At 76.9% G+C, this 55,295-nt stretch carries 58 protein-coding genes (1 of these 58 running past the window's edge); 31 read left to right on the forward strand and 27 right to left on the reverse strand.

The window, feature by feature from the left end; translation table 11 throughout:
- The first annotated feature begins 419 nt into the window (after window positions 1–419).
- Window positions 420–770, forward strand: coding sequence for an STAS domain-containing protein (locus ACI8AX_RS07490; protein WP_456549164.1), 351 nt, complete (start codon window positions 420–422; stop codon window positions 768–770).
- Window positions 771–779: 9 nt separating this feature from the next.
- Window positions 780–3,041: a SpoIIE family protein phosphatase gene (locus ACI8AX_RS07495; protein WP_456549165.1), complete on the forward strand. Its 2,262-nt coding sequence runs from the start codon at window positions 780–782 to the stop codon at window positions 3,039–3,041.
- Here the strand turns inward: ACI8AX_RS07495 and ilvA are convergent.
- Both ilvA and ACI8AX_RS07505 read right to left on the reverse strand, forming a co-directional pair.
- A complete protein-coding gene (gene ilvA, locus ACI8AX_RS07500) occupies window positions 3,038–4,282 on the reverse strand; it encodes a threonine ammonia-lyase IlvA (protein ID WP_456549166.1) in 1,245 nt (414 codons plus the stop codon). The two genes, ACI8AX_RS07495 and ilvA, sit on opposite strands and share 4 nt — an antisense overlap.
- A gap of 52 nt (window positions 4,283–4,334) precedes the next feature.
- Window positions 4,335–10,469, reverse strand: a complete 6,135-nt coding sequence (locus ACI8AX_RS07505; protein ID WP_456549167.1) for a DUF4011 domain-containing protein — start codon at window positions 10,467–10,469, stop codon at window positions 4,335–4,337.
- A 154-nt stretch (window positions 10,470–10,623) separates the two neighbouring features.
- On the opposite strand from ACI8AX_RS07505, the gene ACI8AX_RS07510 reads away from it, so the two are divergent.
- The 4 genes from ACI8AX_RS07510 to ACI8AX_RS07525 all read left to right on the forward strand — a co-directional run bounded on the left by ACI8AX_RS07510 (window position 10,624) and on the right by ACI8AX_RS07525 (window position 12,904).
- Complete coding sequence (locus ACI8AX_RS07510) at window positions 10,624–11,133, forward strand: hypothetical protein (protein WP_456549168.1); 510 nt, start codon at window positions 10,624–10,626, stop codon at window positions 11,131–11,133.
- A 279-nt stretch (window positions 11,134–11,412) separates the two neighbouring features.
- Window positions 11,413–11,874: an NUDIX domain-containing protein gene (locus tag ACI8AX_RS07515; protein WP_456549169.1), complete on the forward strand. Its 462-nt coding sequence runs from the start codon at window positions 11,413–11,415 to the stop codon at window positions 11,872–11,874.
- A gap of 157 nt (window positions 11,875–12,031) precedes the next feature.
- Complete coding sequence (locus ACI8AX_RS07520) at window positions 12,032–12,565, forward strand: DUF4234 domain-containing protein (protein ID WP_456549170.1); 534 nt, start codon at window positions 12,032–12,034, stop codon at window positions 12,563–12,565.
- A 189-nt stretch (window positions 12,566–12,754) separates the two neighbouring features.
- Window positions 12,755–12,904: a hypothetical protein gene (locus ACI8AX_RS07525; RefSeq protein ID WP_456549171.1), complete on the forward strand. Its 150-nt coding sequence runs from the start codon at window positions 12,755–12,757 to the stop codon at window positions 12,902–12,904.
- Window positions 12,905–12,928: 24 nt separating this feature from the next.
- Here the strand turns inward: ACI8AX_RS07525 and ACI8AX_RS07530 are convergent, their stop codons facing one another.
- Window positions 12,929–13,921, reverse strand: a complete 993-nt coding sequence (locus ACI8AX_RS07530; protein ID WP_456549172.1) for an isopenicillin N synthase family dioxygenase — start codon at window positions 13,919–13,921, stop codon at window positions 12,929–12,931.
- Window positions 13,922–14,304: 383 nt separating this feature from the next.
- Between ACI8AX_RS07530 and ACI8AX_RS07535 the strand changes: the two genes are divergently transcribed.
- A complete protein-coding gene (locus ACI8AX_RS07535) occupies window positions 14,305–15,276 on the forward strand; it encodes a ferritin-like domain-containing protein (RefSeq protein WP_456549173.1) in 972 nt (323 codons plus the stop codon).
- A gap of 51 nt (window positions 15,277–15,327) precedes the next feature.
- On the opposite strand, the gene ACI8AX_RS07540 is transcribed toward ACI8AX_RS07535, so the two are convergent.
- Window positions 15,328–15,780: a GtrA family protein gene (locus tag ACI8AX_RS07540; protein ID WP_456549174.1), complete on the reverse strand. Its 453-nt coding sequence runs from the start codon at window positions 15,778–15,780 to the stop codon at window positions 15,328–15,330.
- Window positions 15,781–15,884: 104 nt separating this feature from the next.
- On the opposite strand from ACI8AX_RS07540, the gene ACI8AX_RS07545 reads away from it, so the two are divergent.
- Entirely contained in the window at window positions 15,885–16,310 is a 426-nt protein-coding gene (locus tag ACI8AX_RS07545; RefSeq protein ID WP_456549175.1) for a hypothetical protein, read from the forward strand.
- 51 nt (window positions 16,311–16,361) lie between these two features.
- Here the strand turns inward: ACI8AX_RS07545 and ACI8AX_RS07550 are convergent, their stop codons facing one another.
- Both ACI8AX_RS07550 and ACI8AX_RS07555 read right to left on the reverse strand, forming a co-directional pair.
- Entirely contained in the window at window positions 16,362–16,643 is a 282-nt protein-coding gene (locus ACI8AX_RS07550; RefSeq protein WP_456549176.1) for a DUF427 domain-containing protein, read from the reverse strand.
- 32 nt (window positions 16,644–16,675) lie between these two features.
- Window positions 16,676–17,059, reverse strand: coding sequence for a PaaI family thioesterase (locus ACI8AX_RS07555; protein WP_456549177.1), 384 nt, complete (start codon window positions 17,057–17,059; stop codon window positions 16,676–16,678).
- Window positions 17,060–17,168: 109 nt separating this feature from the next.
- Between ACI8AX_RS07555 and ACI8AX_RS07560 the strand changes: the two genes are divergently transcribed.
- Entirely contained in the window at window positions 17,169–17,714 is a 546-nt protein-coding gene (locus ACI8AX_RS07560) for a DM13 domain-containing protein (RefSeq protein ID WP_456549313.1), read from the forward strand.
- A 13-nt stretch (window positions 17,715–17,727) separates the two neighbouring features.
- Here the strand turns inward: ACI8AX_RS07560 and ACI8AX_RS07565 are convergent, their stop codons facing one another.
- On the reverse strand, window positions 17,728–18,048 hold the full coding sequence (locus ACI8AX_RS07565) for a hypothetical protein (RefSeq protein WP_456549178.1): 321 nt from the start codon (window positions 18,046–18,048) through the stop codon (window positions 17,728–17,730).
- Window positions 18,049–18,105: 57 nt separating this feature from the next.
- On the opposite strand from ACI8AX_RS07565, the gene ACI8AX_RS07570 reads away from it, so the two are divergent.
- Window positions 18,106–18,990, forward strand: coding sequence for a bacteriorhodopsin (locus ACI8AX_RS07570; protein WP_456549179.1), 885 nt, complete (start codon window positions 18,106–18,108; stop codon window positions 18,988–18,990).
- 3 nt (window positions 18,991–18,993) lie between these two features.
- On the opposite strand, the gene ACI8AX_RS07575 is transcribed toward ACI8AX_RS07570, so the two are convergent.
- Window positions 18,994–19,434: a GNAT family N-acetyltransferase gene (locus tag ACI8AX_RS07575; RefSeq protein ID WP_456549180.1), complete on the reverse strand. Its 441-nt coding sequence runs from the start codon at window positions 19,432–19,434 to the stop codon at window positions 18,994–18,996.
- A gap of 106 nt (window positions 19,435–19,540) precedes the next feature.
- Between ACI8AX_RS07575 and ACI8AX_RS07580 the strand changes: the two genes are divergently transcribed.
- The 6 genes from ACI8AX_RS07580 (at window position 19,541) to ACI8AX_RS07605 (ending at window position 25,648) form a co-directional block, all read left to right on the forward strand.
- The gene (locus tag ACI8AX_RS07580) at window positions 19,541–20,539 is read left to right on the forward strand and encodes an iron ABC transporter substrate-binding protein (protein WP_456549181.1); all 999 of its coding nucleotides are present in this window, start codon (window positions 19,541–19,543) and stop codon (window positions 20,537–20,539) included.
- A 92-nt stretch (window positions 20,540–20,631) separates the two neighbouring features.
- Window positions 20,632–22,134: an ABC transporter permease gene (locus tag ACI8AX_RS07585; RefSeq protein WP_456549182.1), complete on the forward strand. Its 1,503-nt coding sequence runs from the start codon at window positions 20,632–20,634 to the stop codon at window positions 22,132–22,134.
- On the forward strand, window positions 22,131–23,225 hold the full coding sequence (locus ACI8AX_RS07590; protein WP_456549183.1) for an ABC transporter ATP-binding protein: 1,095 nt from the start codon (window positions 22,131–22,133) through the stop codon (window positions 23,223–23,225). Before ACI8AX_RS07585 ends, ACI8AX_RS07590 begins: the two co-directional genes overlap by 4 nt.
- A gap of 62 nt (window positions 23,226–23,287) precedes the next feature.
- The gene (locus tag ACI8AX_RS07595; protein WP_456549184.1) at window positions 23,288–24,103 is read left to right on the forward strand and encodes an aldolase/citrate lyase family protein; all 816 of its coding nucleotides are present in this window, start codon (window positions 23,288–23,290) and stop codon (window positions 24,101–24,103) included.
- 13 nt (window positions 24,104–24,116) lie between these two features.
- On the forward strand, window positions 24,117–24,974 hold the full coding sequence (locus ACI8AX_RS07600) for an NAD-dependent epimerase/dehydratase family protein (protein ID WP_456549185.1): 858 nt from the start codon (window positions 24,117–24,119) through the stop codon (window positions 24,972–24,974).
- On the forward strand, window positions 24,971–25,648 hold the full coding sequence (locus ACI8AX_RS07605; protein ID WP_456549186.1) for a glycosyltransferase: 678 nt from the start codon (window positions 24,971–24,973) through the stop codon (window positions 25,646–25,648). Before ACI8AX_RS07600 ends, ACI8AX_RS07605 begins: the two co-directional genes overlap by 4 nt.
- Here the strand turns inward: ACI8AX_RS07605 and ACI8AX_RS07610 are convergent.
- The 3 genes from ACI8AX_RS07610 to ACI8AX_RS07620 all read right to left on the reverse strand — a co-directional run bounded on the left by ACI8AX_RS07610 (window position 25,642) and on the right by ACI8AX_RS07620 (window position 28,511).
- A complete protein-coding gene (locus ACI8AX_RS07610) occupies window positions 25,642–26,337 on the reverse strand; it encodes an ATP-binding cassette domain-containing protein (RefSeq protein WP_456549187.1) in 696 nt (231 codons plus the stop codon). The genes ACI8AX_RS07605 and ACI8AX_RS07610 overlap by 7 nt on opposite strands.
- A gap of 90 nt (window positions 26,338–26,427) precedes the next feature.
- A complete protein-coding gene (locus ACI8AX_RS07615) occupies window positions 26,428–27,873 on the reverse strand; it encodes a hypothetical protein (protein ID WP_456549188.1) in 1,446 nt (481 codons plus the stop codon).
- A gap of 131 nt (window positions 27,874–28,004) precedes the next feature.
- Window positions 28,005–28,511, reverse strand: coding sequence for a DUF6328 family protein (locus ACI8AX_RS07620; protein WP_456549189.1), 507 nt, complete (start codon window positions 28,509–28,511; stop codon window positions 28,005–28,007).
- A gap of 63 nt (window positions 28,512–28,574) precedes the next feature.
- Here ACI8AX_RS07620 and ACI8AX_RS07625 point away from each other — a divergent pair, with 63 nt between their 5' ends.
- Entirely contained in the window at window positions 28,575–28,859 is a 285-nt protein-coding gene (locus ACI8AX_RS07625; RefSeq protein WP_456549190.1) for a hypothetical protein, read from the forward strand.
- Window positions 28,860–28,912: 53 nt separating this feature from the next.
- Window positions 28,913–29,695, forward strand: a complete 783-nt coding sequence (gene map, locus ACI8AX_RS07630; protein WP_456549191.1) for a type I methionyl aminopeptidase — start codon at window positions 28,913–28,915, stop codon at window positions 29,693–29,695.
- Between the two features lie 42 nt (window positions 29,696–29,737).
- Here map and ACI8AX_RS07635 read toward each other — a convergent pair whose 3' ends face one another.
- From ACI8AX_RS07635 to ACI8AX_RS07650, 4 genes are all read right to left on the reverse strand, one after another.
- Window positions 29,738–30,244, reverse strand: coding sequence for a PGPGW domain-containing protein (locus ACI8AX_RS07635; protein WP_456549192.1), 507 nt, complete (start codon window positions 30,242–30,244; stop codon window positions 29,738–29,740).
- Between the two features lie 47 nt (window positions 30,245–30,291).
- A complete protein-coding gene (locus tag ACI8AX_RS07640) occupies window positions 30,292–30,828 on the reverse strand; it encodes a hypothetical protein (protein WP_456549193.1) in 537 nt (178 codons plus the stop codon).
- 133 nt (window positions 30,829–30,961) lie between these two features.
- Entirely contained in the window at window positions 30,962–31,231 is a 270-nt protein-coding gene (locus tag ACI8AX_RS07645; RefSeq protein ID WP_456549194.1) for a DUF2277 domain-containing protein, read from the reverse strand.
- Window positions 31,232–31,251: 20 nt separating this feature from the next.
- Window positions 31,252–31,680 carry a DUF6157 family protein gene (locus ACI8AX_RS07650; protein WP_456549195.1) on the reverse strand — a complete coding sequence of 143 codons (429 nt, stop codon included), beginning with the start codon at window positions 31,678–31,680 and terminating at the stop codon, window positions 31,252–31,254.
- A gap of 44 nt (window positions 31,681–31,724) precedes the next feature.
- Between ACI8AX_RS07650 and ACI8AX_RS07655 the strand changes: the two genes are divergently transcribed.
- Together ACI8AX_RS07655 and ACI8AX_RS07660 are read left to right on the forward strand one after the other, a co-directional pair.
- Window positions 31,725–32,126 carry a hypothetical protein gene (locus ACI8AX_RS07655; RefSeq protein WP_456549196.1) on the forward strand — a complete coding sequence of 134 codons (402 nt, stop codon included), beginning with the start codon at window positions 31,725–31,727 and terminating at the stop codon, window positions 32,124–32,126.
- Between the two features lie 10 nt (window positions 32,127–32,136).
- Window positions 32,137–33,039 carry an SDR family NAD(P)-dependent oxidoreductase gene (locus ACI8AX_RS07660; RefSeq protein ID WP_456549197.1) on the forward strand — a complete coding sequence of 301 codons (903 nt, stop codon included), beginning with the start codon at window positions 32,137–32,139 and terminating at the stop codon, window positions 33,037–33,039.
- A 4-nt stretch (window positions 33,040–33,043) separates the two neighbouring features.
- Here the strand turns inward: ACI8AX_RS07660 and ACI8AX_RS07665 are convergent, their stop codons facing one another.
- Window positions 33,044–33,778 (reverse strand): GAF and ANTAR domain-containing protein, encoded by a 735-nt coding sequence (locus ACI8AX_RS07665; RefSeq protein WP_456549198.1) that lies wholly within the window; start codon window positions 33,776–33,778, stop codon window positions 33,044–33,046.
- A 194-nt stretch (window positions 33,779–33,972) separates the two neighbouring features.
- Between ACI8AX_RS07665 and eat the strand changes: the two genes are divergently transcribed.
- From eat to eutC, 3 genes are read left to right on the forward strand one after another with little or no spacing between them, the layout of a single operon-like run.
- Window positions 33,973–35,412 (forward strand): ethanolamine permease, encoded by a 1,440-nt coding sequence (eat, locus tag ACI8AX_RS07670; RefSeq protein WP_456549199.1) that lies wholly within the window; start codon window positions 33,973–33,975, stop codon window positions 35,410–35,412.
- Window positions 35,409–36,824 (forward strand): ethanolamine ammonia-lyase subunit EutB, encoded by a 1,416-nt coding sequence (locus tag ACI8AX_RS07675; RefSeq protein WP_456549200.1) that lies wholly within the window; start codon window positions 35,409–35,411, stop codon window positions 36,822–36,824. Before eat ends, ACI8AX_RS07675 begins: the two co-directional genes overlap by 4 nt.
- Before the next feature lie 10 nt (window positions 36,825–36,834).
- On the forward strand, window positions 36,835–37,563 hold the full coding sequence (eutC, locus tag ACI8AX_RS07680; protein WP_456549201.1) for an ethanolamine ammonia-lyase subunit EutC: 729 nt from the start codon (window positions 36,835–36,837) through the stop codon (window positions 37,561–37,563).
- 3 nt (window positions 37,564–37,566) lie between these two features.
- Here eutC and ACI8AX_RS07685 read toward each other — a convergent pair whose 3' ends face one another.
- Window positions 37,567–37,848 (reverse strand): hypothetical protein, encoded by a 282-nt coding sequence (locus tag ACI8AX_RS07685; protein ID WP_456549202.1) that lies wholly within the window; start codon window positions 37,846–37,848, stop codon window positions 37,567–37,569.
- Between the two features lie 19 nt (window positions 37,849–37,867).
- Between ACI8AX_RS07685 and ACI8AX_RS07690 the strand changes: the two genes are divergently transcribed.
- Complete coding sequence (locus ACI8AX_RS07690) at window positions 37,868–38,506, forward strand: hypothetical protein (protein WP_456549203.1); 639 nt, start codon at window positions 37,868–37,870, stop codon at window positions 38,504–38,506.
- A gap of 270 nt (window positions 38,507–38,776) precedes the next feature.
- Window positions 38,777–39,049 carry a hypothetical protein gene (locus tag ACI8AX_RS07695; protein ID WP_456549204.1) on the forward strand — a complete coding sequence of 91 codons (273 nt, stop codon included), beginning with the start codon at window positions 38,777–38,779 and terminating at the stop codon, window positions 39,047–39,049.
- 52 nt (window positions 39,050–39,101) lie between these two features.
- On the opposite strand, the gene cydC is transcribed toward ACI8AX_RS07695, so the two are convergent.
- Genes cydC through ACI8AX_RS07710 form a run of 3 tightly spaced genes read right to left on the reverse strand, consistent with a single transcriptional unit; the run spans window position 39,102 to window position 45,135 of the window.
- Complete coding sequence (gene cydC / locus ACI8AX_RS07700) at window positions 39,102–42,500, reverse strand: thiol reductant ABC exporter subunit CydC (RefSeq protein WP_456549205.1); 3,399 nt, start codon at window positions 42,498–42,500, stop codon at window positions 39,102–39,104.
- A complete protein-coding gene (gene cydB / locus ACI8AX_RS07705; RefSeq protein WP_456549206.1) occupies window positions 42,497–43,513 on the reverse strand; it encodes a cytochrome d ubiquinol oxidase subunit II in 1,017 nt (338 codons plus the stop codon). The genes cydC and cydB overlap by 4 nt, the downstream gene beginning before the upstream one ends.
- A 14-nt stretch (window positions 43,514–43,527) precedes the next feature.
- The gene (locus ACI8AX_RS07710) at window positions 43,528–45,135 is read right to left on the reverse strand and encodes a cytochrome ubiquinol oxidase subunit I (RefSeq protein ID WP_456549207.1); all 1,608 of its coding nucleotides are present in this window, start codon (window positions 45,133–45,135) and stop codon (window positions 43,528–43,530) included.
- Window positions 45,136–45,246: 111 nt separating this feature from the next.
- Between ACI8AX_RS07710 and ACI8AX_RS07715 the strand changes: the two genes are divergently transcribed.
- Complete coding sequence (locus tag ACI8AX_RS07715) at window positions 45,247–45,603, forward strand: BlaI/MecI/CopY family transcriptional regulator (protein WP_456549208.1); 357 nt, start codon at window positions 45,247–45,249, stop codon at window positions 45,601–45,603.
- A gap of 4 nt (window positions 45,604–45,607) precedes the next feature.
- The gene (locus ACI8AX_RS07720) at window positions 45,608–46,543 is read left to right on the forward strand and encodes a M56 family metallopeptidase (RefSeq protein ID WP_456549209.1); all 936 of its coding nucleotides are present in this window, start codon (window positions 45,608–45,610) and stop codon (window positions 46,541–46,543) included.
- 245 nt (window positions 46,544–46,788) lie between these two features.
- Here the strand turns inward: ACI8AX_RS07720 and ACI8AX_RS07725 are convergent, their stop codons facing one another.
- The 7 genes from ACI8AX_RS07725 to ACI8AX_RS07755 all read right to left on the reverse strand — a co-directional run bounded on the left by ACI8AX_RS07725 (window position 46,789) and on the right by ACI8AX_RS07755 (window position 52,439).
- A complete protein-coding gene (locus ACI8AX_RS07725) occupies window positions 46,789–47,682 on the reverse strand; it encodes an oxidoreductase (RefSeq protein ID WP_456549210.1) in 894 nt (297 codons plus the stop codon).
- Entirely contained in the window at window positions 47,679–49,952 is a 2,274-nt protein-coding gene (locus ACI8AX_RS07730) for a heavy metal translocating P-type ATPase (RefSeq protein ID WP_456549314.1), read from the reverse strand. Before ACI8AX_RS07730 ends, ACI8AX_RS07725 begins: the two co-directional genes overlap by 4 nt.
- A 47-nt stretch (window positions 49,953–49,999) precedes the next feature.
- Entirely contained in the window at window positions 50,000–50,899 is a 900-nt protein-coding gene (locus ACI8AX_RS07735) for a hypothetical protein (protein WP_456549211.1), read from the reverse strand.
- A 7-nt stretch (window positions 50,900–50,906) separates the two neighbouring features.
- The gene (locus ACI8AX_RS07740) at window positions 50,907–51,116 is read right to left on the reverse strand and encodes a heavy-metal-associated domain-containing protein (RefSeq protein ID WP_456549212.1); all 210 of its coding nucleotides are present in this window, start codon (window positions 51,114–51,116) and stop codon (window positions 50,907–50,909) included.
- A gap of 17 nt (window positions 51,117–51,133) precedes the next feature.
- Window positions 51,134–51,442: a metal-sensitive transcriptional regulator gene (locus tag ACI8AX_RS07745; protein WP_456549213.1), complete on the reverse strand. Its 309-nt coding sequence runs from the start codon at window positions 51,440–51,442 to the stop codon at window positions 51,134–51,136.
- Window positions 51,443–51,475: 33 nt separating this feature from the next.
- Window positions 51,476–51,856 carry a helix-turn-helix domain-containing protein gene (locus ACI8AX_RS07750; RefSeq protein WP_456549214.1) on the reverse strand — a complete coding sequence of 127 codons (381 nt, stop codon included), beginning with the start codon at window positions 51,854–51,856 and terminating at the stop codon, window positions 51,476–51,478.
- Between the two features lie 73 nt (window positions 51,857–51,929).
- On the reverse strand, window positions 51,930–52,439 hold the full coding sequence (locus ACI8AX_RS07755; RefSeq protein ID WP_456549215.1) for an Hsp20/alpha crystallin family protein: 510 nt from the start codon (window positions 52,437–52,439) through the stop codon (window positions 51,930–51,932).
- A 456-nt stretch (window positions 52,440–52,895) separates the two neighbouring features.
- Between ACI8AX_RS07755 and ACI8AX_RS07760 the strand changes: the two genes are divergently transcribed.
- The 4 genes in view from ACI8AX_RS07760 to ACI8AX_RS07775 are tightly spaced (at most 9 nt apart) and all read left to right on the forward strand, a layout consistent with a single transcriptional unit that may run on beyond the window.
- Window positions 52,896–53,213: an STAS domain-containing protein gene (locus tag ACI8AX_RS07760; RefSeq protein ID WP_456549216.1), complete on the forward strand. Its 318-nt coding sequence runs from the start codon at window positions 52,896–52,898 to the stop codon at window positions 53,211–53,213.
- 9 nt (window positions 53,214–53,222) lie between these two features.
- Entirely contained in the window at window positions 53,223–54,536 is a 1,314-nt protein-coding gene (locus ACI8AX_RS07765; protein WP_456549217.1) for a YibE/F family protein, read from the forward strand.
- Window positions 54,533–55,204, forward strand: a complete 672-nt coding sequence (locus tag ACI8AX_RS07770; RefSeq protein WP_456549218.1) for a class I SAM-dependent methyltransferase — start codon at window positions 54,533–54,535, stop codon at window positions 55,202–55,204. Before ACI8AX_RS07765 ends, ACI8AX_RS07770 begins: the two co-directional genes overlap by 4 nt.
- Window positions 55,194–55,295 carry the 5' end (the start) of a TraR/DksA family transcriptional regulator gene (locus tag ACI8AX_RS07775; RefSeq protein WP_456549219.1) on the forward strand. The gene runs 228 nt beyond the window's last position, so 102 of the gene's 330 nt are visible here — the first part of the coding sequence; the start codon lies at window positions 55,194–55,196; the stop codon falls past the right edge of the window. Before ACI8AX_RS07770 ends, ACI8AX_RS07775 begins: the two co-directional genes overlap by 11 nt.

Genomic DNA, 55,295 nt, shown 5'->3' on the forward strand with positions numbered 1-55,295 from the left:
TCAGCGTGGTGCCGATCTCGGCCAGGTGCACCGTGGCCGAGGCGGCGGCGGGGTTGGTGCCGATGGCCAGCAGCAGCGTCGAGGAGGTGACGCCGTAGGCCATGCCGAGACTGCCGTCGACGAGCTGCGCCCCCAGACCGACCAGGGCCAGCAGGGTGATCGTCTTCACGGGGCTCCTCGGGGCTCGGGCGGCGACGGCGGCTCGGGCCAGCGTCGCGGGGGCCCGCGTCCCGCGGATCTCCCGACCCGGGGGAGGGCCACTCCCACAACGTGGGGGGCGGCGTCGTCCGGACGGCGGGCCGCTCGGTCCGGCCGGGTGACCTGCCGCGACACCGGAGGGTGCGCGCACCTACGGTGTAGCGGGAACCCACCGACCGTTGACGGACAGCGGCCGGGCGTCGGGCGAGAGGCTGGGAGTCGTGCAGTTCGAGGTCCAGCGCACGACCGTCGAGGGACGGCCGGCGCTCCGGGTCCGCGGTGAGCTGGACATCGCGACCGCCCCGCAGCTGGGCGGCGCGGTGGCCGACGTGCTCGCGTCGGGGGCGTCGTCCCTGGTCGTCGACCTGAGCGAGACCACCTTCCTGGACTCCTCCGGTGCCCGGCAGCTCACCCGCACCGCGCGGAACTGCAGCGACGTCGGCGTCGCGCTGCAGGTGGTGTGCCCGGCCGACAACCGCCCGGTGCGGCTGGTCCTGGACCTGCTGGAGCTGCACCTGGCCGTGCCGATCGTCGAGCGGGCCGGCCTGGCCGGTGGAGGGGTCGGCTCGTAGGGTCGCTCGGTGACCCCCGCCGACGGCGCCCGCTCCGCCGCTGCACTGGACGAGGCGCTGCTGCGCTGCGCGGACGAGCCGATCGCCGTCCCCGGCGCGATCCAGCCGCACGGTGCGCTGGTGGCGGTGACCGAACCCGACCTGGCCGTCGTCCTCGCCTCGGCGAACGCCGCGGCCGTGCTCGGCGCCGAGGTCACCGGGCGCACCCTCGCCGACCTGCTCGGCCCGGCCGACACCGCGCGGCTGCGCGCCGGGCTGGCCGGGGACCTCGCCGAGATCGACCCCCTGCGGGTGGACCTGGCCGGCGGCCCGGTGGACCTGGTCGTGCACCGCGCCGACGGGCTGCTGGTCACCGAGTGGGAGCCGCTCACCGGGGCGGCGGAGGCCGGGCCGGCGTGGCACCGGCGGCTGCCGTCGGTGCTGCAGCGGCTGTCGGACACGGCCTCGCTCGAGGAGCTCACCGCGGTGCTGGCCCGCGACGTCCGCGCGCTGACCGGCTTCGACCGGGTCATGGTCTACCGCTTCGACCGCGAGTGGAACGGCGAGGTGGTCGCCGAGGACCGCCGCGACGACCTCGAGCCCTTCCTCGGCCTGTGGTACCCGGCCGCCGACATCCCCGCCCAGGCGCGCGCGCTGTACGCGACGAACTGGCTGCGGCTGATCCCCGACGCCGGCTACACCCGCGTGCCGCTGGAGCCGGCCGCCGTGCCGGGCAGCGGGCGGCCGCTGGACCTGTCGGGCGCCGTGCTGCGCAGCGTCTCGCCGGTGCACCTGGAGTACCTCGCCAACATGGGCGTGGTCGCCTCGATGTCGGTCTCGCTGATCGACCGCGGGCGGCTGTGGGGGCTCATCGCCTGCCACCACTACGCCGGGCCGCGCCGGCCGTCCTACGCCGACCGGGTCGCCGCGGAGTTCCTCGGCCGCACCGCCTCGCTGCTGCTGCACACCAAGGTCGCCGCCGGGGCGCAGGGCGACGTCGTCGGCGTCGCGCAGCGCTCCGCCGACCTCGCCGCGGCGGTCGGCCGGGCCGGGCGCACCTCACTGCCCGCGCTCACCGAGGGGCCGGCGACCGTGCTGGACCTGCTGCCGGCCGGCGGAGTCGCGGCGCGGCTCGACGGGCGGCTGCGGCTGCTGGGGGAGACGCCGCCGGCCGCGCGGGTCGGCCCGCTCGTGTCCGCGCTGCTCGAGGCGGACGTCCCGGTCACCGACGCGCTGTCGCGGGTGCTGCCCGACGCGGCCGACCTCGCCGGCACCGCCAGCGGCGTGCTCGCCGTGGGCCTCGACGGCGGGGACTTCCTGGCCTGGTTCCGGCCCGAGACCCCGCGCGAGGTCACCTGGGGCGGCAACCCGCACAAGACGCAGGTCACCGCCACCGGGCGGCTGTCGCCGCGGCGGTCGTTCGAGGCGTGGACCGAGACCGTGCGCGGCACCGCCCGTCCGTGGGCGGAGCACGAGGTGGCCACCGCGCGGGCGCTGGCCGGGCAGGTCGCCGCCGCTGCCCGGGTTCGGGCCGAGCAGGAGAACCGGATGGCCGCCGCGCTGCAGCGGACGCTGCTGCTCGACGAGCTGCCCAAGGTGCCCGGCGTCGACCTCGCCGCCCGCTACCTGCCCAGCGCCGACGACGTCGTGGGCGGCGACTGGTACGACCTCGTGCCGCTGCCCAGCGGGCGGGTGTCGCTGGTGCTCGGGGACGTGGCGGGGCACGGGCTGTCCGCGGCTGCGGTCACCGCCCAGCTGCGGCACGCCCTGCGGGCGGCGCTGCTGCGCGACCAGGGCCCGGGAGCGGCGCTGGGCGAGCTCAACCGGCTGCTCACCGCGCTGCTGCCGGGGGAGATGGCCACCGTCGTCGTCGCCGAGCTCGACCCGCGCAGCGGCGAGGTGGCGGTGGCCCGCGCCGGGCACCTGCCCGTCCTGTCGACCGCCGCCGGGTTCGTGCAGGCGGGCCGGGGGCCGGCGCTGGGGCTCCTCGACGACGCGGGCTACCCCGAGACGCGGCTGCGGCTCGCCGCCGAGGAGCGGCTGCTGCTGTTCAGCGACGGTCTGGTGGAGCGGCGCGGCGAGCCCATCGACGGCGGGCTGGCCGCGCTCGAGGCCGCCGCGGCGGCGGGCGGGCCGGACGTGTCGTCCCTGCTCGACGCCGTCCTCGCCGCGCTGGACCCGCCGGACACCGACGACGTCACCCTGCTCGGCCTCGGCCGGACGAAGGACCCCTGCTCCCCACCACCCGCACGCTCGCGGCGGGCCCCTGACAGGGGGCCGAACAGCGACTAGACGAGGAAGCGGTAGGCGGTCGTGCCGGGCGCGAGGTGCTGGATGCGCAGCGGGCTGGCCTCGATGCGGGCCAGCAGCGCGGTGAGGTCGGCGGCGTTGCCGAGCTCGATGCCGGTCAGCGCGGCGCCGGTCTCGCGGTTGTCCCGCTTGACGTACTCGAACAGCACGATGTCGTCGTCGGGGCCGAGGACGTCGTCCAGGAAGCGGCGCAGCGCCCCGGGCTCCTGCGGGAACTCGACGAGGAAGTAGTGCTTGAGCCCGCGGTGCACCAGCGAGCGCTCGATGACCTCCGCGTAGCGGCTGACGTCGTTGTTGCCGCCCGACAGCAGGCAGACGACGGTCTGCCCGGGCTCCACCCGCACCTGGCCGCCGGTGAGCGCCGCGGTCGCCATGGCCCCGGCGGGCTCGGCGATGACGCCGTCGACCTGGTAGAGGTCGAGCATCTCCGTGCAGATCTGGCCCTCCGGGACGGCGACCAGCTCGGCGCCGCAGTCGCGGACCAGCGGGAAGGTCAGGTCCCCGGCGCGGCGGACCGCGGCGCCGTCGACGAAGGTGTCGATCTCGGGGAGCTCCACCGGGTGCCCGGCCGCGAGCGCGGCCGCCATGTCCGCCGCCCCGGCGGGCTCGACGCCGACCAGCCGGGTGCCGGGGGAGTGCTCGGCCAGCCAGGTGCCGGCGCCGGCCAGCAGGCCGCCCCCGCCGACGGGCAGGACGACGACGTCCGGCCGCTCCGGCAGCTGCTCGAGCACCTCGACGGCGACGGTGGCCTGGCCGGCGATCGTGCCGGGCGCGTCGAAGGCCGGCACGAGGGTGGCCGCGGTGGCGTCGGCGTGCCGCGCGGCGGCCGCGGCGGCGTCGTCGTAGGTGTCCCCGGAGAGCACCAGCTCGACCATGCCCTCGCCGAGGGCGGTGATCCGCTGGCGCTTCTGCCGCGGCGTCGTCCCCGGGACGAACACGTAGCCCCGCACCCCCAGGGCCGCGCAGGCGTGCGCCACCCCCTGACCGTGGTTGCCGGCGCTGGCGCAGACGACGCCGGCGGCGCGGGCGGCGTCGTCGAGCCGGCTGATCGTCGTGTACGCGCCGCGCACCTTGTAGGAGCGGCCGACCTGCAGGTCCTCCCGCTTGAGCCAGACGTCGGCGCCCGTCGCGGCGGACAGGCGGGCGTTGCGCTGTAGCGGCGTCCGGCGCGCGACGCCGGCCAGGCGCTGCACGGCGTCGGCGACGTCGGCGGAGAAGTCCACGGCGTCATCCTCGCCGACCGCCGCCTGCGCCCTGGCGGCGCCCGGGAGGAGCTCAGCCGGCGGGCGGCTCCGTGGGCGGGCGGAGCGCGCCGTCGCCGGTGCGGACCAGCCGGCCCGTCCCCAGCACGTGCTCCAGCGCCCGCTCGAGCAGCGGCGTGAGCGAGGGGGTCCGGCGGCGGTAGCCGAAGACCTCCGCGGCGCGGGGGAACAGCTCGTCGGCGGTGGTGCCGCCGGCCGGGCACAGCGCCACCATCGCGTTGCCGACCTCCTCCGGCGCCACGTGCTCCAGCGGGCGGTCGGCGCTGGCGGCCTGGCGGCGGAAGCCGGTCCAGCCGGCGCGGTTCAGGCCCTCGGGCCAGACGAAATCGCCGGCGAGCTGCTCGGCCGGCAGCAGCGCGAGCAGTGCGTCGCGGCGGGTCTCGGTGACCCGGGTGAGGCCGTAGGCGCCGGCGGCCAGCCGGACCAGCCGGTCGCGGTGGACCGGCCCCTCGGCCTTGACGCCGGCCACGAGCAGCCGGCGGACGGCGCGGGCGGTGCGGGCGTCGGCCAGCTGGTCGAGCACCTTGCGCTCGCCGGCGGGCTTCGGCGCCCACGGCACGAACCGCTGCTCGCCGTCGGCGGCCGCGGCCGGGGCGCGCCGGGCGGCCGGCCGGCGGGCGGGCGCGGGCTCTCCTCCGGCCGGGGGGACGGGGGCGGGGTGCGGAACCGGCTCCGGCACCGACTCCGCGGCCGGCTCCGCGGCCGGCTCCGGGACCACGGTCAGCTCGGCGCGGACCGGGGCCGGCACCGGCGCGACCACGGCCGCCGGGGCGCCGCGGAGGACGGCCAGCGGCGCGGCGGGCGGCGCGGCGGCCGGACCGGGCCGCGGGCCGTCGTCCACCACCGCCAGGACCGGGCGGACCGGCGGCAACGACGGCGCGGGAGCGGCCGGTGCGGCGGCCGGCGGCGTCGCCCCGGCCGGAGCGGCGGCGTCGGCGCCGGACACGGCGGCCGCCGTGGCGACCAGCCGGTCGAGGACGGCGTCGCGGTCGCGCAGCCAGGAGGGCAGCCACACCCGCTCCACCGCGGGCCAGCCGAGCATCCCGGAGAGCACCTCGACGGGCAGCCCGTCGCGGTCGCCGACCGTCCTCCGCCGGGCCCACGCCGGGCCGTCGAGGAGCACGGCCATGACGGGGGTGTCCGGCGCGCCGGGCGCGGCGACCGACAGGTCGACCCGGAACTCCGAGAGCCCGACGTCGGTGCGTACGGTGAGCCCGCGCCCGCGCAGCGCCTCGGCGACCTCCTCGCGGTGCCGGTCGAGCGTGCTCGCCGGCCGGGCCTCGCGGGGCAGCGCGGAGGGGCCGTACGCGGCCAGGTCCAGGTAGGCGCGCAGGTGCTTCACGCCGACCGACGCGGTCTGCTCGGCGCGCAGCTGCGCCGGGTCGAACGAGGTGAAGACGACGACCTGCCGGCGCGCGCGGGTGACCGCGACGTTCAGCCGGCGCTCGCCGCCGACCCGGTTGAGCGGGCCGAAGTTGAGCGGCAGCACCCCGCGGTCGTCGGGGCTGAAACCGGTGGAGAAGAGGACGACGTCGCGCTCGTCGCCCTGGACGTTCTCCAGGTTCTTGACGAACAGCCCCTCGCCGTCGGTGCGGTCCAGGGCCTCGACCAGCCGGTCGTCGTCGGCGTCGCGCAGCAGCGCCTCGATGTAGGAGCGCTGCTGGGCGTTGAACGTCACGACGCCGATCGAGGGCAGCCGCTCCGGCGAGGCGTCGAAGCGCCGGCGGATCTCGGCGACGACGGCCTTGGCCTCCATCGGGTTGGTCCGCAGCAGCCGCCCGGCGCCGGAGCGGTGGAAGGTGCCGTTGACCCGCACCAGGGAGATCCCGCGGCCGTCGGGCTCGGCCGACGCCCGCCCGTGCGTGGGCGCGGGGAACGACGACAGCCGGTTGCCGTAGTAGTTGCCGTTGCTGAACGCGATGAGCGACTCGTCCTGGCTGCGGTAGTGCCACGACAGCCACTGCCGCGGCACCCGCGCCTGCACGCACTCGGAGAGGATCGACTCCTCGTCCTCCACCGTGGTGCCGAGCAGGTCGGCGACGTCGTCCTCCCCGCCGGAGGCCGGCTCGGCGAAGGACGTCGGCGGCATCTGCCGGCTGTCCCCGACGACGACGGCGGCGCGGGCGCGGCCCAGCGCGCCGACGGCGTCGGCCACCCGGATCTGCGACGCCTCGTCGAAGACCACCAGGTCGAACAGCCCGGCGCGGGCGGGGAAGAAGCGGGCCACCGAGTCGGGGCTGACCAGCACGATCGGGGTGACCGCGGTGACCAGGTCGGCGTACTGCTCCAGCAGCGCGCGCACGCCCAGGCCCCGTCGGGAGCGGCCCAGCTCCCGCTGCAGCGCGCCGACCCGGCCGTCGCCGGTGTGCGCGTCGAACGGCCGGGCGGCCAGCAGCCCGGCCGGCAGCGCGGCGGCGAGGTGCCGGCGGACCGCCCGCGAGGCCGCGGCGAAGCGGCCGATCGCCTTCTCGTGGGCCTCGGCGTCGAAGGTGTCCAGGTCGGCGGCGTCGCGGCGCTCGGCGACCGAGGCCAGGGCGACCCCGTGCTCGAAGGCGCGCAGCGCGTCGTCGGCCGGCAGCTCGCCGCGGACCAGGGCCGTCCGGCCGTCGGTCAGCCCCGCCGCCCGCAGCGGCTCCAGGGTGTCGAGGAAGGAGGCCCAGCGGCGCAGCGACATCAGGCCGGTGTGCTCGACCCCGCGCTCGGGCCGGGTCATGGTCCAGCGGAAGACCAGGCCGTCGTCCCCGCACCAGGCGGCCAGCCGCCGGGTGTCGCTGCCGCACACCGTGAGCAGCGCGGTCAGGGCGTCGCGCAGCCGGGCCACGGCCGCCGCGGCGGCGGCGTCGGGGCCGGGCCCGCTCACCACGTAGCGCCGCAGCTGGACGGCGAACTCGCTGGCGCTGTCGGCCAGCGCGCCGCTGCGCCGCAGCCAGGCGACCTGGCCCTCGAGCAGGTCCGGCTCCAGGAGGGGGTTCCAGCTGGCCGGCACCGACAGCCCCGGGATGACCGACGCCCGGGCGGCCAGCGCGGCCGCCGCCTGCTGGAGCCGCCACAGCGCCGCGGTCAGGTCCGGGACGTCGCGCAGCCGCAGCTTGACCTCGGGCCGCAGCACCGGGGCCAGCCGCTCGCGCACCGCGGCCAGGCCGCGCCGGCGGGCCAGCCAGGTGCCCGCCTGGGCGGTCTGCGCCTCCACGTACAGGTCGGCCAGCGGGAGGCCGAGGGCCTCGGGGCCGGCCAGGTCCAGCCCGGGGTGGACCCCGGAGGCGAAGGCCGCGACCTCGCCGAGGACCTGCGTGGTCGCGGTCGTCCAGCGCTCGGTGGGCACCTCGTCGAGCACGTCGAGCGTGGTGGGCGGCCCGGCGAGCAGGTGGGCCAGCCCGTCGAGGTCGGCCGGGGTGCGCACCTCGCGCAGCGCCCGGGCCAGGTGCTCCTCGGTCGGCAGCGCGCGGATGGCGGCGTCGACGGCGGCGGCGGTCTGCTGGGCGGCGAGCAGGTCGACCCGCGGGGTGTCGACGAACGCCCACGCGTGCCGCGGCGAGGGCCGGGCGAGGTCGGCGACGTCGGGCAGCAGGGCGAGGGCACGGCGGACGGCGGTCAGGTCCTCCGCCGAGGCCGCGGCCACGACGGTCGCCGGGACGGGCAGCACGGGGGTGTCCTCCCCGGCGGCCAGCAGCGCGGTCCGGGCGGAGTAGCAGGACAGCCCCGCGGCGTTCGGCGCGTGCAGCCGGGCGGTGTAGCGGGCCAGGGTGCGCCGGGCGGCGCGCAGGTCCTCGGCGTCGGCGGCCAGGCCCTGGTCGTCCACGGCGACCGCGTGCTCCAGCGCGGCCTGCACCTGCGCCCGGACGGCGGCGGCCTTGCTGCCCTTGTCGTGCAGGTCGAGCGCGAACGGACCCATGCCGACGGCGTCCAGCCGGCGCGCCACGACGTCGAGCGCGGCCCGCTTCTCGGCGACGAACAGCACCCGCTTGCCGTCGGCGACCGCGCGGGTCAGCAGGTTGGTGATCGTCTGGGACTTGCCGGTGCCGGGCGGGCCCTCCAGCACGAAGGTGCGTCCCGCCCCGGCCTCGGCGATCGCCCGCAGCTGCGAGGCGTCGGCGGGGACCGGGCACTGCGCCGCGAGCTCGTCGAGGTCGACGGAGCCCGCCGTGTCGGGCGCGGGGTCGGTGAAGGCCTCGGTCGGCTCGTGCAGCAGGTGCGCGACGAGCGGGTTCTGCGCGAGCTCGGCCCAGTGCTCGTCGAGGTCCTTCCACAGCCGGTACTTGGCGAACTGCAGGACGGCCAGGTCGGCGGTCGGCTCGACCCGGTGGGGGAGCCCGGCCTCGGCCAGCGCCTCCCGCATCGCCTGCAGCGCCCGGTCCAGCGCGATCCCGGCGCCGTCGCCCTCGGGCTCGACCAGGCCCGGGACCACCAGGCCGTGCACCTGCCGCAGCTTCTCCAGCAGGCAGTAGTTGGGGGTGCTGCTGCCGGTGTCGTCGAGGGTCAGCCGGTAGCCGCCGGTGCGCGAGGCCGCGGTGAGGACGACGGGCACGAGCACCAGCGGCGAGCGCAGCGGGCGGCCGTCGAGCTCCCAGACCAGGCTGCCCAGCGCCAGGTACAGGTTGTTGGCGCCGGTCTCCTCGCGCACGGTCTTGGCCTTGTAGGCCAGCCCGCGCAGCCGGGGCAGGTAGCCGCCCTCGGTGACGTCGGCGTGCACCGACCGGCGCTCGGCCAGCGCCTCGGCGAGCAGCTCGTCCGGCAGCTCGGCGGCGCCGGTGACGCCGCGCTCGCGGTGCACGGCGGCGAGCCGGTCGGAGGGCAGCAGGGTGACCGCCGTGCCGCCGGACAGCAGGTCCTCCAGCGTGGCCAGGGAGCCGGCGGGCACGGTGAGCGGCAGCCCGGACCGCTCGGTGTAGTTGATCAGCCGGTTGCGCAGCGACAGGTCCAGCAGGCTGTTCTTCCACTGCTGCACCCGCGCCGGGGCCTCCGGCCGGCCGTGCCGGCTGACCGGCGCCGGCACCGCCCGCTCGACCGGGCGGGGGGCGGCGTGCTCCGCGGGTCGGTACTCGACCAGCTGCACGGCGCCGTCGGTACCGCGGGTGCGCGCCGGCAGCGGGACGATGCCGTCGCGCCGGGCCCGGTGGACGTCGGTCACGCCGAGCACCCGGTCGAGGGGCCGGTCGGCCGGGCCGCCGGCCAGCCAGGCCGAGTAGGCCGCGCGGTGCAGCTCGTGGGGGTCGGGCGCGGGGGCGTCGGCCGCGCGCGAGGTCAGCAGCGTGGTCTCGACCAGCCGGACGTAGCCGAGGTCGACCAGGTTGACCAGCGGCGCGACGTCGGTGGTGGCGGCGCTCTCGGCGCCGCGCTCCTCGCGCCAGTAGCCGAGGAAGGAGTGCCCGTCGGCGACCCACAGCAGGGGCCGGATGCCGGCGTGCTCCAGCGCCGCGGCGAGCACCACGACCGTGTCCAGGCAGGTGCCGACCCGGCCGTCGAGGACGTCGCCGGGGGTGCGGACCTTCTGCCCGAGGTCGGCCCAGCTCGCCGGCGGCTCGCTGTAGCGGATGCCGCGGGCGGCCATCGCGGCGGTGACCGCGGCGACGATCGCGTCGGCCCGCTCGGGGCCGGACTGGTAGCCCTGGACCGACGGGTCGCCGGTGCGCTCGGCGAGCAGCGCGCTCGCCTCGTCGAGCAGCGCGCCGATCGCCGGGTGGTGCGGCAGGACGTGCGCGGCGAGCATCTCGAGCGCCAGCGGCACGGGGGTGGCCAGCCACTGGCTGGCGGCGAGCACCTGCACCGGGGCCGCGGTGCCCGCGACGTCCTCGCCGTCGACCAGGACGTCGACCTCGATCGAGCCCGGCCGCTGCTCGTCGATCTGCAGCATCGCCGCGGGGTCCATCACCAGGCCGACGTCGGCGAGCACCGTCGTCTGCCCGGCCTCGAGGTCGACCAGCCGCTCGACCGCGCCGCCGATCGGGCCCTCGGAGTCGCGCACCGACAGCCGGACCGTGGCGCCGGAGACCGCGCCGCCGTGGTTGGTCAGCGCCAGCCGCGACACCACCGGCACGCGGTTGTGCGCGAGGGCGTAGGACAGCACCGGCGTGGTCGTCGCCGCGATCGCCACCGCCGGCCGTGCGCTGCCCGGGGCGGCGGGCGACGGACGGACCGGCGTGGTGCTCATGGGCCCCTGTCTACCGGTCCGGACGGACCGGTCCGGTCAGGCTCGACGAGCGTCTGGGACGGGTGTGACAGGCGGGGAGGATCGTTGCCCGGGCGGCGTCGCGGCGCGCGCGTCGGCGCCGGGGGCGCCCGGACGCGGTCGTACGTTCCCGGCGATGCCGAGCAGCCCGCACGACCGCGACCCGGTCCCGTCGGCGGACGTCGACACCGAGCGGATGCCCGCGCACTCGCGGCACCGCGCGGCCCGGGGACCGTGGTGGCGGAGGTGGCCGGCCGCCGCGGTCGCGGTCCTGCTGGCGGCCGTCGCCGCGCTGGCGGTCGTCGTCTCGCCGGCGCCGGACGAGCGGCCCGCCGCCGCGCCGCTGGCCGCCGACCCGTCGGACGAGCCGCGGGCGACGCCGCCGGCTCCGGCCTGGCGGACCGCGACGCCGTCCGCTCCGGCGTCGGTGCCGGCGCCGGTCGACCCGCCGCCCGCCCCGCCGCCCCCGCCGTCCCCGGCGCCGGCGACGACCGGGTCCCCGGTCGACGTCGCCCCGGCCGACGACGCCCCGCAGGACCCGTGCGACCCCGACGGCCGCGACGACGGGCGCGCCGCCGATCGGGAGAACGGCGGTCGGGGCAACGGCGGCAACGGCCGGGGCCACGGAGGCGGCCGCTGCCGCTGAGCCGACCGGCCGGGCAACGGCCCGTGTCGTGCAGGTGACGTCCTGTCCCAGGGGCGCGTCGGTGCGTCCGCGCGGGTGCCGGGCTCTGCCACGGTCGGGCGCACCCACCCCGAGGGAGGCCCCGATGTCCTGCCCGACCTGCACCCCACCGGCCGCTGCGCGGCCTGCACCCGGGCCCGCGCCACGACGATCGTGCGCGTGCGCTCGAGCTGGACCCGCCCGCTCCGGGAGGCCCGCCCGCGCTGACCGCGACCCTCGCCGCCGTGCGAGGGTGGGAGCGTGCCGAGGCGGAGTGCGGGGGTGCTGCTGCACCGGCGGGGCCCGGCCGGCCTCGAGGTGCTGCTCGGCCACATGGGCGGTCCGTTCTGGGCCCGCAAGGACGCCGGCGCCTGGTCGATCCCCAAGGGCGAGCACGCCGAGGGCGAGGACGCCGAGGCCGCCGCGCGCCGCGAGTTCGCCGAGGAGCTCGGCAGCCCGGTGCCGGCCGCGGACCTGCTGCCGCTGGGCGAGGTGCGGGCCTCGGGCAAGGTCCTGGCGGTGTGGACCGCCGAGGGCGACCTCGACGCCGCGACCTGCCGGAGCAACACCTTCCCGCTGGAGTGGCCACCCCGGTCCGGGCGCGTGCAGGAGTTCCCGGAGATCGACCGCGCCGGCTGGTTCGGCCTCGCCGAGGCCCGCGAGAAGCTCGTGAAGGGGCAGGTCCCCTTCCTCGACCGCCTGGCCGCCGCCGTCCCCGGCTGAGGCCTGAGACCCGGGGGGAGCGGCAGGCGGGGCGGGAGGGGACGCCGTGGCGGCCGTGGGGACCCCACGCGCGGAACGGCCCGCCGCCGGCTGGAGGCGGTCTAGCTTGCTCCCGCCGGCGGAGAGCCCGCCGGTCGACGCACGAGACGGGGCCGACATGTCCACCCCCCAGTACCCTGCCGGGCCGTCCTACCCGGCGCCGCAGACCCCGCCACCCCCGCCACCGCCCGGCTACGGCGCCGCGCACAACGGCTACGGCGCCCCGCAGGGCGGCTTCGCCGGGCAGCCGATGCCCGCGGCCCCGAGTTCCGGGCAGTACTTCGCGCCCTCCGGGCCGATCGGGCAGATTCGCGGCACCGGGATCGCGATCCTGCTGTGCATCGTGACCCTCGGGATCTACAGCCTCGTCTGGTACTTCAAGGTCCACGAGGAGATGAAGCGGCACACCGGCAACGGCCTGGGCGGCGCGCTCGCCCTGGTCCTGGCCATCTTCATCGGGGTCGCCTCGCCGTTCCTGACCAGCAGCGAGGTCGGCAACATGTACGAGCGGGCCGGCCGGCCCAAGCCGGTCAGCGGCGCGACGGGCCTCTGGTACATACCGGGCTTCATCATCATCGTCGGGCCGATCGTGTGGTTCGTGAAGACGAACAACGCCCTCAACGAGTACTGGCGGTCGCTCGGCGCCCGCTGAGCCCGCCGTCCCCCCCCGCCTCCGGCCGCGCCGTCTGCGCGACGGCGCGGCCGGTCGCGTTCCCGGGGCCGACTCGTGACGGTTCGCTGACGTCTCGTCCCACGGGCCCCACCCGGAACCGGCCGGTGTCGCCGCGTGGCATCGTCGGCCGGCCCGAGTCCCGACGGACTCTGAGATCGAGGAGAGCCCGTGTCCTGCCCCACCTGCGGCACCCACGACCAGCGCGGTGCGTACTGCGTCTCCTGCGGCACCGAGCTGCTCGCGCTGACGCAGCCGGTCCTCCGGCTGGAGACCCGGCGCAAGCCCCCGGTCCCGCCGGCGGCGCCGCCCGCGCGCTGAGCGGTCGCCGCCGGGCCGGCCGGCTCAGGACGCGTACGTGACCTGCTTGACGAACTTGCCGAGCAGGTGGGCCCCCGACGTCACGGGCTCGTGGCGCGGGGCCTCCCCGGGGGCCAGGCACCCCGGCAGGCACTCGATGACGGCGTCGTAGTTGGGCTGGTGGAAGAAGATGAGCGACAGCCGGCGGCTGTCGGCGGCCAGCTCCCGCGGCGGGTTCACCACCCGGTGCAGCGTGGAGACCCAGCGGTCGTTGGTCCACTCCGCCATGAGGTCGCCGATGTTGATGACCAGACCGCCGGGCACGACCGGGACGTCGACCCAGGCGCCGGCCTTGTCGCGGACCTGCAGCCCGCCCGGCGCCTCCTCCTGCCGGACGATCGTCAGGCTGCCGTAGTCGGTGTGCACGCCGGCCCGCAGCTGGCCGGGGAGGGGCTCGGTGGGCTGGTCGGGGTAGTTGATCGCCCGGAACATGCTGATGTGCCGGTCGATCTTCGAGTCGAAGAAGTGCTCGTCGAGGTCCAGGCCCAGCGCGAACGCCCGCATGAGCCGCCGCGCCAGCTCGTCCATCTCCCGGAAGTAGCGCTCGAACAGCGGCCGCATCTCGGGCAGGGCCGAGGGCCACAGGTTCGGCGCGAAGTGGGTGCCGGCCAGCTCCGGACCGAAGTACGGGTCGTCGGCCGGCACGTCCGGCGTCCCGATGTCGAACTTCTCCTTCAGGTCGCCCGGTGCCGCGGCGTCCATCGACGCGGCCAGCCCCTCGGCGCCGACCGCCGACCACCCGCGGACGACGTCGGTCGAGGGCTGTGCCACCTCGGCCTTGCGCTCCGCGGGCAGGTCGAAGAAGTCGCGCGCCGCCTGGTACGTCGCCTGGTCGAGCTCCTCGTCGACGCCGTGGCCGGTGATCTGGAAGAAGCCGATGTCCTCGCAAGCCGCTGCGATCGCGTCTGCGACGCGCTTGCGCTCGCTCAGGGACCCGGTGCGGAGGGGGGAGACGTCGATGACGGGAACGGCGGACACGGGCGCTCCTCGGGGGCCGTCGGCTGGGACGGCCGAACGCTAGCGCCGTGGCGACCGCCGGCATCAGGTGCAGACCGGCCATCCTGCGGCCACGATCTCGGGAGTTCTGCACTGCTGCGACCGGCCGATCGCCCGGTCGGCGTCCCCCGGTCACGTCGTGTCGCCGCGCCTCCACGGCATGGTGTGCACGGAGGTCCTCGGCCACTGCGCTCCGCGCTCGAGGATCCCGGGCCCGCGCTCGAGGCGGAGGTGCAGCGCACCGCCGGGGAGCGGTGCGGTGGCGCGGGTCACTGCTAGCAATCCGCTTGCAGGAGTTAGCAGACGGCCCGGCAGGGGCATGACCGTCCCCGTCAGGTCATCCCCGATGTCTGGAGTCCCCCGCCATGACCGACAACGCCAAGATCGTCAACCAGCTGCGCGCGCTGGTGCTGCTGTCGCAGACCGAGGAGCAGGTCGCCCGCACCCGGGTGGCGCAGGCCCGCACGGACGCCGTCCGCCGCGAGCTTGTGCAGAACGCCGACAACGCCGCGGAGCGGACCCGCCTCATCACCGAGCAGCTGCGGGCCCTGGGCGGCGTGCCCGACCTCGTCACCCCCGCGATCGGCCGGCTGTCCGCCGTCCTCAAGGCCACCGTCGAGCAGGCCGCCCCGCTCGAGGAGGCGCTGCTCACCGACCTGCAGCTGGAGCACCAGCTGCTGGACCGCGCGACCTACGTCAAGGTGCTCGCCCAGAAGGCCGGGCTGCCGGGGGTCGAGCAGCTGGCCGAGCGCCTGGTCGCCGCCCACCGGGCCACCGTCGAGTGGCTGACCGTCGTCCTCGCCGAGGAGGCCCTGGGCGGCCCCGCCGCGCTGGTGCCCACGCCGTTCCAGCGGGTCGCCGGCACCGCCGCCCGCGCCGCCAACGCGCCGGTGCGCTTCGTGGCCAACCGGGTCAACGAGGTGCTCGACAGCGCCCAGCAGGTGCGGGAGGAGGCCGAGGGGAAGCTGGGCGAGGTGGCCGGCAAGGCCAGCTCCCTCACCGGCGCCGTGCGCGAGACGCTCACCGTCGGGCGGGCCGCCGCCCTCCGCCGGGCCGAGAGGATCGCCCGCCGCGAGGGCAACCGGGACGCCGCCGACACCGCCCGGGCCGCCCGCGAGGAGCTCGGCGACGTGACCGCCGACGAGCTGCCGATCAAGGGCTACGACTCGCTGTCGACCGCCGACGCCGCCAAGGCCGCCAAGGAGCTGCGCTCGCCGCACGACATCCGGGTCGTCATCCGCTACGAGGAGACGCACAAGAACCGGTCGAGCGTCGTCAGCGCCGCCCAGGTCGCCCTGGCGGCCGTCGCCAAGGAGGCCGTGGGCGTCGACAGCTGACGCCCCTCCCGCACCGAGGGCCCGCACCCCGTCAGGGGTGCGGGCCCTCGGTCACGCCGGGGGAGCCGCCGGGAACACCCACCGGCGGTAGACGACGAAGCGGACCGCCGTGCCCACCGCGATCGAGCCGACGTTCGCGGCCTGCAGCACCAGCGCGTCCTCCTGGCCGAGCCCGTGCCGCACGAGGCCCATGACCGCCAGCCCGAGCAGCAGCGTCGTGCCGTTGACGAGACCGAAGAGCAGCAGCCCGCGACCGGCCGGGCTGCGCGGCCGCCCGCCGTAGGTGATCAGGCGGTGGCCGGCGAAGGCGACGCCGGTGGTGACCAGGGTCGTCAGGCCCTTGGCCGCCACCGCCTCCACGCCCGCGTGCGCGTAGAGCAGCTGGAAGAGCAGCAGGTCGAGCACGAAGCAGGTGCCGCCCACGAGGCCGAAACCGGACAGCTCCCGCAGCAGCCGCCGCCACGCGCCGCCGAGCCCGGGGCCCGACCGCTCGCTGACCCGCACGGCGAGCAGCCTAGGAGGCGCGCAGGGTGCAGGGCGGCCCGCGTGTCCGGTGTCGCAGCCGTCCGGGTCGCGATGCGCGAGGGCGCCGGGGCATGGTGGAGCCCATGCACATCACGCCCGAGGCCCTGGAGCGGGAGTTCTCCCTGAGCACCGCCACGACCCGGCTGGACTTCCTCAGCCGGCGCGACAGCGGGGCCGCGACGCTCAACACCGTCGCCCACGACGACCCGGACGACTGGAGCGCCATCAAGGACGCCGAGACGAACCTCGACGTCCCCGAGTCGCTGGAGCTGCTCGCCCTCGGCGAGGTCGTCGCCCGCAAGGCGCGCGACAGCCAGCTCATCGGCATCCGCGCCGCGCTGCGCGGCGGGGCCGGCTGGGACGAGATCGCCGCGGCGCTCGACCAGACGCCCGAGGAGGCCTGGACGGCCTACCACCGGCTCATCGAGCGCCAGGAGCGCACCCGCGCCCTCGACCCGGACGACGCCGCGTCGGCCCGCGACCTCGCCGGCGCCCGCCCCCGGCGCTGACCGCCTCCGGTCCGGGACTCCCGGCGCGCGAGGGTCCCGGACCGCTGGTGGCTAGCGGACCTCGACGCCCCGCCAGAACGCCACCCGGCCGGTGATCTCGCGGGCCGCGTCCTTGGGCTGCGGGTAGTACCAGGCGGCGTCGGGGTTGGTCTGCCCGTCGACCTCGAGCGAGAAGTACGACGCCTCGCCCTTCCACGGGCAGGTGGTGTGCGTGCTCGAGGGGCGCAGCACGTCCTCGCGCACGGCCTCGCGCGGGAAGTAGGCGTTGCCCTCCACGGTGACGATGTCGTCGGACTCGGCGATGACGGTCCCGTTCCAGGTCGCGGTGGTCATGCCCCGATGGTGCTCCTCGGGGACGCCCGCTGTCAGCGGTGCAGGAGGGCGAAGGTGGCGACGGCGTGCGCGACCGCCTTGCCCTCCTGCTCGACGTCGGCCTCGCAGACGGTGAGGTGCTCGCCGCGGGTGCGCACCGAGGCGCGGACGCCGAGCGGTCCGGGCCGCCCCGGCCGCAGGTAGGTGACCGTGAGCTGGCTGGTCGCCGGCACGTCGCCCTCCCCGGTGACCGTGCGGACCGCCTGCCCCATGGCCGTGTCCACGAGCGTGGCGAGCACGCCGCCGTGCAGCGTCCCGGCCGGGTTGAGGTGCTCGTCGGTCACCTCGAACGCCAGCCGTGCGCCGCCGTCGCCGGCGTCCTCCACCCGGGCGCCGAGCCGGCCGGCGAAGCCGCCGGGGGTCGTGTCGTCAGCCATCGCCGGGTCCTACCCGCGCGGCCGGCGGCCACGCCCGGACCGGTCCGGCGGTCGCGTCGCGGATGCCCCCGGGCGGGCGGCGGGCCGTCTACATTGCGCCGCCGTGGCGATGCGGCGGAGGACCTGGATCTGGTCGGTGGCGGCCCTGGTGGTGGTCGCCCTGGCGGCGTTCGTGCTGGTCTGGTTCCAGCCGCAGAAGCTGTTCTACGACGACGAGGTGTCCGAGGCGCTGCCCACGGTGGCCGCGGTGCCGGCCGACGAGCAGAGCAGCGGCGGGGGCGCCGCGACGCCGTCCGCCCCGCGGCAGCCGGTCGACCTGGCCGCCGGCAGCTTCGTGTCCCGCGAGCACGAGACCGTGGGCACGGCCCGGGTGGTGCAGCTCCCCGACGGCCAGGTCATCGTGCGGCTGGAGGGCTTCGAGACCTCCAACGGACCGGCGCTCTACGTCTACCTCTCGCAGAACCCCGCCGACGGGACGGAGGCGGCGTTCGACGACCAGTTCGTCGACCTCGGCGCGCTCAAGGGCAACGTCGGCGACCAGAACTACGTGGTGCCCGCCGGGGTGGACGCCACCTCGTACACCAGCGTGGTGATCTGGTGCGACCGGTTCGACGCCGCGTTCGGGGCCGCGGACCTGGCCCCCGTCGCGGCCTGACCGGCCCGCCCGCTCAGCCGGCCGGGGGCAGCCGGGCGTCGAGCAGGCGGGCGAGCGCGACGAGGTCCGGGAACCCCGCCGGGCCGCCCGCAGCGGTGCGCAGGGCGGCGGCCAGGGGAGCGGCGATCGCGGGGGAGAGGGCGGCGATCCACGCGCCGGAGGCCGCACGCGCCTCGGCCACGTGCTCGGTGCTCCCGTCCGGGGCGACCGCGACCACCTCGGGCCGGCTGGCGAGCAGGCCGGTCAGCCGCCAGCTCCCCGGCGTCGTCCGCGCGGCCAGCGCCTCGAGCCGGTCGGCGGCGGTCCGGAGCAGGTCGGCGGGGTCGGCGTCCACGGCCGGATCGTGCCCCAGCGGGGTGTGGGGACGGCGCCGGGCGGGGACAGCCGCGGTGTGGACCCCACCGGCAGCCGCGCCCCGGAGCTGCAGACCCTGACGCCCGGCCAGTACGACGTCGTCCAGTTCGCCGTGCTCGGCGCCGGCTTCGCGCTGCTGGCGTACTTCCTGTACGCGCTGACCAGCCGCGACGAGGTGTCGGCCCGCTACCGCCCCTCGGCCTACGCGGCGCTGTGCCTGGCGGCGGTCGCCACCGTCGCCTACGCCGTCCTGTACTCCGACGTCGACAGCGGGTTCCGGCTGGTCGACGGCGCGTACGTGCCGACGGAGGAGGCCCGCACCACCGAGGGCACGCGCTACATCGACTGGTCGGTCACCGTGCCGCTGCTGACCGTCGAACTGCTCGCGGTCTGCTCGCTGGCCGGTGCCCGGGCGCGGCGGGTGCGCGCCGGGGCGATGGCCTCGGCGTTCCTCATGATCGTCACCGGCTACGTCGGCGCCCAGGTGGTGGGGGAGGGTGACGACACCGCCGCGCTGGTGGTCTGGGGGCTGATCAGCACCGCCTTCTTCGCCTACCTGTACGTCGCGCTGATCGCGGCGGTGCGCGCGTCGCTGCCGACCATGGGGGAGGAGGCGGCCACCAGCCTGCGCAACGCGACGATCGTGCTGCTCAGCAGCTTCGGCATCTACCCGCTGGTCTACGCGGTGCCGGTCTTCGCCGACGTCACGCCGGCCTGGTACACGGCGATGCAGGTCTCGTACTCGGTCGCCGACGTCATCGCCAAGATCGGCTTCGGCGTCCTGGTGCACAAGGTGGCGAAGCTGCGCACCGCCGAGGACGTCGCGGCCGGCGCCGACACGCACCCGGAGCCGGTGTGGTCGAGCAACGTGCACAAGAGCGAGGGCGTGCAGCCGGAGGTCCGCCGGATCGCCGAGCGGTGAGCCTCAGGCCGGCTCGCGCCGCATGGGCACGTGCGGGATGCCGTCCTCGTCGTACCCGGGGCCGCTGCGCCGGAAGCCGAACCGCTCGTACCAGCCCTCGAGGTGGGCCTGCGCGCCGAGCGTGACCGGGAACCCGTCGCACAGGGCGATGCCCGCCTCGATCAGCCGCGCCGCCAGGCCGAGCCCGCGGTGGGCACGCGCGGTCGCGACCCGGCCGATCGCGCGGGTGGCGCCGTCGTCGAGCACCCGGATGGTGGCCGCGACCTCGCCGTCGACCTCCGCCCACAGGTGCAGCGTCGCCGGCTCGACGTCCCGGCCGTCGAGCTCGGGGTAGGCGCACTCCTGCTCGACGACGAAGACGTCGACCCGCAGCCGGCACAGCGCGTACACCTCGAACGGGGTCAGGTCGGCGAAGCGGGCGGTGCGGAACACGGGTGCGGTCACCCGGCCGTTCTAGCCCACGGCGTCCCGGCGCCGCGGCGGTACCCTCTTCTGCTTAGGTGTGGCTCGCCTACGTCTTGCTGGAGGACCCGTGTACAGCCCCGGGCGAGTGACCGCCGCCGTCCTGTCCGCCCTCGCCGTCTCCGGCGTGCTCGCCGGCTGCGGCGGGGACGACGACGCCGAGACCCTGACCGTCTACAGCGCCCAGCACGAGAGCCTCGTGCGCACGATGCTCGAGGACTTCACCGAGGAGACCGGCATCGAGCTGGAGTTCCGCGAGGGCAACGACGCCGAGCTGGCCAACCAGATCATCCAGGAGGGCGAGGCCTCGCCGGCCGACGTCTACCTCACCGAGAACAGCCCGGCGATCGACGTCCTCGACCGCGAGGGCCTGCTCGCGCCGCTGGAGCAGGCGACGCTCGACCAGGTCGGCGAGCAGTTCCGGCCCTCCTCGGGCACCTGGACCGGCTTCGCCGCCCGCAGCACGGTCCTGGTCTACAACCCGGCCCAGCTGCCCGAGGAGGAGCTGCCGGCGTCGATCCTCGACCTGGCCGGCCCCGAGTGGGAGGGCCGCATCGGCATCGCCGCCGGCGGCGCGGACTTCCAGGCGATCGTCAGCGCGGTGCTGGCCCTGCGCGGCGAGGACGAGACCCGCGCCTGGCTCGAGGGCCTGGAGCGCAACGCCGACGTCTACCAGAGCAACACCGCCGTCATGACCGCCGCCGACGAGGGCGAGATCGACGCCGGGATCATGTACCACTACTACTGGTACCGGGACCAGGCCGAGAACGCCCTGCGCGGCGACGACGCGGCCCTGCACTTCTTCGGCAACGGCGACCCCGGCGCCTTCCTGAGCGTCTCCGGGGCCGGCGTGCTCGCCTCCTCCGACCAGCAGGACGACGCCCAGCGGCTGGTCGAGTACCTGACCAGCCCCGAGGCGCAGGAGCGGCTGGCGCAGAGCTCCGCGCTCGAGTACGCCGTCGGCACCGGCGTCGCCTCCGCCGAGGCGCTGCCGCCGCTGGAGACCCTCGGCGCCCCCGCCGTCGACCCCGGCGGGCTGGACCAGGAGCGGGTCACCGAGCTGATGCAGGAGGTGGGGCTGCTCTGAGCGCCCCGGCGTCGCTCCCGGCCCCCGGGACGGCGGCTCCCCGGCCGCCGTCGCGGGGCCGGCGCGCGCCCGCCGTCCTGCGCCGCTCGCCGGTGACCGTGCTGCTGGCCACGGCGGTCGCCGCGCTGGCGCTGGTGCCGCTGGGCCACATCGTCACCGGTGTCGCCGACATGGGCTGGAGCGGCGTCTCCGAGCTCGTGTTCCGCGAGCGGGTGGCCGACCTGCTCTGGAACACCGCCCGGCTGGTGGCCGGCACCGTGGCCGTGTGCGCCGTCCTCGGCGTGGGCGCGGCGTGGCTGGTCGAGCGGACGGCGCTGCCGGGCCGCCGGTTCTGGCACGTGCTGCTCGTGGCGCCCCTGGCGGTGCCGGCGTTCGTGAACAGCTACGCCTGGATCTCGCTGCTGCCCGGCCTGGACACCTACGGTGGCGCGCTGCTGGTGGTGTCGCTGTCGTACTTCCCGTTCGTCTACCTGCCGGCCGTCGCGGCGTTCCGCGGGCTCGACCCGGCGCTGGAGGACACCGCCCGCGGGCTGGGCCTCTCGACGTGGGCGGTGTTCCGGCGGGTGCAGCTGCCCCAGCTGCGGGTCGCGGTGCTCGGCGGCAGCCTGCTGATCGCGCTGCACGTGCTCGGGGAGTTCGGCGCCTTCGCGATGCTGCGGTACCCGACGTTCACGACCGCGATCTACGACCAGTACCGCGCCACCTTCAACGGCCCGGGCGCGACCGCGCTGGCCGGGGTGCTCGTCGTGCTGTGCCTGGTGCTGCTGGTCGCCGAGATCCGGCTGCGCGGACGGCACGGGTACGCCCGGACCGGCGCGGGGGTGGCCCGCCCGCCGCGGCCGGTGCGGCTGGGCGGGCTGACCGTCCCGGCGCTGGCCGGCGTGACCGCGCTCGTCGGGCTCGCCGTGGCGGTGCCGCTGGCCAGCCTGGTCACCTGGCTGGTGCGCGGCGCCTCCACCGATCTCGACCTGGGCGAGCTCGCCACCACCACGGGATCGACCCTGGGCCTGGCCGCCGCCGCGGCCGCGGTGACGACGGCGATGGCCCTGCCCACCGGCTGGCTGGCGGTCCGCCGCCGCGGCCCGGTGAGCACGCTGCTGGAGCGCAGCACCTACCTGGGCAGCGCGGTGCCGGGGATCGTCATCGCGCTCGCGCTGGTGACGGTGAGCATCCGGGCCACGCCCTGGCTCTACCAGACCGTGCCGGTGCTGCTGGCCGCCTACGCGATCCTCTTCCTGCCGCGGGCGATCGTCACCGTGCGCGCGGCGGTCGAGCAGTCGCCGCGGCTGCACGACGACGTCGCCGCCTCGCTGGGCGCCTCCGCGCCCGACCGGCTGTGGCGGGTCACGCTGCCGCTGCTGGCGCCGGGCATCGGCGCCGGCGCGGCGCTGGTCTTCCTGGCCGTGGTCACCGAGCTGACCGCGACCCTGCTGCTCGCCCCGACCGGGACGACGACGCTGGCGACGGCGTTCTGGTCCTCCAGCAGCGCGCTGGAGTACGGGGCCGCCGCGCCGTACGCACTGGTGATGGTGCTCCTGTCGGCCCCGGCTACCGTGCTGCTCTCCCGAGACGCCCGACGAGGTCTGACCACATGAGCGAGCTCACCGTCCTGGACGTGACGAAGTCCTACGGCCCGACCGCGGTGCTGACCGGCATCGACCTGCACGTGCCGACCGGGACGACGACCGCGCTGCTGGGCCCCTCCGGGTGCGGGAAGACCACGCTGCTGCGGATCGTGGCCGGTTTCGACGACCCCGACAGCGGCACCGTCGAGCTCGGCGGCCGGGTGGTCGCCGGGGAGGGCCGGGGCGTGCCCGCACGACGGCGCGGGATCGGCTTCGTGCCGCAGGAGGGCGGGCTGTTCCCGCACCTGTCGATCGCCGGGAACGTCACCTTCGGCCTGCCGCGCCGGCAGCGCCGCGACCGCGGGCTGGTCGCCGACCTGCTGGCGCTCGTGGGCCTCGACGCGGCCCTGGCCGACCGCTCGCCGCACCAGCTCTCCGGCGGGCAGCAGCAGCGCGTGGCGCTGGCCCGCGCGCTCGCGCCGCGGCCGTCGCTGGTCCTGCTCGACGAGCCGTTCTCCTCGCTCGACGCCTCGCTGCGCGAGGAGACCCGGCGGGCGGTCTCCGACGCGCTGGCCGCGACCGGCGCCACCGCGGTGCTGGTCACCCACGACCAGTCCGAGGCGCTGTCGATGGCCGACCAGGTCGCCGTGCTGCGCGGCGGCCGGCTGGTGCAGCTGGCCGACCCGCGCACGCTGTACCGCCGCCCGCGCGACCTCGACGTGGCCACCTTCGTCGGCGAGGCCGTCGTGCTCGACGCCGAGGTCCGGGACGGCCGGGCGCACTCCGAGCTCGGCGTCCTCCCGCTCGAGCACCCGGTCGCCGACGGCCCCGCCACCGTGCTGCTGCGCCCGGAGCAGCTGCGGCTGACCGCTGCTGCCGCCGGCGGTGCGGTGGCGCACGTGGGCTCGGTCGACTTCTTCGGCCACGACGCCCGCGTGCGGCTGCTGCTGGCCTCGGGCCGCACAGTGAGCGCCCGGCTGGACGGCCGGGCGCTGCCCGCGCCCGGCGACGAGGTCGCGATCGACGTGCTCGGCGCCGCGCTGCCGTTCCCGGCCGAGGGCGCCGCCGTCCCCGCCCGGGAGGCGCCGTCCCGCCCGCCGCAGGTGCCCGCCGCCGGCTGACGGCACGCCCGGGAGCGAACCGGCTCCCGATCGACCATTAGGTGTGCCTAAGCTCACCGGTCGTGGACCTCCTCCTCTTCAGCGTGGACCCCGGCTGGGGCCGGGACGTCGTCGCGGCCGGCGCGGCCGGCATCGTCGTCGACTGGGAGCGGCGGGGGAAGCACCGCCGGCAGCGGGGTGAGGGCACCCAGATCAACGCCGACACCCTCGACGACCTCGTCCGCATGCGGGCGGCCACCGACGGCCGTCTGCTGTGCCGGGTGAACGGCTACGGCCCCTGGACGGCGGGCGAGGTGGCCGACGCGGTCGCCGCCGGCGCCGACGAGGTGCTGCTGCCCATGGTGCGCGGGACCGAGGAGGTCGACCGCACCCTCGACCTGGTCGCGGGCCGCTGCGGGCTCGGCATCCTCGTGGAGACCCAGGACGCCGTCGACCGCGCCGCGGCGCTGGCCCGCCGGCCGCTGGCGCGGGTCTACGTCGGCCTCAACGACCTGCGCATCGACCGGCGCAGCACGGAGCTCTTCGGGCCGCTGGTCGACGGCACCGTGGACGCCGTCCGCTCGGAGGTCGCCCAGCCCTTCGGCGTCGGGGGCCTGACGCTGCTCGAGGGCGGCGCGCCGGTGCCCAGCGAGCTGCTGGCCGCGGAGCTGGTCCGGCTCGGCACCGACTTCACCTTCCTGCGGCGCTCCTTCACCGCCGACATGGCCGGCCGGGACCCCTTCGTCGAGGTGCCCCGGCTGCTCGCCGGCCTGGACCGGCTCCGGGCCGCCGACGCCGCGACGGTCGCCGCCCGGCGTGCGGAGTTCGCCGCCGCGGTCGACGGCTCGCCGGCCGCGGGACGCGCGCCCGCGCCCGTCGCCGTCCCCGCCCCGGCGTGAGGGCCGGTCGCCGGTGAGGGCGCTGGTCACCGGCGCCGGGGGGTTCGTCGGCCGGCACCTGGTGCAGCGGCTGCGGTCCGACGGCTGGGCGGTGGTCGGCCTCGGCCGGGGCGACGTCGACCTGGCCGACCCGATCGCGGCCGCGGCCGCGGTCCGGGCCGCCGACCCCGACGTCGTCTTCTCCCTGGCCGCCGGGCGGGCCAAGGCGACCCCGGCCGAGCGCGCGGCCACCGTGGCGGTCAACACCAGCCCCTGGCTGGTCGACGCGCTGCCCGACCGCTGCCGCGCGGTCGTGCGGCTGGGGTCCTCGACCGAGTACGCGGCCGGCCCGGCGCCCCTGGCCGAGGACGCGCCCCTGCACCCGCGGGGCTTCTTCGGCGCCACCAAGGCCGCCGGGTCGCTGCTGCTGCAGGCCGCGGCGGCCGAGCGCGGGGTGCGGGCGGCGGTGCTGCGCGCCTTCCAGGTCTACGGCCCCGGCGACCACCCCACCCGGCTGGTGCCCGTCGTCCTCGCCGCCGCCCGCGACGGCGGCACCGTGCCGCTGCCGGCCGCGGTCAGCCGGCGCGACTGGGTGTGGGTCGGCGACGTGGTCGACGCCTGCGTGCGGGCCGCGACCGCCGACGACCTGCCGCCGGGGCAGGTGCTGAACATCGGCACCGGGCTGCAGACCTCGACCGAGGAGCTGGTCGCCGCCGCGGAGCGGGCCACCGGCCGCCGGATCGCCACCGCCGCCGGGGCGCACCCGGGCCGGTCCTGGGACACCGCCGACTGGGTCAGCGACCCGCGGGCCGCGGCGCGGCTGCTGGGCTGGCGCCCGACGGTCGGCCTGGAGGAGGGGCTGGGGCGGATCTGGGCCGAGGAGTACCGGTGACCGGCGGGGGCGTGGCCGTCGTCGTCCCCGTCTACGGCAACGCCGACACCCTGGAGCCGCTCGCCGCCCGGCTGGCCGCCGCGCTGGCCGGCCGGGACTGGCGGCTGCGGCTGGTCGTCGACGCCTCGCCCGACGACAGCGCACGGGTGGCCGCCGGGCTCGCGGCGGCCGACCCGCGGGTCGGCGTCACGGTGCTGGAGCGCAACGTCGGCCAGCACGCGGCGATCGCCCGGGGTCTGGCCGACGAGCCCGGCGCCGACGCGTGGGTCTGCCTGGACGCCGACCTGCAGGACCCGCCCGAGGCCGTCCCGGTGCTCCTCGACCGGCTCGCCGCCGGGGACGTCGAGGCGGTCTTCGCCGGACGGCGCGGGGTCTACACCTCGCGGCTGCGGCGGCTCACCGGCGGGGCGCACCGCCGCGTCGCGGCCCGGCTCACCGGCCTGCCGCCCGACGCCGGGGCGTTCCTGGCGATGGGCCCGCGGGTGCGCGAGGCGGTGCTCGCCGTCCCCTCGCCGAGCGTCGTGCTGGCCGTGGGGGTGGCCGGCCGCCCGCTGACCAGCGTGCCGGTGGCCCGCGAGCCGCGCGCCGCGGGCCGCTCGGCGTGGACGTCGCGCGCGCGGCTGGCGCAGTCGGCGCGCTCGCTGGCGTGGGCGGTGCGCGCCCGCCGTCACTGAGCCGGCGCGGCCCGGGTGCGCAGCTCGTCCGCCGTCCCCTCGTCGACGACGCGGCCGGCGGCCAGGAGCGAGAGCCGGTCGGCCAGCCGGCCGGCCTCGTCGAGGTCGCGGGTGGTCAGCAGCACGGTCGTCCCGGCGCGGACCAGGGCACGCAGCACCTCGGCGACCTCGGCGCGGCAGTGCGGGTCCAGGTCGGTGGTCGGCTCGTCGAGGAGGACCAGCTCGGGACGGACGACGATGCTGGCCGCCAGGTCGAGCCGGCGGCGCATGGCCGGGGTGTAGGTGGCGAGCGGCCGGGCCGCCGCGGCGTCGGCCAGGCCGAACCCGGCGAGCAGCTGGTCGGCGCGCAGCCGCGCCGCCGCGCGCGAGTAGCCGAGCAGCCGGGCGAGCTGCACCAGGTTGACCGGCCCGCTCAGCTGCGGGTCGAACCACGCCGTCCGCCCGGTGCAGCCGACGCGCGAGCGCACCTGCTCGGCGGCGGTGACGACGTCGGCGCCGAGCACCCGCGCGGTCCCGGCGTCGGGCCGCTGCAGGGTGGCGAGCACGCGGATCAGCGTCGTCTTGCCCGCCCCGCCTCCGCCGACGACGCCGTGCACGCAGCCGGCCGGGACGCGCAGGTCCAGGCCGTCCAGCCCGCGGACGCCGCCGACCACGGCGACCAGGCCCTGGGTCTCGACCGCGAGCGCCACCTGCCCACCTCCGGGTGCCCGTCCGGCCGGAGCGCCGCGGGTACGACGAGGAGACGGCGGCGGAGCCGTGGACTCATCGGTGCCGGGCGCTCACCGGGTCCAGAGCTGGAGGACCAGGTTCGTCTTGCTGCCCGCGAAGGACCACTCGCGGGTCACCGACAGCCCGGCGGCGCTGAGCAGGTCGACGTCGTCGGTGGGGAGGAACTCGCCCCGGACCTCCCGGCGGACGAGCCACACGCGGGAGGCGTCCGGTGGGGCGTCGTCGGGCGGCAGCAGGAGGTCGGCGCGCAGCTGCGGCGCCTCGGTGCGCACGTAGTGGTCGAGCCCCATCGCCGAGCGCAGGTCGGCGCCGACGACGGGCTCACCGGGCCGGTGCAGCTCCGCGAGGGCCGCGACCAGCCGGTCGGAGGTCTCCCGCGGCTCGCGGTCGGCCAGCGGGGCGGCGGCCAGCAGGGAGAAGCCGACGAGCGCGGCGCCCACGGCGGACCGGGCGCCCCGCGGAGCGGCCACGGCGCCGGCCGCGGCGAGGACGGCGAGCCCGAGCAGGCCGGCCAGCAGGTACCGGGGCAGGTAGACCGGCCGCACCAGCTCGGCGAGCAGCAGCAGGACGAGCGGGACGAGGACCCAGCAGGCGCCCACGACGCGCACGCCCCGGCCGCGGACCGCGCCGATGACCGCGAGCGCGACGGTCAGGTACAGCAGGGGGGTGCGGCCGCCGGCCCAGGCCTCGACGGCGAGGTCGGCGAGCCGGCCGTCGGTGTCGCGCAGGTGCTCGGCGTTGCGGCCGCCGGTGCCGTTGAGCAGGTTCATGGCCACCAGCGCTCCGGTGGGCAGCGCGGCGAGGGCGCCCACGGCCACGACGCGCACGGCCCGCCGCCCCCGGAGCAGCACCGCCGCCGCGACGAACGCGGCCAGGACGGTGAGCGCGTACCAGTGCATGAGCCCCATGCCGGCGCCGGCCAGCCCGAACAGCAGGAGCCCCCGGGGCCGGTCCTGCAGGTGGCGGACCAGGCCGAGCAGCGCGGCGCCGGTGGCCAGCACGGCCAGCCCGTAGCTGCGCGCCTCGACGGCCTGCTCCAGCAGCAGCGGGTCCGCGGCGAGGGCGAGGCCGGCGAGGACGCCCGTGGCCCGGCCGGCCAGCCGTGCCACGGCGCGGGTGACCAGCGCGATGCCGCCGGCCGCGGCCAGCAGGGACAGCGCCCGCAGCGAGGTGTCGCCGCCGACACCGGGCAGGAGCGTCCAGAGGTGCACGACGACGTAGTAGGGCGCGTTGTACGACGGCGGGATGCCGGCCAGGTAGCTCGTCGTCGCCTCGCCGCTCACCGCCGCGTGCACGATGTCGCCCAGCGGCAGGCGGGCGACCTCGGCGGTGAACAGCTCGTCGAACCACAGCCCCTGCCCGGCGCCGAGCAGGACGCAGCCCAGCGCCACGAGCAGCAGCGGGGGCAGCGCCTCGAGCAGCGGCGTCCACCGCCGTCCCGGAGCAGGCAGGCGAGCGGGCGCCCGCTCGCCCTCGACCGTCGTCGCCGCTGCCACGCGAGGGAGGGTAGGTGACCCTCCCTCGTCGCCCGCGGAGGCGTGAGCGGGCGCTGTGCGGGCGGTGTGCGGACGTCGCGGGCGGGAACGGCCCCGCGACGTCCGGAGAACACCCGCGAGGTGCCCGGGGATTAGCCCTGCCGGGACCCCCGGGCGCGCTGGACGACGGGGCTGCCGATCCACAGCCAGCCGACGAGGACGGCGACCACGGCCGCGGCGACCACCGCCTGGGGCAGGCTGAACAGCACGTCGGTCACCAGCAGGACCGCCGAGACCAGCGCGACCGCGAGCACCGTGAGCCCGAGGAAGGCGTTGCGGTTGCTGCGCCGCAGGAGGTCCTCCTTGTCGTGCTGCCGGAACAGCGCCCGGTGCTGCGCCGCTGGCGCGATCAGCAGCGCGGTCGCGGCCACCGCGGCCATCAGCGTCACGAAGTAGACGTCGCGCTGGAACCCGGTCATCTCGTCCCCGCCCTGCTGGAAGGGGACGACGAGCAGGAAGGCGAAGAGGAACTGCACCCCGGGCAGGGCGACCCGCAGCTCGTTGAGCAGCTCCATGAGCTCGCGGTCGATGCGCTCGGCCCGCGTCTCGTCGCGGCTGCCGCCGTCGTGCTCGTCCCGTACCGGGTGCGTGATGGCCATCGCGCGTGCTCCTCTCCTCCGTCGCCCCCGCCGCCTGCCACAGGCCGGATCAGGGCCTGGTGTATGCCCGCTGTCCACCTGCTGTTCACCTGGTCGCCCGAACGGGTGTCCCGGGCGGGGTATGGCGCGGGCATGTCGATGTCCGCGCCGCTCGAGCCCGAACTGCCGAAGACCGACGACGGGATCCCCGCCGCCGACCCGGGGGCGGGCGCCCCGCCGCCGGCCGAGGGCTTCGGCATCGAGGGCGAGGACCCCGACCGCGCCGAGGGCGACCCCGATCCCGAGCCCCGCGCCGCCGGCGACCCGCCGTTCCGCACGCCCGACCCGCGGGAGGTCGGCCGGGACTGACCGGCCGGGCCACGCCGGCGGGGGGCGGTCGGGCGCCTCGTACCGTGGACGCCGTGGAGACGACGACCCTGCCCCGCCGCACGGCGCTCGAGCTCGACGCCATGCAGGACGCCGGGCGGGTGGTCGCCGAGACGCTCGCCGCGGTGCGTGCCGCGGCCGCGCCGGGCGTGAAGCTGCGCGACCTCGACGACCTGGCGCAGACCTGCATCCGCGAGGCGGGCGCGACGTCGTCCTTCCTCGGCTACAAGCCGGCGTGGGCGCCGACGGCCTACAACGGCGCGCTGTGTCTGTCACCCAACGAGGTGGTCGTGCACGGCCGGCCCAGCGGACGCAGGTTGCACGAGGGCGACGTGCTGAGCATCGACTGCGGCGCGATCGTCGACGGCTGGAACGGTGACGCGGCGATCACGCTGCTGATCGGCGAGACCTCGGCGGAGGAGGACGCCCGGCTGGTGCGGGCGACCGAGGAGGCGCTGGCCGCGGGCATCGCCGCGTCGGTGCCCGGGGCGACGCTGCTGGACGTGGCGACGGCGATCGACACGGTCGCCCGGCGGTACGGCTTCGCGCATCTGCCCGACCACGGCGGCCACGGCATCGGGCGCTCCATGCACGAGCCGCCGTTCGTGCCGAACCGGCCGATGACCGGGCTGGACCGGGTGCGGCTGCAGGCGGGCAGCACCCTGGCGATCGAGCCGATGCTCCTGGCCGGCGAGGAGCGGTACAAGCACAAGAAGGACGGCTGGGCGGTCGTCACCGCCGACGGCCGGCGCGCCGCGCACGTCGAGCACACGGTGGCGGTGACCGACGAGGGCCCCGTCGTCCTCACCACGGCCTGAGCGGGGTGCCGCGGCGCAGCTCTCCTGCGCCGCGGCACCCCCTCAGCCGAGGCCGAGCGCGGTGGTCGCCTTGTCGACCAGCTGGAAGTGGCCGACCGCCCAGAAGGCGACGCCGGCCAGGACCAGCCCGCCCACGGTGACCGCGGTGGAGCTCACCGGGTGCTGCTTGGCGTGCGTCCACGTGGCCGACGCCTTGCGGCGGAAGGCGGCGAAGAACCGCCGTGCCCAGTCGAACTCGGTCGACCACACCCACAGGCCGAGCAGCACCGGCGGGATGGTCAGCGGGCCCGGCAGGGCCGTGAGCGCCACGCCGAGCAGCACGAACAGCAGCCCGACGACGAAGACGCCGACCCGCCACGCGACGTAGGCGGGCCTGTTGTGCCGCAGCCTGTCGCGGAAGGACCCGGGCTCGACCGGCTTGGGCTTGCCGAGGCCGTCGGTGCAGTCCGGGCACACCGTGGCGCCGTGCGACCGGTCCGAGCCGTGCGGCTGCTCGGCCGCGGTGTTGCCGGCGAAGGTGACCTCGCGCGTGCCGGTGCTGCGGGTCATGGCGGGTCCTCCCCGTGGTGGCGTGCTCGGGTGCGGCAGCGGGCCGGTCAGCGGCCGGCGGTGCCGCGCAGCACCTCGGAGGGTCGCTGCTGCTCGCCGGCGTAGGAGCTGACGACGACCAGCGCGCCGGTGAGCGCGGGGATGACCCACTGCAGCCGGTCGAGCTGTTCCTGGGCGACCGCGACGTCGGCCCGGGTGCGCTTGCTGGGCTTCGTGCCCGACTTCGCCGGGACGGCACCGCCGCTGTCGACGATCTTGCCGAGGCCGCGGCTGTAGGCGGTGACGCCGAGCGCGGCGGCGGTGAGCGCGGTCTTGAGCACCGACATGCCCGCCACGCCCTTCTGCTGGGCGACCCGGCCGCTGTTGCTGCCGAGCTGGCCGATGCTGCCGATGAGGTGGGCGCCGATCGCGGCGGCGTTCACCGGGGTCCAGCGGTTCCACCCCTCGTTGGCGACGGCGCCGGTGCTGGATCCGCCCGCCTCGCCGGCGGCGGGGTTGAGGGCGACGGCGTTGGCGAGCGTGCCGCCGAACCAGGCGGCGAGGCCGAGGTCGTGGAGGGAGCGCGAGAGGGTGTTGCGGGCCATGAGGTGACTCCAGGATCAGGGGAGGGGGATCCCACCCCGGCTACCCGGTCCCCGCCGCCCTCATGCCCGTTGCGCGCAACCGGTCAGGTCGCGCCGCGTGTCGGGTCAGCGGGCGTGGGTCAGCGGGCGTGGGTCAGCGCGCGTAGCGCGCCGCCGACCGGGCGCGGGCCTTGGCGGCCTCGATCTCGCGGTCCTTGGGTGGAGCGGTCGTGACCAGGGCGTCGAGCAGCCTGGCCGAGGCGGCGGCCACCTCCGCGACGGCCCGGTCGAAGGCCTCGGCGTTGACCCGGGCGGGCTTCGTCGTCCCGCTGATCTTGCGCACGTACTGCAGCGCCGCGGCCGTGACCTCCTCCTCCGTCGCGGGAGGCGCGAAGTTCGACAGCGGACGGATGTTGCGGCACATGCCCGGGACTGTAGGAGCGTTCAGCGGGCCCGGGAACTGCGCATCGCCCGCACCACGGTCACCGGTGCGCCGCTGCCGGGCACCCGCCCGGCGGCGAGCTCGGCGTACTCGGGGGTCTCCCGGCCGACCAGCGCCAGCCGCCCCTCGGCGTCGGCGTGCAGGCCCCAGCCGTACCGCTTGCCCAGCGGGGAGGCCCGCAGGCAGGCCTGGTCCCTGGCGAAGAAGGCCGCGCGGGCCGCCGGGCGCTCGGCCTCGGGGACGCCGGTGCGGTCGGCGTGCACGGTGAACAGGACGTCGGCGGAGGTCAGCTCGTACGGCCGGCCCGCCAGCAGGGCGTGGCTGAGGGCCGCGACCGACGGCTTGGCCGTCGCCGGGGGCACGGTGCCGGCCTCGGCCGGGCAGTCCTCCGCCACGGCGATGAACGTGTCGACGTAGTCCACCTTCTCCACGCGCGGCAGGGTAGGACGGGGGGACGACGGAACGGGGGGAGCGCGTGCCGGTGCTGCTGGTCGACGTCGCCAACGTGCTCGGCGCGCGGCCCGACGGTTGGTGGCGCGACCGGGCCGGGGCGACTGCCCGGCTGCTCGCCCGGCTGGCGACCCTCCCGGGCCGCGAGCTGCCCGGGCCCGACGGCCGGCCCCTGACGGTCACGGCGCTGGTCGCGGTGGTCGAGGGGGCGGCGCGCGACGTGCCGGCGCCGGCGGGGACCCGGGTGGTGCGGGCGCCCGGCAGCGGGGACGACGCCCTGGCCGCCGAGGCCCGCGCGGCCGGCGAGCCGCTGCTCGTCGTCACCGCCGACCGCGGCCTGCGGGCCCGGCTGCCGGCCGGCGCCGCGGTGGCCGGACCGGGCTGGCTGCTCGGTCACCTGCCGAATGTCTCGGACGCCACCGGGTAGGACGCGACCCATGACCGGCACCGCGGAGTCCGCCGCGCCCCCGTCCGTCCTCGTCACCGGCGCCTCGAGCGGGATCGGCCGCGCCACCGTGCTGCGCTTCGCCCGCCGGGGCAGCTCCCTGCTGCTCCTGGCCCGGGGCCGCGAGGCCCTGGAGGACACCGCCCGCGAGGCGCGCGCGGCCGGTGCCGGCGAGGTGCTGGTCTGCCCGGCCGACGTCGCCGACGCCGATGCCGTCGGGAACGCCGTCGACACCGCGGTGAGCCGGTTCGGCCGGCTCGACGTCGTCGTCCACGCGGCGCAGGTGATGGCCTACGGCCGGGTCGAGGACGTGCCGCGGGCGGTGTACGAGGCCGTCGTCGACACCGCGCTGCACGGCACCGCGAACATCGCCCGCGCCGCGCTGCCGGTGTTCCGGCGGCAGGGGGCCGGGCACCTGGTCGTCGTCAGCTCGCTGCTGGCCGAGGTGAGCGCGCCGCTGATGGGCAGCTACGTGGCGGCCAAGTGGGGCCAGCTGGGCCTGGTCCGCACGCTGCAGCAGGAGGTCCGCGACGCCCCGGGGGTGCACGTGTCGGCCGTCGCGCCCGGCGGCGTGAACACCCCGATCTACTACCAGGGCGCCACCTACGCCGGGCGCGCCGGCCGGCCGCCGGTCCCGGTGTACTCGGCCGACCGGGTCGCGCGGGCGGTGCTCGCCCGCCTGGAGCGGCCACGGCGGCTGGTGCACGCGGGCGTCGCCAACCCCGTGGTCGTGGCCGGGTTCCGGCTGCTGCCGGCCGTCTACGACGCCCTGGTCGGCCCGCTGCTCAAGGTGTTCGCCCTGGCGTCGGACGACCAGCGCGGCCCGACCGAGGGCAACGTGTTCGAGTCCCGGCCCCACGCCAACGCCACCGACGGGCGCTGGCGCGGGATCTGAGGGCTCACCAGCGGCGCGGGCCACCCTCGGGCAGGCCCGACTCGAACGCCTCCACGACGCCGGCGGCGACCTCGCGCAGCTTCACGTTGCGCCGCTGCGAGGCCAGGGTGAGCAGCCGGAACGCCTCCTCGGCGCTGCACCGCTCCTGCGCCATCACCAGTCCCACCGCCTGGCCGATGGCGGTGCGGGTGTCCAGGCCGCCGAGCAACTGCTCGGCGCGGTCGTCGCCGTCGGCGATCCGCAGCGCCACGGCCAGCGCACCGGTGGCCTGGGCCGCCCAGCGGGTGGCCACCTGCTCGTCGGCGTCGGTGAAGGCGTCGAGCACGGTCGCGTAGAAGTTGAGCGCGCCCCGGCTCCGCTCCCGGACGACCAGCGGGATCGACAGCGAGGACCGCACGCCGACCTGGGCGGCCAGGGCGGGATAGGGCCCCCACCGGTCCTCGGCGCTCATGTCGGTCACGCGGACGACGACGCCCTCCCGCATGGCCTGCAGGCACGGGCCGTCGTCCACCTGGTACTGCCGCTCGTCGGCCCGCTCGGCGAGCTCCGCGCTCGCCGCGACGGTCACGGCCCCGGACGCGCGGGCCAGCGTGAGACCGCAGGCCTCGGCGCTGGGGGTCTGCCCGGCCGCGACGCGGACGAGGTCGGCCAGGAAGGCGTTCAGGTCGCCGGCTGCGGCGAGGAGGGCGAGGAGATCGGTGTCATCGGGGACAGAGGTGTCCCCGAGGGCGTCCACCACGTTCGAGGTGCTCCTGTTGGGGCGGTGCGAGGGTGGCCCACCCTTGGACCGCGGGCGAGTTTACGTCGTACGTGATCCATCGCTCCGCAGGGTGTGAACAGCGTGTTCCGATCCGGCGCCGCCGGTTGACCGGCGTCCGGCGCCGGGACGACGCTGGCTCCTCCCGACCCCGGGGGCCCGACCGGGAGGCCGCCATGACCGCGGAGCCGCACGCCCGCCCCACACACCCCACCGTCACGGCGGAAGCGGTCGATCCCGCGTACCTGGACCGCCGGCGGCTCCGGTCGGGCACGGCCGGCTGGGTGCTGCTGGCCGGGCTCGGCGTCGCCGCGGTCATCTCCGGCGACTACGCCGGCTGGAACTTCGGGCTGGCCGAGGGTGGCTTCGGCGGCCTGCTGATCGCGACGGTCCTGATGGGCGTCATGTACACCGCCATGGTCTTCGGGCTGGCCGAGCTCGGGGCGGCGCTGCCGACCGCGGGGGGCGGCTACACCTTCGCCCGGAGGGCCCTGGGCCCCTGGGGCGGCTACGCCGCCGGCGTCGCCGTCCTCATCGAGTACGCGATCGCCCCGGCGGCCATCGCCACCTTCATCGGCGGCTACGTCGAGTCCCTCGGGCTCTTCGGCATCACCGACGGCTGGTGGGTCTACCTCGCCGTCTACGCCCTCTTCATCGGCATCCACCTGATGGGCGTCGGCGAGGCCCTCAAGGTCATGATGGCCATCGCCGCGGTCGCCGTCCTCGGCCTGGTGCTGTTCCTCCTGGGCGCCATCGGTGACTTCGACGGCGCCAACCTCACCGACATCGCGCCCACCGACGCCGCCGGCGCCTCGGAGTTCCTGCCGTTCGGGCTGCTCGGCATCTGGGCGGCCTTCCCCTTCGCGATCTGGTTCTTCCTCGCGGTCGAGTGCGTGCCGCTGGCCGCCGAGGAGGCCAAGGACCCGGCCCGCTCGATGCCCCGCGGCATCGTCGCGGCGATGGGCGTGCTGGCCGTCCTGGCCGTCCTCATGCTGGTGTTCACCACCGGCGCCGGCGGCGCGCAGGTGATCTCGGAGAGCGCGAACCCGCCGGTCGACGCCCTGCCGGAGGGCGGTCTCCAGACCGTCGTCAACTACATGGGCCTGGTCGGGCTGGTCGCGAGCTTCTTCTCCATCGTCTACGCGTACAGCCGGCAGACCTTCGCGCTGTCGCGGGCGGGCTACCTGCCGCGGGCCCTGTCGGTGACCAACGGCCGCAAGGCGCCGGTGCTGGCGCTCGTCGTGCCCGGCGCCATCGGCTTCCTGCTCACCCTCACCGGGCAGGGCGCGGTGCTGCTCAACATGGCGGTCTTCGGCGCCACCGTGTCCTACGTCCTGATGATGGTCAGCCACATCGTGCTGCGCCGGCGCGAGCCGGACCTCGAGCGCCCGTACCGCACCCCCGGGGGGACGGCGACGACGGGCGTCGCCCTCGTGCTGGCCGCCCTCGCCGTCGTCGCGACGTTCCTGGTCGACCCGCTGGCGGCGGTCCTGACGCTGGGCGCCTACGCGCTGTTCCTCGCCTACTTCGCGCTCTACAGCCGCCACCACCTCGTCGCCGCGGCGCCGGAGGAGGAGTTCGCCGCGCTGGCCGCGGCCGAGGAGGAACTGCGGTGACCGTCCGCCGCGCGACCCTGGCGGGGCACACGTACGAGTTCCCCTCGCTCGTGGAGCTCCTGGCCAAGGCCACGCCCGCGCGCTCCGGCGACGTGCTCGCCGGCTGCGCCGCCGGCTCGGAGGCCGAGCGGGTGACGGCGCAGACGGTGCTGGCCGACCTGCCGCTGGCGACGTTCCTCGAGGAGCAGGTGGTCGGCTACGACGAGGACGACGTGACCCGGCTGGTGCTCGACACCCACGACCCCGCCGCGTTCGCCCCGGTGCGCTCCCTGACCGTCGGGTCGTTCCGCGAGTGGCTGCTCGCCCGCGCCGCCGAGGGTGACGAGGCGGCGATCTCGGGCCTCTCCCGCGGGCTCACCCCCGAGATGGTGGCCGCCGTCTCGAAGCTGATGCGCAACGCCGACCTGGTCGCCGTCGGCCGGCGGACCCGCGTGGTGACCGGGCTGCGCAGCACCCTCGGCCTGCCCGGGCGCCTGGCCTCGCGGCTGCAGCCCAACCACCCCACCGACGACCCGCTGGGCGTCACCGCCTCCGTGCTCGACGGCCTGCTGCACGGCTGCGGCGACGCGGTGATCGGGATCAACCCGGCCACCGACTCGCCCGCCCGCACGGTGGAGCTGCTGCAGCTGCTCGACGCGGTCATCCGCCGTTACGAGATCCCCACCCAGTCGTGCGTGCTCGCGCACGTGACCACCACCCTGCGGGCGCTGGAGGTCGGGGCGCCGGTCGACCTGGTGTTCCAGTCGGTCGCCGGCACGCAGGCGGGCAACCGGTCCTTCGGCGTCACGCTCGACCTGCTCGCCGAGGCCCGGGCCGGGGCGCTGGAGCTGGGCCGCGGCACGGTGGGGCAGGACGTGACCTACTTCGAGACCGGGCAGGGGTCGGCGCTGTCGGCCGGGGCGCACCTGGGCGTCGGCGGCCGGCCGGTCGACCAGCAGACGCTGGAGGCCCGCGCGTACGGCGTGGCCCGGCACTTCTCCCCGCTGCTGGTCAACACCGTGGTCGGGTTCATCGGCCCGGAGTACCTCTACGACGGCAAGCAGGTGCTGCGCGCCGGCCTGGAGGACCACTTCTGCGGGAAGCTGCTCGGCCTGCCCATGGGCGTGGACGTCTGCTACACCAACCACGCCGAGGTCGACGGCGACGACACCGACACGCTGACGCTGCTGCTGGGCGCCGCGGGCTGCACCTTCGTGATCGCCGTCCCGGGGGCCGACGACGTGATGCTGCACTACCAGTCGCTGTCGTTCACCGACGTGCTCACCGCCCGGCAGGTGCTCGGGCTGCGCCCGGCCCCCGAGTTCGAGGCCTGGCTGGCCCGGATGGAGCTGCTGGACGACGCCGGCCGGGTGCGCGAGCTGCCCGCCGACGCCCCGGCCGCCCGCGCGCTGCTCGCGGCGGCGGCGTCGTGACGGGGCGGTCGTGACCGTCCCGGCGGCCGACCCGTGGGCGGCGCTGCGCGCCCTGACCCGGGCACGGGTCGCCCTCGGCCGGGCCGGCGACGCGCTGCCGACCGCCCGCGAGCTGGAGTTCCGCGCCGCCCACGCCGCGGCCCGGGACGCGGTGCACACGCCCCTGGACTCGGCGGCGCTGGCTGCCGCGCTGCCCGGGGACGACGTGCTGGAGGTGCGCTCGGCCGCGCCCGACCGCGCCACCTACCTGCAGCGCCCCGACCTGGGCCGGCGGCTCGCGGAGGGCACCGAGCTGCCCCGCACCGGCGCCGACCTCGCCGTCGTCCTCGCCGACGGCCTCTCGCCGCGCGCGGTGCACGAGCACGGGCCCGGCCTGGCCGCCGCGCTGCGGGAGCGGCTGCCCGGCTGGTCTCTGGCGCCGCTCGTCGTGGCGCACCAGGCGCGGGTCGCGCTCGGCGACGCGATCGGGGAGGCGCTCGGGGTCCGCGCGGTCGTGGTGCTGATCGGCGAGCGGCCGGGGCTGTCGGCCGCCGACTCGCTGGGCGCGTACCTGACGTGGGACCCGCGGCCGGGCCGGGTGGACGCCGAGCGGAACTGCGTCTCGAACGTCCGCCCGCCGCACGGCCTGACCTACGAGCAGGCGGCCGGCACCCTCGTCGCGCTGCTCACCGCGGCGCGGGAGCTGGGCGCCTCCGGGGTGGCGCTCAAGGACGAGGGCCCGGCCCTGCCGGCGGGCTGACGGTCAGCCGCGGCGCAGCGGCAGCCGGCCCAGCAGCCGGCGCAGGCGCGACGACGCGGCCGGCACCCCGGCCGGCCGCCCCCGGGCCAGGTCCGGATCGGGCTCCGGGACGGCGGCCAGGGCTGCGTGCCGCTCGTGCAACCGGGCCCGCACGTCGTCGGCGGTGTAGGCGCGGCGCCGGCGCTCGTTGCGGGCCAGCACCGCCCCGGTGGCGGCCACGCCGGCGAGGCCGGCCAGCCCGAGGACCTTCAGCAGCGGCTTCCTGACCTGCGATCGGGGGCGCACGGTCGCCTAACGTAGCCGCGTGCCCCCGCCCCGCGCCCTCCCGCTCGGCGAGGCCGTCGAGCTGACCCGCACCGGAGACGTCTGGGTGTTCCGCGGCGCCTCGCTGGCCGACCGGGCCATCCGCGCCGTCACCAACGCGCCGGTCAACCACGTCGGCATGGCCGTGGTGCTCGAGGACCTGCCGCCGCTGCTGTGGCACGCCGAGCTCGGCCGCTCGCTGCCCGACGTGTGGACCGGCCAGCACCAGCGCGGCGTGCAGCTGCACGACCTCGCCGACGCCGTCACCACCTGGCGGCAGCGCTACGGCCAGTCGGCCTGGCTGCGCCAGCTCGTCGGCCCGGCCGACGACGGCGGGGTGACGCCGGAGATGGAGGACGCCGTCCTGCGCACCGTCGCCCGCTTCGACGGCCGGCCCTTCCCGACGACGCGCGGGCTGGTGGCGGGCTGGGTCAACGGGCGGCTGCGGCGCGGCACGGCCGCGGAGACGGTGTTCTGCGCCGAGCTGGTGGCGACCACCTACACCGCCATGGGCCTGCTGCCCGCCGACCGCCCCCGCAACTGGTACGACCCGGGCAGCTTCTGGTCCGGCGACGACCTGCCGCTGCTGCAGGGCGCGACCCTGGGGCCGGAGATCCCGGTCGACGTCCCGCCGTCCTGACCCCGGCAGGTGTTCGGCGCCGGCCGGCGCGAGGACGGGCACTGGGTGCAGCGCCGCGTCGAGCTGGCCTCGCCCGACGCGGCGCCGCACAGCGGTCCGCAGCACGACGGCGACCGCGCCGTCACCTCCGCGGCGTTCGTGTCCGGGCCCGCCCGGCCGGGGTCACGGAACTGTCACAGGGCGGGAGGAGGGTGGGCTGCACGGGTAAGGAACGACCAGGTCCCTCCCGGCGCCGGCCCGGTGCGGGAGGAGCCTCCGCAGGAGGTCGCCATGAGCACCGTCCACTGGATCCGGCCCGACATCGCCGGTGACCTCGTCGCCGTCGCCTACGCGACCGGCGCCGCCGCCCCGCGGGAGATCCGCATCCGCCCGGAGCTGTTCGCGCGGATGGTCGCGCAGCTGGCCCCGGAGCTCCGGCCGGCGGTCGCCGACCGCCACGTCCTCGGCGCCGCACCGGGTGTGCCCGTCGTGGTCGACGCGACGCTGCCCGAGTTCCCCGGGTTCGAGGTCGTCCGCCAGCGACCGGGGGTCAGCGCGGCCTGAGCGCGGACGCCGGCCGGTCCAGGGCCGGCGCCGTCCGGGCGGACCAGGCGGCCTACCCCGCCAGGGCCGGCGCGCGCTCGGCGAGCCGGACCACCCGGTCGCCGGGGGCGGCCAGCGCGTCGTCGTGGGTCACGCAGACGACGACCCGGCCGGCCAGCGCCGTCCGCAGGTCGCGGACCAGGGCGGCGGCGGTGGGCGGGTCGAGGTGCGCGGTCGGCTCGTCGAGCAGGACGACGTCGCGGTCGGCCAGCAGCGCCCGGGCCGCGGCCAGCCGACGGCGCTCCCCGCCCGACAGCGCCGTCCCGCCCGCGCCGACCGCGGTGTCCAGGCCCGAGGGGAGCGTGGCGAGCAGGTCGCCGAGGCCCGCCGCCGCCAGGGCGGCCCGCATCCGGGCCTCGCCGGCGGGGCCGGCCAGCTCGCCGCGGGGTGCGGCCAGCGCCAGGTTGGCCCGGATGGTGGAGGCGAACACGTGCGCCTCCTGCGGCAGCCAGGCCAGCCGCGACCGGACGGCGTCGCCGGTCAGCGCCGCGGTGTCGACCCCGCTGAGCTCGTAGCGGCCGGCGCGGGGGCGCAGCGCGGCCATGAGCACCGCGAGCAGCGTCGACTTCCCCGAGCCGGACGGGCCGCGGACCACCAGCCAGCCGCCGCCGGCGCCCGCCGCGGCGTCCAGGCCGGTCAGCACGTCGGGGCCGCCGGGCCAGCCGGCCCTCAGCGACTCGACGGCCAGGTCGCCGGCCCGCGCCGGCGCCGGGCGCGGGTCGGCCGGGTCGGCCGGCACCGGTGCGCCGAGGACGGCGTCCAGCCGCCGGTGCGCGTCGGCGAGCGCGCCGCGGCGCTGCAGCGCGGGGACCAGCCCGCCCAGCGGCTCGGCGAGCGCCAGCGGGGCGAGGGCCAGCACGGCGAGCAGCGGGCCGGAGAGGCCCTCGGCGGCGGCCACGGCGGCGCCCCCGATCGCGGCGGCGCCCGTGCCGAGGCCGACCAGCGCGGTGCCCAGCGCCGAGGCGCGGCTCCCGGTGGCCGAAGCGTGCCCGCGCCGCCGGCCCGGGGCGGCCAGGTCGCTCGCCGTCCGCGCGGCCAGGCCGTGGGCCCGCAGGTCGGGGGCGCCGGCCAGCACGGTCGTCGCGTCGCGCAGCGCGGCCACCCGCAGCTCCCCCTCGGCCCGGGCGGCACCGGCGTCCACCCGGCGGTGGAGGGCGAGGACGCCCACCACCGTTCCCCCCAGCACCGCTGCGGTGACGGCCGCGGCGGCGGGGGAGAGCAGCGCGAGGGCGCCGACGGTGCCGGCGGTCACCGTGCCCGCGACCAGCGCCGGCGGGAGCACCCGCACCGACAGGTCCTGCACGAGGGCGACGTCCCCGACCACGCGGGCCAGCGCGGCGCCCGGCGTCCGCTCCGCGGCGACGCCCTGCGCGGCCAGGGCCCGCCAGGTGCGGACGCGCAGGCCCGCGGCCTGCTGCAGCGCCGCGTCGTGGGCGGCCATCCGCTCCAGCCAGCGCAGCAGCGCCCGGCCCATGCCGAACAGCCGGACGCCGACGATGGCCACCATCAGGGTGAGGACGTGCGACGTGTCGGCCGCCCGGACGATGAGGTAGCCCGAGACCGCGGTCAGCGCGACCCCGGCGCCGGCCGAGGCGGTGCCCGCCAGCACCGCGCGCAGCAGCGCCCGGCGCGGCCACCCGTGCCGCCGCTGCGGCCCGGCCGCCTGGACGAGATCTGCACACTCGTCGCCATCGGCTGCCGGTGCCGTCGACTGTGCAGATCTCGTCGACGGGGCGGCGGGGGTGGCGGGGGCGGCGGCGGACGCCGGGGGTGCGGGCAGGTCCACGGGGCGGTCGGCCAGCGCCGCGAGCACGGGGTCGTGGGTCACCAGCAGCACGGTCACGGTGCCGCGCAGCGACGCGAGGACGGCGGCGACCCGCTCGGTGGCCGCGGCGTCCAGGTGCGCGGTGGGCTCGTCGAGCAGGAGCAGCCGGGCGCCGCGGCGGACCCGCACCAGCGCCCGGGCCAGGGCGACGCGCTGCAGCTCGCCGGGGGAGAGGGTCTCGCAGGCCCGGCCGGCCAGGCCTGCGGCGCCGACCCGGGCGAGCGCCTCCACGACGTACGCCTCGGCGGCGATCTCGTCCAGCCCGGGCTCGGCACCGGCGTGCCGGCGCAGCTCGTCGGCGACCGTGGCGCCGGTGGTGCGCGGGTGCTGCGGCACCCAGGCGACCGCGCCGGACGGCACGCCGCCGACCGTCCCGGCCACGGCGGCCGACGGCGGGAGGACGCCGGCCAGCGCGGCCAGCAGCGTCGACTTGCCCGAGCCGCTGCGGCCGCGCAGCGCGACCAGCTCACCGGGGCGCACCGCCAGGTCGACCGGGGGCAGGGCGGGCACGCGGCGGCCGGGGTGCCGCACGGTCAGCCCGCGGACGACGACGTCGGCGCCCCGCGGGTCGTCGTCGGGCCCGCCGGCGGCGAGGACGGCGGCCCTGCCGTCGTCGGCGGCCAGCGCCGCCCGCGCCTCGGCGGCGGCCAGGGTCGCGGCCTCGGTGGCGTGGTGCGCCGAGCCCAGCGCCCGCAGCGGGGCGAACGCCTCGGGCGCGAGCAGGAGCGCGGTGAGCGCGACGGCCAGCGGCAGGTCCCCGTGCACCAGGCGCAGCCCGGCCACCACGGCGACCAGCGCGACCGACAGCGTGGCGACGAGCTCGAGCACCAGCGAGGAGAGGAAGGCCAGCCGCAGCGTGGCCAGGGTCCGGCGGCGCGCGGCCTCACCGAGCTCGGCCAGCGCGGTGACCTGGTCGGCGGCCCGGCCGAGGCCGACGAGCACGGGCAGGCCGCGGACCAGCTCGGCCACGTGCGCGGCGATGCGGTCCAGTGCGCGGGCCGACTCCGCCGTCCCGTCCCGGGTGGTGAGCCCGACCAGGACCATGAACACCGGCACCAGCGGCAGGGTGACCGCCACCAGGACCGCCGACAGCAGGTCGGTCCAGGCGAGGACGACCAGCAGCACCGGCGGCACCACGAGCGTCTGCGCCAGCGCCGGCAGGTACGTGGTCAGCCCGGGGGCGAGGTCGGCCAGCCGGGTGGTGGCGAGGACGGCGGCCGGCCCGGGGCCGCCGGCGGCCTCGACCGCGGCCGGGGAGGCGGCCAGCCGGGCCAGCAGCCGCTCGCGCAGCTGCTCCTCGGCGCGGCGGGCGTCGCGCGCGGCGAGCAGCTCGCCGACCGCGCCGGCGGCCGCCCGCAGCGCCGCGCCGCCCGCGGCGACGGCGAGGGGCGGGAGGACGGCGCCGTCGGCGTACCCCGCGGCGCGGGCGACGGCGTGCGCCAGCCCCGCCGCCAGCAGCACGAGCCCCGCCGTCTGCGCGAGGGCGGCCAGCGCCGCCCGGACGAGCGTCCCGCGGAGGCCGGGGACGCCGTCCAGCGCCGCCAGCGGCCCCCGGGGGGAGCCCTTCGCGCGCGGAAGTCCCCTCATGCGGCGACCTCGGTCCGGGCGTCGTGCTGCGGCTCGGCGGTCAGCCGCTTGCGGAACACCCAGTACGTCCAGGCCTGGTAGGCCAGCACCACCGGCAGCCCGATCCCGGCGGCCCAGGTCATCACCGTCAGGGTGTAGTCGCTGACCGAGGCGTCGGCGATCGTGACGTCGAAGGCGGCGTCGACCGTGGAGGGGACGACGACGGGGTGGGCGGCGCCGAACAGCGTCGCGGCCGCGGCGACGAGCATCGCGCCCCACGCGGCGAAGGCCTGGCCCTCCCGGCCGACCCGCAGCCGGGTCCAGGCCAGCACCACCGACAGCGCCGCGACCAGCCACAGCAGCGCGGTGACCGGCGTGCCCGACCGCAGGTGCACCAGTCCGGCCCACAGCAGCAGCGGCACGGCGGCGACCGGCGCCCAGCGCAGGGCGAACGCGTGCGCGGCGGCCCGGACCGGCCCGTCGGTCTTCAGCGCGAGGAACACCGCGCCGTGCACCAGCGAGAACGCGACCACCGCGACCGCGCCCAGCAGCGCCGACCAGCCCAGCCCCGCGAAGGCCCCGCCGACCCGGGTGCCGTCGCCGTCGATCGGCAGGCCCAGGGTCGTCGCGCCGAGGGCGGCGCCGATGCCGGCGGCGGCGATGAGCGAGCCGGTGGTGATCACGCGGGTCCAGGCGCTGTCCCAGGCCGCGGTGTGGTGCGCGTGCCGCCACTCGAAGGCCACCGCCCGGATGATCAGGCCGAACAGCACGAGCACGAACGGCAGGTACAGCGCCGGCAGCCACGTGGCGTACCAGCCGGGGAAGGCGGCGAACACCGCGCCCGCGGCGGTGATCAGCCACACCTCGTTGCCGTCCCACACCGGGCCGATGGTGCGCAGCATCAGGTGCCGGTCGGCGCGGCGGCGGCCGAGCACCGGGAGCAGGGCGGCCACCCCGAAGTCGAACCCCTCCAGCAGGAGGAAGCCGGTCCAGAGCACCGCGACGGCGGCGAACCAGAGGGTCTGCAGGTCCATGACGGGGCTCCCGGTCAGTACGCGAAGGAGAGGACGTCGTCGTCGCGGTGCTGCCGCGCCGGACCGTCGGGGTCGTCGGGTGCGTCGTCGTCCCGGTCGTCGTCCCGGTCGCCGTCCCGGGCGCGCTGGGAGGGCAGGGTGACCGGTGCGGGGTGCGCGTCCCCGGTCGTCACGCCGCGCCGCACGAAGCGGGTGATCAGCCACAGCTCGACCACCGCCAGCGCGCCGTAGACGACGGTCAGCGCGATCAGCGAGGTCAGCACCTCGCCGGCGCTCACGCCGGGGGAGACGGCCTGGGCGGTGAAGAAGTAGACCTGCTCGTCCACGGGGACGTCGGGGTTCGGGTAGACGACGAAGGGCTGGCGGCCCATCTCGGTGAAGATCCAGCCGGTCGCGTTGGCCACGAACGGCGCACCGACGGCGAGCAGCGAGCCGTGGACGCCGATCCGGGAGGTCGGCACGCGCCCCTTCCGCGTCGCCCAGAGCGCGTAGGCGGCGACGCCCGCCGAGACCGCGCCCATGCCGATCATCAGCCGGAAGCTCCAGTAGGTGACCGCGAGCAGCGGCGTGTAGTCGATCTCGCCGCCGGCCCGGGCCCCGAACGAGGGGTCGTCGGGGTAGGTCTCGCCGTAGACGGCGGCGTACTCCTCCTGCAGCTCGTTGACGCCCGGGACGGCGCTGGAGAAGTCGCTGTGGGCGAGGAAGGACAGCAGCCCGGGGACGGTCCAGGAGTGGACGTCGTCGCACTCGTTGGAGCCCAGCTTGCCGAAGGCGAAGATCGAGAAGGGCGCCGGCGCCTCGGTCTCGCACAGCGCCTCGGCCGAGCTCATCTTCAGCGGCTGCTGGTGGTACATGAGCTTGCCCTGCCAGTCGCCGGTGACCGCGACCAGCACGAAGGCGGCCAGCGACACGAACCCGCCGAGGCGCACCGAGCGGCGCCACACCGAGTGGTCGACGTCCGTCGCCGGCTGCCCGGCGAGCTTCCGGCGCCGCAGGTGCCACAGGCCGATGCCGACGAGGAGGGCGCCGGCGACCATGAGCGCCGCGACGATCGCGTGGCTGAACGCGGCCAGCGCGGTGTTGTTGGTCAGGACGGCGAGGAAGTCGACCTGCACGGGCCGCCCGTCCTCGCCCACCTCGACGCCGACCGGGTGCTGCATCCACGAGTTGGCGGCGATGATGAAGTAGGCGCTGACGATCGAGCCGATCACCGCCGCCCACAGCGCGGCCAGGTGCAGCTTCTTCGGGATCCGGCCCCAGCCGAAGATCCACAGGCCGAGGAACGTCGACTCGAGGAAGAACGCGAGCAGCGCCTCGAGCGCCAGCAGCGAGCCGAAGACGTCGCCCACGAAGCGCGAGTACTCGCTCCAGGCCAGGCCGAACTGGAACTCCTGCACCAGGCCGGTGGCCACGCCGAGGGCGAAGTTGATGAGGTAGATGCGGCCCCAGAAGCGGGTCATCCGCAGCCACTCGGGCTTGTTCGTCCGGACCCACATCGTGTGCATGACCGCGACCAGGACGCCCAGGCCGATGGTCAGCGGCACCATCAGGAAGTGGTAGACGGTCGTGATCCCGAACTGCCAGCGGGCCAGGTCCAGGGTGTCCATCCCCAACACGTCCACCGGGGCTCTCCTCGTGCCGTCGGATCCGACGTACTCTTTCTACGCCGCGTAGAAGAAGAGTTCTACACGTCGTAGAAAAAAGGCGTGTGACACGCCGGACAGGAGGAGCCCGTGGCGTCGCTGGGTGAGCTGGAGCGGGTCGTCATGGACCACCTGTGGGCCGCGTCCGGGCCGCTGGCCGCGACCGACCTGCGTGACGCGCTCGCCGACCGGGGTCTCGCGCTGACCACCGTGCACACGGTGCTCGGCCGGCTGGAGCAGAAGGGGTTCGTGGCACACGACGAGGCCCGCCCGCGCCGCTTCCGGCCCACCGCGACCCGCGAGCAGCACGCCGCCGAGCTGATGCACGAGGTGCTGGGTCAGGCGGCCGACCGGCAGGCCGTGCTGGCGCGGTTCGTGGGCAGCGTCGACGCCGAGGAGGCCGCGCTGCTGCGGCGGCTGCTGGACGGCGCCGCCGGCACCGCCTGACCGCGTGCTCCCCGTCACCGCGGCCGCCCTGGCGGTGCTGGCCGCGCTGCTCGCGTGGCCGGTGCCGGCGTTGCTGGGCCGGGCGCGCTGGCCGCGGCGCGACCCGCTGGCCGCGCTGGTCTGCTGGCAGGCCGTCGGGCTGGCCGGTGGCCTGTCGATCATCGGCGCGCTGCTGGTGCACGGGCTGGCGCCGTGGGGGCACTCGCTGCCCGAGGCGGTCTGGCACGTGCTCACCGGGGCCCCGGCGAACGGGCGGGTCCGCGGCGACCACTGGGTCACGCTGACCCTGGCCGCCGTCCTGGCCGCCGAGCTGCTCGGCGTGCTCGCCCTCTCGTGGGTGCGCACCGTGCGCACCCGCCGCCGGCACCGCGAGCTGCTCGAGCTGGTGGTGCGGCCGGCCACCGAGGTGCCCGACGCCCGGCTGCTGGACACCCCCGCACCGGTCGCGTTCTGCATCCCCGGCGCGCGCCCGCTGCTGGTGCTGTCCTCCGGCATGGTCGCCGAGCTCGACGGCGCCCAGCTCGCCGCCGTCGTCGCGCACGAGCGCGCGCACCTGCGGGAGCACCACCACCTCTACCTGCTGCCGTTCGTGGCGTGGGAGGCGGCGCTGCCGGTGCTGCCCGCCGCGGGCCGCGCGCACGCCGCGGTGCGCACGCTGGTGGAGATGCGGGCCGACGACGTCGCCCTGGCCGCCCTGCCCGGCCCCGACCCGCGGCGCACGCTGGCGCGGGCGATCGTCGCGGCGGGCGCGCACGGCGGCGACGGCGGGGTGCCCGCGGGGGCGCTGGCCGCCGCCGGGAACGCGGTCACCGCGCGGGTGCGCCGGCTGCTGGAGCCGCCCGCACCGCTGCCGGCCGCCGTCCGGACCCTCGTGCTCGCCGCGGCGGCGCTGCTGATCGCCGTCCCGACCGCGCTGCTGCTCCTCCCCGCCGTCCTCTAGGAGCACTTCGCGCGCGAAAGTCCCCTCACGGCGAGGGACTTCCGCGCGCGGGCGGCGCGCCACTCTGCGGGCGGTTCCAGGACGGTGCCGGCGGTTTCCCGCCCGCGATGTACGGAGACCGCCGGCAAGGTGTCCCCGGTCAGCCCCCCGCCGGGACTCCCGCGCGCGAAAGTCCCCTCACGGCGAGGGACTTCCGCGCGCGAAACGTTCCCCGGGGCCGGGGACTCCCGCGCGGGAAGTGCTCGCTACGCGGGGAGCGAGGGGGGGAAGTCGACGCCGGTGAGCTCGGCCGAGCGCGCCCACAGCCGGGCGGCCAGCGCCGGGTCGCTGGCCGCGGCGGTCCGGCCGACCAGCGTCGGCGCGCCCCGCGTCTCCGCCAGCCGGCTCGGCCCGGCATAGCTGCCGCCGGGGACGTCGGCGGTGGCGGCGAACAGGGTGGGCAGCGCGCCCTCGGCCGCGCTGGTCGCCACCACCCGGTTGGCCACCGCCATCACGGCGTTCCAGGCCCGGTTGCCCGTGTGGCTCTGCAGGTTGGTCGCCGCGTAGCCCGGGTGCGCGGCCGTCGCGCGCAGCCGCGAGCCGGCCGCGGTGAGCCGGCGCTGCAGCTCGAGGGTGAACAGCAGGTTGGCCAGCTTGGTGGCGGCGTAGGCGGCGGTGGGGGAGTAGGGCCGCCGCTGCCAGTTCAGGTCGTCGACGTCGAGGCCGCCCATCCGGTGGGTGGACGACGAGACCGTCACCACCCGGTCGGTCACGTGCGGCAGCAGCAGGTTGGTCAGCGCGAACGGCCCGAGGTGGTTGGTGCCCAGGTGGGTCTCGAAGCCGTCGACGGTCTCGCCGGCCGGCACCCACATGACCCCGGCGTTGTTGACCAGCACGTCCAGCGGCCCGCTCCAGCCGGCGGCGAACGCGCGCACCGAGGCGAGGTCGGCCAGGTCGAGCCGGCGGACCTCGGTCGACCCCGGCAGCGCGGCGGCGGCCGCCTCCCCGCGCGCGACGTCGCGCACGGCGAGGACGACGTGCGCCCCCGCGGCCGCCAGCGCCCGGGCGGTCTCGAGCCCCAGCCCGCTGTTCGCGCCGGTCACGACCGCGGTGCGGCCGTCCTGGGGCGGGACGTCGGCGAGGGACCAGGAGCTCGTCATGCCGACCCAGCGTAGGCGGGGTCGGCGGCCCGGCCGCCGGGCAGCGGGGACGCGGCGTCCCGGTTGCCCGGCAGCGGCGCGAAGCCGCGCAGCCGCAGGCTGTTGGTCACGACGAACACCGAGCTGAACGCCATGGCCGCGCCGGCGATCATCGGGTTGAGCAGCCCGGCCACGGCCAGCGGGATGGCCGCGACGTTGTAGGCGAAGGCCCAGAACAGGTTGCCCTTGATGACGGCGAGGGTGCGCCGGGCCAGCCGGATGGCGTCGGCGGCGGCCCGCAGGTCACCCCGGACGAGGGTCAGGTCACTGGCCTCGATCGCCACGTCGGTGCCGGTGCCCATCGCCAGCCCGAGGTCGGCCTGCGCGAGGGCCGCGGCGTCGTTCACGCCGTCGCCGACCATGGCGACCACGCGTCCCTCGGCCTGCAGCCGCCGGACGACGTCCACCTTGTCGGCCGGCAGCACCTCCGCGACGACCTCGTCGATGCCGACCTCGGCGGCCACGGCACGCGCGGCGCGCTCGTTGTCGCCGGTGAGCAGGACCGGCCGCAGACCGAGGTCGCGCAGCTGCCGCACGGCCTCGGCGGAGGTCGGCTTCACCGCGTCGGCGACCACCAGGACGCCGCGGGCGGCGCCGTCCCAGGCGGCGAGCACCGCGGTGCGGCCGGCCGCCTCCGCCGCGGTACGGGCGGCGTCGAGCTCCGCCGGCACCGCGATCGACCGGTCGGCGAGCAGCCGCGGCCGGCCGACGACGACCGCCCGGCCCTCGACGACACCGGTCACGCCCAGCCCCTCGGCGTTGGCGAAGCCGGTGACCGCCGGCAGCGCCCCCGCCCCGGTCGCCGCGCCCGCCACCGCCTGCGCGATCGGGTGCTCGGAGGCCGCCTCGAGCGCTCCGGCCACCCGCAGCACCTCGGCGGCGTCCTCCCCGGCGGCGGGGACGACGTCGTGCAGCGCCATCCGCCCGGTGGTGACCGTGCCGGTCTTGTCCAGGACGACGGTGTCGGCCCGGCGGGTGGACTCCAGCACCTCCGGCCCCTTGACCAGGATGCCCAGCTGTGCGCCGCGCCCGGTGCCCACCATGAGGGCGGTCGGCGTGGCCAGCCCGAGCGCGCAGGGGCAGGCGATGATCAGGACGGCGACGGCCGCGGTGAACGCGGCGGACGCCCCGGCGCCGGCGCCGAGCCAGAAGCCCAGCGTGCCCACCGCCAGCGCCAGCACCACCGGCACGAACACCGCCGAGACGCGGTCGGCCAGCCGCTGCACCTCGGCCTTGCCGTCCTGCGCGGCCTCGACCAGCCGCGCCATCTGCGCCAGCTGGGTGTCGGCGCCGACGCGGGTGGTCCGCACGACCAGCCGGCCCCCGGCGTTCACCGTGCCGCCGGTGACCACGTCGCCGGGGCCCACCTCGACCGGCACGGGCTCGCCGGTGAGCATCGAGGCGTCGACGGCCGAGGAGCCCTCGGTCACCACGCCGTCGGCGGCGACCTTCTCCCCGGGGCGGACGACGAACAGGTCGCCCACGGCCAGCTGCCCGGCCGGCACGCGCACCTCGGTCCCCCCGCGCAGCAGGGAGACGTCCTTGGCGCCCAGCTCCAGCAGGGCGCGCAGCGCCGCGCCGGACCGCCGCTTGGCGCGGCCCTCCGCGTAGCGGCCGGCCAGCAGGAACGCGGTCACCCCGGCCGCGGCCTCGAGGTAGATCTGGCCGCTGCCGTCGCCGCGCTGCACGGTGAACTCGAAGGGGTGCGTCATGCCCGGCGTGCCCGCGGTGCCCCAGAACAGCGCGTACAGCGACCAGGCGAACGCCGCGAGCGTTCCGAGCGACACGAGGGTGTCCATGGTGGCCGCGCCGTGCCGCAGGTTGGTCCACGCGGCGCGGTGGAACGGCAGCCCGCCCCAGACCACGACCGGCGCGGCCAGCGTCAGCGACAGCCACTGCCAGTACTCGAACTGCAGCGCCGGCACCATCGCCAGGGCGACCACCGGCACGCTGAGCGCGACCGAGACCAGCAGTCGGAGGACCTCGGTCCCCTCCGCGGCTCGCGAGCTCGCCGCGGGCCCGTGGACCGAGGCCGACGGGGACGGCGCGGGTGGTTCCGGGACCGTCGCGGTGTAGCCCGTCCTCTCCACCGTGGCGATGAGGTCGTCGGTGGTGACGTCGCCGTCGACGGTCACCCGCGCCTTCTCGGTGGCGTAGTTGACCGTGGCCGTGACGCCGTCCATCCGGTTGAGCTTCTTCTCCACCCGCGCGGCGCAGGAGGCGCAGGTCATCCCGCCGATCAGCAGCTCGACCTGCGCGGGACCGCTCGCCGGCGCGCTCACGACGCGACCTCCACGGTGAACTCGGCGGTGTGCACGGTGTCGCCGTGCCGGAAGTCCAGGAAGAGGCGGTAGGTGCCGGGCGAGGGTGCCGTCGTCCCGAAGACGACGTGCGGGCCGGGCGCCGGCTCGGCGCCGTGCACCTCCTCGACCGGGTGCACGTGCACGTACGCGAGGTCGCCCTCGCGCAGCACGACGAGGTGGCCGAACGCGCCGAGGTGGGGCTGCAGGTCGGTCACCGGGACACCGGCGCGGCTGACGCTCAGCTGCACCTCGCTCTCGGCGCCGGCGGTGAGCCCGCCGGTGAGCACCACGGTGTAGCCGTCGACCTGCGCGGTGGGCGCGGGCGGGGGCAGCGGCTGCGGGGCGAAGTCGCCCGGCACCGAAAGGTCGGCCCCGAGGGTCAGCCCCTCGCCGAGCGCCGAGGGCGTGGTGTCGGCGACGACGCGCCAGGTGCCGGGGGTCAGGTCCAGCGGCACGGTCCAGGTGCCGTCGGCCGACGGCACGGGGTGCACGTGCTGGTACCCGGTCAGGTCCCGGCGGACGGCGACCAGGTGCAGGTCCTCCTCGTGCACGACGTCGAACTCGCGGACCGGGGCGCCGTCGGGGCCGAGCACGCGGAAGGCGAGGGTCGTGGCCGGTGCCGCGGGCAGGACCTCGGTCAGCAGGTCGAGGGTGTACCCGGACCCGCTGACGGTGAGGCCGCCGACCTCGACGTCCGCCGGCCCGTCGTGGGCCGCCTCGCCGTGGGAGGCCGGCTCCGCGTGCCCGCCGTCGTCGTGCGCCTCGGGCGCCGGTTCCGCGTCGACGGGGCCGACCGCCGCGCCGACGCCGACGCTGGCGGCGAAGACGGCGGCCAGCCCCACGGCGAAGGCGGCGACGCGGGCGGGTGTCTGCATCGCGGGATCAGCGCCCGGCGAGCTCGTACCCGGCCTCCTCGACGGCGGCGGCCACGGCGGCGTCGTCGAGGGGGGCGTCGCTGGTCACGGTGACCGCGCCGGTGGGCAGGTCGACCTGGACCTCGGTGACGCCGGGCAGGGCGCCGACCTCCTCGGTCACCGCGGAGACGCAGTGGCCGCAGGTCATGCCGGTGACGGTGTAGGTGCTCGTGCTCATGGGGTTCCTCCCGGGGGTCAGCTGCGGACGAGACGGGCGATGGCGGCCGAGGCCTCGCGGACCTTCTCCTCGGCCTCGGGGCCGCCGGCCTGCGCCGCGGCGACGACGCAGTGCGACATGTGCTCCTCGAGCAGGCCGAGCGCGACCGACTGCAGCGCGCTGGTCATGGCCGAGACCTGCGTGAGGATGTCGATGCAGTACTTCTCGTCCTCCACCATGCGCTGGAGGCCGCGGGCCTGGCCCTCGATGCGCCGCAGGCGCTTGAGGTAGTCGTCCTTGCGCGAGATGTACCCGTGCGGGGCGTGTGCGGCGGTGCCGTCGTCCATGGCTCACACCATACCCCCGTTGGGTATGTCCTGTCAGCCGGCGGTCGAGCCGTCCTGCTCGGCGCGCAGCCGGTCGACCGTCCCCTGGAGCCGGGCGGTGTCGGCGCGGGCGTCGGCGAGCTCGTCCTGCAGGCCGAGGATGACCTCGGCCGAGGCGAGGGTGTGCCCCTGGTCGAGGAGCGCGCGCAGCCGCGCGGCCAGGGTGAGCTGGGCCCGGGAGTAGCGGCGGTGGCCGCCGGGGGAGCGGTGCGGCCGGAGGACGCCGGACCCGTCGAGGCTGCGCAGGAACGCGGCCTGGACGCCGAGCAGGTCGGCGGCCTGGCTCATGGTCAGCGCGGGGAAGTCGGGGTCGTCGAGCCGGCGCAGCGGATCGCCGCCGTCCGCGCCGTCCGTCCCGGTCCTGCGTGCTGTCACGGTGCCTCCCCCTGGGACGACGGAGGGCCGGACCTCGCGGTCCGGCCCCCGGTCTCCGGTCGTCGAGCCGTCGTCAGCTCTCGACGGCCTTCTGCTGCTCCGGCTCGGACCCGGCGTGCTCGCCCTCGATGGTCCGCGCCTCCACGGCGGCCGGCGTGTCGGCCCGCGTCACGGTGATCTTGCGCGCCCGGGCCTTCTCCGCCACGGGGATGCTCACCGTGAGGACGCCGTCGTGGTAGTGCGCCTCGAGCCGGTCGGTGTCGAGGCTGCGGCCGAGGACCAGCTGGCGGGTGTAGCTGCCGAAGGGCCGCTCGGCGACGGTCCACTCCGCGCCCTCGATCTGCGGCACGGACCGCTCCGCGGAGATCGTGAGCGTGTTGCCCTCGACCGACAGGTCGATCGAGCCGGGGTCTACGCCCGGCAGGTCGAAGTGGGCGACGAAGTTGTCACCGACGCGGTAGGCGTCCATGGGCATGCCCGACAGGGGGCGGGCGGTGGTCGAGCCCGCGCGGCCGGTCAGCTGGTCCAGCGCCCGGAAGGCGGCGGACGTGGCGGCGAACGGGTCGTAGGCGGTCAGCATCATGGCTGGTCAACCTCCTGGTGGTTCGTGGTGTGTTCGCTGCCCGAGGCGAGAACCTCTAGTGGCAACTGGAGATTACCTCGCTCGCGCACTCCTGTAAACGTCCCTCTGCCGGTTTTGTTCCGCGTCGTCGCCCCCCAGGTCGTGGGGTGTCGTACGAGGCAACCCGTGGGCGACGCTGGAGTCGGCCGCGCGGGTGACGCGGCTCGAGGAGGAGCCACAGGTGACGCCACCGGACCCACGGCTGCGCCGGTTGCAGTCCCGCAGCCCCCGCCGCGGGAGCCTGCCCCCGGAGGGGTACCCGGGGCCACCCCCACCGCCGGCGCCCGCACCGCCGACGGGCACGCCGCCGGCGCCGGATGCCACGATCGGGGCGTGATCCGACCCGGAGCGGGGCAGGAGGTGCCCGTGGAGGAGACCCCCAGCGGAGCAGGACCCACCGGAACCGACGTCCTGGACGTGAGCGAGCGACGGGACGGTGAGGTCTGCCGGCTCACCCTCACCGGCGAGCTGACCGAGGCCGCCCGCCGGCCCCTGGTCCGCGCCCTCACCGACGTGTTGCTCGAGGTCCCGACGCTGCGCCGGGTGGAGCTGCTGCTCGGCGACGTCACGTTCATGAACAGCGCGGGCATGGCGGTGCTCGTCCAGCTGCAGAAGATGACCGCCCCGCGGGGCGTCGACATCGTCCTGGTGCGGCCGCGCGCGGTCGTCGCCCGGCCGCTGCAGCTGTCGGGGCTCTGGCACCGCTTCACGGTCACCGAGGAGCCGGGCACCTAGCCTGACCGGGTGCCGTCCCGCCACTCGCACGACCCCCTCGGCCACGCCGGCCACTCGCACGGGCCCGACCCGGACGCGCCGCCGCCGTCGGCCGAGGTCCTCGCCCGCCGCCGGCGCGCGGTGCGCCTCATGCTGTTCCTGCTGGTGCCCGTCGGCCTGGCCACCATCGCCGGCCTGGTCGTGCTGTGGCCCTCGGACGAGCCGAGCCGCGCCCAGCAGGCCGCCGACGTGCAGCTGCCGGCCGGTACGACGTACGCCGACGGCCGCGTCGTCTCCGTGGACCCCTTCGACTGCTCCCTGCCCGGTGGCGACGGTTCCGTCCAGCAGCTGACCTGCGCCTCGGTCGTGGTCGAGGTCCTGGAGGGCGAGGGAGCGGGGGAGTTCCAGCAGCTCGAGCTCCCGGCGGAGGTCTACGCCTCAGGGGTCGAGGTCGACGACGTCCTGGTCCTCACCCGCGACGGCGGCGCGGCGGGGGGCGCCAGCTACTCCTTCGCCGACTACGAGCGCACGACGCCGCTGGTCGTCTACGCGGTGGCGTTCGCGCTCGTGGTCGCCGCGGTCGCCCGCCTGCGGGGCCTCGCGGCGCTGGTGGGGCTCGCGTTCGCCTTCGTCGTGCTGCTGCAGTTCGTGCTGCCCGGGCTGCTCTCCGGGGAGTCCCCGACCGCGGTCACCCTCGTCGGTTCCGCGGCCATCATGTTCGTCGTCCTCTACCTGGCCCACGGCTTCTCCGCGCGGACGACGACGGCCCTGGTCGGCACCCTCTTCGGGCTGGCCCTCGTGGCGGTGCTCGGCGCCGTCGCCGTCAGCGCGGCCCGCCTGACGGGGCTCACCAGCGAGGAGACGGTGACCCTCCAGGGCTACGACCCCGGCCTGGACTTCTCCGGGCTGGTGATCGCCGGCGTGGTGGTGGCGGGCCTGGGCGTGCTCAACGACGTCACGATCACGCAGGCGTCGGCGATCTGGCAGCTGCACGAGGTGGACACCTCCATGGGCTGGCGGCAGCTCTACCGCCGGGGCATGGCCGTCGGGCGCGACCACATCGCCTCGACCGTCTACACCGTCGTCTTCGCCTACGCCGGCGCCGCCCTGCCCCTGCTGCTGCTGTTCGAGCTCTACTCCCGCCCGGTCGGCATCACCCTGACCAGCTCGAGCCTGGCCGAGGAGGTGATCCGTACGCTGGTCGGCGGCATCGCGCTCGTCCTCGCGGTGCCGGTGACCACGGCCGTCGGGGCCTTCTTCGCCACGGCCTCGCGAACGGAGACGGACACGATGTCGGACAGCAGGTCCCCCCTGACCGCCCTGCGGACCCGGTTCGCCCGGTGAGGCCCCGTCCCGAGGCTCACGCCGAGCTCGCGAGGGGTGAGGAGGACGGGGTCCTCCGCCTGCTGGCCGCCGCCGAGGCGGCCGAGGGGTTCATGCCCGCCGACGAGGGGCGCGCCCTGTACGAGGCGGCCCGCGCCGTCGCCGTCCCCGGGCCGCTGCTCGAGGTCGGCAGCTGGATGGGCAAGTCCGCGCTCTACCTCGCCGCGGCCGCCCGCGAGACCGGCCGGCAGGTCGTGACCGTCGACCACCACCGCGGCTCCGAGGAGCACCAGCCGGGCTGGGAGTACCACGACCCCGCGCTCGTCGACCCGCACGTGGGCCTGATCGACACGCTGCCGCGGTTCCGCCGGCAGATCGCCGAGGCCGGGGCCGAGGACGTCGTCGTCGCCGTGGTCACCCGGTCGGAGACGCTGGCGCCGCTGTGGGCCACGCCGCTCGCGCTGCTGTTCCTCGACGGCAGCCACACCGAGGAGTCCGCGCGCCGCGACCAGGACGCCTGGGTGGCCAAGCTGGCCGTCGGCGGCACGCTGGCCATCCACGACGTCTTCCCCGACCCGGCCGACGGCGGGCAGGCCCCCTTCGGCGTCTACCAGCGGGTCGTCGCCTCCGGGGACTTCGCGGAGCTGCCCGGCACGGGGTCGCTGCGGCTGCTGCGGCGTGTCCGCTGACCCGCTGGTCGCCGAGCGCGACGCCGCGCTGGCCTCGATCGCGGCGCTGACCGGCGAGTTCGACGCCGTCGTCGCCGCGTCGAAGGCGTCC

It is taken from the genome of Blastococcus sp. SYSU D00813 (assembly GCF_054050735.1).

Coding starts and splice junctions, on each gene's coding strand:
- ACI8AX_RS07505 (WP_456549167.1), bottom strand. CDS start 10,469: ATGAGCACCACGCCGGTCCGTCCGTCGCCCGCCGCCCCGGGCAGCGCA.
- ACI8AX_RS07510 (WP_456549168.1), top strand. CDS start 10,624: ATGCCGAGCAGCCCGCACGACCGCGACCCGGTCCCGTCGGCGGACGTC.
- ACI8AX_RS07520 (WP_456549170.1), top strand. CDS start 12,032: ATGTCCACCCCCCAGTACCCTGCCGGGCCGTCCTACCCGGCGCCGCAG.
- ACI8AX_RS07535 (WP_456549173.1), top strand. CDS start 14,305: ATGACCGACAACGCCAAGATCGTCAACCAGCTGCGCGCGCTGGTGCTG.
- ACI8AX_RS07545 (WP_456549175.1), top strand. CDS start 15,885: ATGCACATCACGCCCGAGGCCCTGGAGCGGGAGTTCTCCCTGAGCACC.
- ACI8AX_RS07550 (WP_456549176.1), bottom strand. CDS start 16,643: ATGACCACCGCGACCTGGAACGGGACCGTCATCGCCGAGTCCGACGAC.
- ACI8AX_RS07555 (WP_456549177.1), bottom strand. CDS start 17,059: ATGGCTGACGACACGACCCCCGGCGGCTTCGCCGGCCGGCTCGGCGCC.
- ACI8AX_RS07560 (WP_456549313.1), top strand. CDS start 17,169: ATGCGGCGGAGGACCTGGATCTGGTCGGTGGCGGCCCTGGTGGTGGTC.
- ACI8AX_RS07590 (WP_456549183.1), top strand. CDS start 22,131: ATGAGCGAGCTCACCGTCCTGGACGTGACGAAGTCCTACGGCCCGACC.
- ACI8AX_RS07620 (WP_456549189.1), bottom strand. CDS start 28,511: ATGGCCATCACGCACCCGGTACGGGACGAGCACGACGGCGGCAGCCGC.
- ACI8AX_RS07625 (WP_456549190.1), top strand. CDS start 28,575: ATGCCCGCTGTCCACCTGCTGTTCACCTGGTCGCCCGAACGGGTGTCC.
- ACI8AX_RS07635 (WP_456549192.1), bottom strand. CDS start 30,244: ATGACCCGCAGCACCGGCACGCGCGAGGTCACCTTCGCCGGCAACACC.
- ACI8AX_RS07640 (WP_456549193.1), bottom strand. CDS start 30,828: ATGGCCCGCAACACCCTCTCGCGCTCCCTCCACGACCTCGGCCTCGCC.
- ACI8AX_RS07645 (WP_456549194.1), bottom strand. CDS start 31,231: ATGTGCCGCAACATCCGTCCGCTGTCGAACTTCGCGCCTCCCGCGACG.
- ACI8AX_RS07660 (WP_456549197.1), top strand. CDS start 32,137: ATGACCGGCACCGCGGAGTCCGCCGCGCCCCCGTCCGTCCTCGTCACC.
- eat (WP_456549199.1), top strand. CDS start 33,973: ATGACCGCGGAGCCGCACGCCCGCCCCACACACCCCACCGTCACGGCG.
- ACI8AX_RS07695 (WP_456549204.1), top strand. CDS start 38,777: ATGAGCACCGTCCACTGGATCCGGCCCGACATCGCCGGTGACCTCGTC.
- cydC (WP_456549205.1), bottom strand. CDS start 42,500: ATGAGGGGACTTCCGCGCGCGAAGGGCTCCCCCCGGGGGCCGCTGGCG.
- cydB (WP_456549206.1), bottom strand. CDS start 43,513: ATGGACCTGCAGACCCTCTGGTTCGCCGCCGTCGCGGTGCTCTGGACC.
- ACI8AX_RS07725 (WP_456549210.1), bottom strand. CDS start 47,682: ATGACGAGCTCCTGGTCCCTCGCCGACGTCCCGCCCCAGGACGGCCGC.
- ACI8AX_RS07730 (WP_456549314.1), bottom strand. CDS start 49,952: ATGACCTGCGCCTCCTGCGCCGCGCGGGTGGAGAAGAAGCTCAACCGG.
- ACI8AX_RS07735 (WP_456549211.1), bottom strand. CDS start 50,899: ATGCAGACACCCGCCCGCGTCGCCGCCTTCGCCGTGGGGCTGGCCGCC.
- ACI8AX_RS07740 (WP_456549212.1), bottom strand. CDS start 51,116: ATGAGCACGAGCACCTACACCGTCACCGGCATGACCTGCGGCCACTGC.
- ACI8AX_RS07745 (WP_456549213.1), bottom strand. CDS start 51,442: ATGGACGACGGCACCGCCGCACACGCCCCGCACGGGTACATCTCGCGC.
- ACI8AX_RS07755 (WP_456549215.1), bottom strand. CDS start 52,439: ATGATGCTGACCGCCTACGACCCGTTCGCCGCCACGTCCGCCGCCTTC.